The organism is Solwaraspora sp. WMMB762, from assembly GCF_049179115.1.
Classification (GTDB): Bacteria; Actinomycetota; Actinomycetes; order Mycobacteriales; family Micromonosporaceae; genus Micromonospora_E.
This window is the reverse complement of sequence record NZ_JBMHMD010000001.1, coordinates 6,203,078-6,259,448: the sequence shown is the minus strand read 5'-3', so window position 1 is coordinate 6,259,448 and position 56,371 is coordinate 6,203,078. Positions and strand designations below refer to the sequence as shown.

Annotated in this window: 57 protein-coding genes (1 of these 57 only partly in view); 26 read left to right on the top strand and 31 right to left on the bottom strand. The window is 70.8% G+C overall.

Annotated elements, in window-relative coordinates; genetic code table 11:
* Window positions 1–298, bottom strand: the 5' portion of a protein-coding gene (locus ACN27J_RS28110; protein ID WP_421370847.1) for a (deoxy)nucleoside triphosphate pyrophosphohydrolase. Its footprint begins 149 nt before the window's first position; 298 of the gene's 447 nt are visible here — the first part of the coding sequence; its start codon is at window positions 296–298; its stop codon lies off the left edge, out of view.
* 155 nt (window positions 299–453) lie between these two features.
* On the opposite strand from ACN27J_RS28110, the gene ACN27J_RS28105 reads away from it, so the two are divergent.
* Together ACN27J_RS28105 and ACN27J_RS28100 are read left to right on the top strand one after the other, a co-directional pair.
* Window positions 454–765 (top strand): 4a-hydroxytetrahydrobiopterin dehydratase, encoded by a 312-nt coding sequence (locus ACN27J_RS28105; RefSeq protein WP_416591032.1) that lies wholly within the window; start codon window positions 454–456, stop codon window positions 763–765.
* Window positions 766–852: 87 nt separating this feature from the next.
* Entirely contained in the window at window positions 853–1,215 is a 363-nt protein-coding gene (locus ACN27J_RS28100; RefSeq protein WP_123605368.1) for a PH domain-containing protein, read from the top strand.
* A gap of 332 nt (window positions 1,216–1,547) precedes the next feature.
* On the opposite strand, the gene ACN27J_RS28095 is transcribed toward ACN27J_RS28100, so the two are convergent.
* On the bottom strand, window positions 1,548–1,787 hold the full coding sequence (locus tag ACN27J_RS28095; protein WP_278174364.1) for a GntR family transcriptional regulator: 240 nt from the start codon (window positions 1,785–1,787) through the stop codon (window positions 1,548–1,550).
* Between the two features lie 163 nt (window positions 1,788–1,950).
* Between ACN27J_RS28095 and ACN27J_RS28090 the strand changes: the two genes are divergently transcribed.
* Window positions 1,951–2,247 carry a hypothetical protein gene (locus ACN27J_RS28090; RefSeq protein ID WP_421370845.1) on the top strand — a complete coding sequence of 99 codons (297 nt, stop codon included), beginning with the start codon at window positions 1,951–1,953 and terminating at the stop codon, window positions 2,245–2,247.
* Between the two features lie 139 nt (window positions 2,248–2,386).
* Window positions 2,387–2,968 carry a Uma2 family endonuclease gene (locus ACN27J_RS28085; RefSeq protein WP_421370843.1) on the top strand — a complete coding sequence of 194 codons (582 nt, stop codon included), beginning with the start codon at window positions 2,387–2,389 and terminating at the stop codon, window positions 2,966–2,968.
* Between the two features lie 191 nt (window positions 2,969–3,159).
* Here the strand turns inward: ACN27J_RS28085 and ACN27J_RS28080 are convergent, their stop codons facing one another.
* From ACN27J_RS28080 to ACN27J_RS28055, 6 genes are all read right to left on the bottom strand, one after another.
* A complete protein-coding gene (locus ACN27J_RS28080) occupies window positions 3,160–3,444 on the bottom strand; it encodes a hypothetical protein (protein ID WP_421370841.1) in 285 nt (94 codons plus the stop codon).
* 83 nt (window positions 3,445–3,527) lie between these two features.
* Entirely contained in the window at window positions 3,528–4,613 is a 1,086-nt protein-coding gene (ychF, locus tag ACN27J_RS28075) for a redox-regulated ATPase YchF (protein WP_421370839.1), read from the bottom strand.
* Window positions 4,614–4,646: 33 nt separating this feature from the next.
* Window positions 4,647–5,153, bottom strand: a complete 507-nt coding sequence (locus ACN27J_RS28070) for a hypothetical protein (protein ID WP_421370836.1) — start codon at window positions 5,151–5,153, stop codon at window positions 4,647–4,649.
* A gap of 83 nt (window positions 5,154–5,236) precedes the next feature.
* Window positions 5,237–5,707: a hypothetical protein gene (locus ACN27J_RS28065; RefSeq protein ID WP_421370834.1), complete on the bottom strand. Its 471-nt coding sequence runs from the start codon at window positions 5,705–5,707 to the stop codon at window positions 5,237–5,239.
* Window positions 5,708–5,813: 106 nt separating this feature from the next.
* Window positions 5,814–7,409: a hypothetical protein gene (locus ACN27J_RS28060; RefSeq protein ID WP_421370831.1), complete on the bottom strand. Its 1,596-nt coding sequence runs from the start codon at window positions 7,407–7,409 to the stop codon at window positions 5,814–5,816.
* A complete protein-coding gene (locus tag ACN27J_RS28055) occupies window positions 7,406–8,308 on the bottom strand; it encodes an ABC transporter ATP-binding protein (protein WP_421370829.1) in 903 nt (300 codons plus the stop codon). The genes ACN27J_RS28060 and ACN27J_RS28055 overlap by 4 nt, the downstream gene beginning before the upstream one ends.
* 211 nt (window positions 8,309–8,519) lie before the next feature.
* Between ACN27J_RS28055 and ACN27J_RS28050 the strand changes: the two genes are divergently transcribed.
* From ACN27J_RS28050 to ACN27J_RS28030, 5 genes are read left to right on the top strand one after another with little or no spacing between them, the layout of a single operon-like run.
* Window positions 8,520–9,767, top strand: coding sequence for an MFS transporter (locus ACN27J_RS28050; RefSeq protein WP_421370827.1), 1,248 nt, complete (start codon window positions 8,520–8,522; stop codon window positions 9,765–9,767).
* Window positions 9,768–9,822: 55 nt separating this feature from the next.
* Window positions 9,823–11,283: a DNA-3-methyladenine glycosylase 2 family protein gene (locus tag ACN27J_RS28045; RefSeq protein ID WP_421370824.1), complete on the top strand. Its 1,461-nt coding sequence runs from the start codon at window positions 9,823–9,825 to the stop codon at window positions 11,281–11,283.
* A gap of 4 nt (window positions 11,284–11,287) precedes the next feature.
* Window positions 11,288–11,812 carry a methylated-DNA--[protein]-cysteine S-methyltransferase gene (locus ACN27J_RS28040; protein ID WP_421370821.1) on the top strand — a complete coding sequence of 175 codons (525 nt, stop codon included), beginning with the start codon at window positions 11,288–11,290 and terminating at the stop codon, window positions 11,810–11,812.
* 30 nt (window positions 11,813–11,842) lie between these two features.
* Window positions 11,843–13,627, top strand: a complete 1,785-nt coding sequence (locus tag ACN27J_RS28035; RefSeq protein ID WP_421370819.1) for an ABC transporter ATP-binding protein — start codon at window positions 11,843–11,845, stop codon at window positions 13,625–13,627.
* Window positions 13,624–15,615 carry an ABC transporter ATP-binding protein gene (locus tag ACN27J_RS28030; protein WP_421370817.1) on the top strand — a complete coding sequence of 664 codons (1,992 nt, stop codon included), beginning with the start codon at window positions 13,624–13,626 and terminating at the stop codon, window positions 15,613–15,615. The genes ACN27J_RS28035 and ACN27J_RS28030 overlap by 4 nt, the downstream gene beginning before the upstream one ends.
* Here ACN27J_RS28030 and ACN27J_RS28025 read toward each other — a convergent pair.
* Together ACN27J_RS28025 and ACN27J_RS28020 are read right to left on the bottom strand one after the other, a co-directional pair.
* Window positions 15,608–16,435 carry a class I SAM-dependent methyltransferase gene (locus ACN27J_RS28025; protein ID WP_421370814.1) on the bottom strand — a complete coding sequence of 276 codons (828 nt, stop codon included), beginning with the start codon at window positions 16,433–16,435 and terminating at the stop codon, window positions 15,608–15,610. The two genes, ACN27J_RS28030 and ACN27J_RS28025, sit on opposite strands and share 8 nt — an antisense overlap.
* A gap of 126 nt (window positions 16,436–16,561) precedes the next feature.
* On the bottom strand, window positions 16,562–19,717 hold the full coding sequence (locus tag ACN27J_RS28020) for a beta strand repeat-containing protein (protein WP_421370811.1): 3,156 nt from the start codon (window positions 19,715–19,717) through the stop codon (window positions 16,562–16,564).
* A gap of 358 nt (window positions 19,718–20,075) precedes the next feature.
* Here ACN27J_RS28020 and ACN27J_RS28015 point away from each other — a divergent pair, with 358 nt between their 5' ends.
* Window positions 20,076–20,828 carry an SGNH/GDSL hydrolase family protein gene (locus tag ACN27J_RS28015; protein ID WP_421370809.1) on the top strand — a complete coding sequence of 251 codons (753 nt, stop codon included), beginning with the start codon at window positions 20,076–20,078 and terminating at the stop codon, window positions 20,826–20,828.
* Between the two features lie 45 nt (window positions 20,829–20,873).
* Here ACN27J_RS28015 and ACN27J_RS28010 read toward each other — a convergent pair whose 3' ends face one another.
* Window positions 20,874–21,782, bottom strand: coding sequence for an AraC family transcriptional regulator (locus ACN27J_RS28010; RefSeq protein WP_421370807.1), 909 nt, complete (start codon window positions 21,780–21,782; stop codon window positions 20,874–20,876).
* Between the two features lie 155 nt (window positions 21,783–21,937).
* Here ACN27J_RS28010 and ACN27J_RS28005 point away from each other — a divergent pair, with 155 nt between their 5' ends.
* From ACN27J_RS28005 to ACN27J_RS27995, 3 genes are read left to right on the top strand one after another with little or no spacing between them, the layout of a single operon-like run.
* A complete protein-coding gene (locus ACN27J_RS28005; RefSeq protein WP_421370806.1) occupies window positions 21,938–22,243 on the top strand; it encodes a putative quinol monooxygenase in 306 nt (101 codons plus the stop codon).
* A 32-nt stretch (window positions 22,244–22,275) separates the two neighbouring features.
* Entirely contained in the window at window positions 22,276–23,277 is a 1,002-nt protein-coding gene (locus ACN27J_RS28000; RefSeq protein WP_421370804.1) for an alpha/beta hydrolase, read from the top strand.
* A gap of 7 nt (window positions 23,278–23,284) precedes the next feature.
* On the top strand, window positions 23,285–24,043 hold the full coding sequence (locus ACN27J_RS27995; protein WP_421370802.1) for an SDR family NAD(P)-dependent oxidoreductase: 759 nt from the start codon (window positions 23,285–23,287) through the stop codon (window positions 24,041–24,043).
* 38 nt (window positions 24,044–24,081) lie between these two features.
* On the opposite strand, the gene ACN27J_RS27990 is transcribed toward ACN27J_RS27995, so the two are convergent.
* A complete protein-coding gene (locus tag ACN27J_RS27990; protein WP_421370800.1) occupies window positions 24,082–24,699 on the bottom strand; it encodes a hypothetical protein in 618 nt (205 codons plus the stop codon).
* 60 nt (window positions 24,700–24,759) lie between these two features.
* Window positions 24,760–25,530: a hypothetical protein gene (locus ACN27J_RS27985; RefSeq protein ID WP_278167130.1), complete on the bottom strand. Its 771-nt coding sequence runs from the start codon at window positions 25,528–25,530 to the stop codon at window positions 24,760–24,762.
* Between the two features lie 89 nt (window positions 25,531–25,619).
* Here ACN27J_RS27985 and ACN27J_RS27980 point away from each other — a divergent pair, with 89 nt between their 5' ends.
* Window positions 25,620–26,819 carry a DNA recombination protein RmuC gene (locus ACN27J_RS27980; protein WP_421372541.1) on the top strand — a complete coding sequence of 400 codons (1,200 nt, stop codon included), beginning with the start codon at window positions 25,620–25,622 and terminating at the stop codon, window positions 26,817–26,819.
* Between the two features lie 192 nt (window positions 26,820–27,011).
* A complete protein-coding gene (locus tag ACN27J_RS27975; RefSeq protein WP_421370798.1) occupies window positions 27,012–30,269 on the top strand; it encodes a S8 family serine peptidase in 3,258 nt (1,085 codons plus the stop codon).
* 138 nt (window positions 30,270–30,407) lie between these two features.
* On the opposite strand, the gene ACN27J_RS27970 is transcribed toward ACN27J_RS27975, so the two are convergent.
* Window positions 30,408–30,866 carry a hypothetical protein gene (locus tag ACN27J_RS27970; protein WP_421370796.1) on the bottom strand — a complete coding sequence of 153 codons (459 nt, stop codon included), beginning with the start codon at window positions 30,864–30,866 and terminating at the stop codon, window positions 30,408–30,410.
* Between the two features lie 5 nt (window positions 30,867–30,871).
* On the bottom strand, window positions 30,872–31,879 hold the full coding sequence (locus tag ACN27J_RS27965; protein ID WP_421370794.1) for a 4-hydroxy-3-methylbut-2-enyl diphosphate reductase: 1,008 nt from the start codon (window positions 31,877–31,879) through the stop codon (window positions 30,872–30,874).
* 133 nt (window positions 31,880–32,012) lie between these two features.
* Here ACN27J_RS27965 and xseA point away from each other — a divergent pair, with 133 nt between their 5' ends.
* The 3 genes from xseA (at window position 32,013) to ACN27J_RS27950 (ending at window position 35,583) form a co-directional block, all read left to right on the top strand.
* Window positions 32,013–33,242, top strand: coding sequence for an exodeoxyribonuclease VII large subunit (gene xseA, locus ACN27J_RS27960; protein ID WP_421370792.1), 1,230 nt, complete (start codon window positions 32,013–32,015; stop codon window positions 33,240–33,242).
* 132 nt (window positions 33,243–33,374) lie between these two features.
* Window positions 33,375–33,566, top strand: a complete 192-nt coding sequence (locus tag ACN27J_RS27955; RefSeq protein ID WP_123607175.1) for an exodeoxyribonuclease VII small subunit — start codon at window positions 33,375–33,377, stop codon at window positions 33,564–33,566.
* A 448-nt stretch (window positions 33,567–34,014) separates the two neighbouring features.
* Window positions 34,015–35,583 carry a pectate lyase family protein gene (locus tag ACN27J_RS27950; RefSeq protein WP_421370790.1) on the top strand — a complete coding sequence of 523 codons (1,569 nt, stop codon included), beginning with the start codon at window positions 34,015–34,017 and terminating at the stop codon, window positions 35,581–35,583.
* A gap of 71 nt (window positions 35,584–35,654) precedes the next feature.
* Here the strand turns inward: ACN27J_RS27950 and hpxZ are convergent, their stop codons facing one another.
* From hpxZ to ACN27J_RS27925, 5 genes are all read right to left on the bottom strand, one after another.
* Entirely contained in the window at window positions 35,655–36,059 is a 405-nt protein-coding gene (gene hpxZ / locus ACN27J_RS27945; protein WP_421370788.1) for an oxalurate catabolism protein HpxZ, read from the bottom strand.
* Entirely contained in the window at window positions 36,059–36,748 is a 690-nt protein-coding gene (locus tag ACN27J_RS27940; RefSeq protein WP_421370786.1) for a cysteine hydrolase family protein, read from the bottom strand. The genes hpxZ and ACN27J_RS27940 overlap by 1 nt, the downstream gene beginning before the upstream one ends.
* A gap of 8 nt (window positions 36,749–36,756) precedes the next feature.
* Window positions 36,757–37,446 carry a cysteine hydrolase family protein gene (locus tag ACN27J_RS27935; protein ID WP_421370785.1) on the bottom strand — a complete coding sequence of 230 codons (690 nt, stop codon included), beginning with the start codon at window positions 37,444–37,446 and terminating at the stop codon, window positions 36,757–36,759.
* 135 nt (window positions 37,447–37,581) lie between these two features.
* Window positions 37,582–38,247: a GntR family transcriptional regulator gene (locus ACN27J_RS27930; protein WP_421370783.1), complete on the bottom strand. Its 666-nt coding sequence runs from the start codon at window positions 38,245–38,247 to the stop codon at window positions 37,582–37,584.
* Between the two features lie 83 nt (window positions 38,248–38,330).
* Window positions 38,331–38,885, bottom strand: a complete 555-nt coding sequence (locus ACN27J_RS27925) for a DUF4245 domain-containing protein (protein WP_421370782.1) — start codon at window positions 38,883–38,885, stop codon at window positions 38,331–38,333.
* A 212-nt stretch (window positions 38,886–39,097) separates the two neighbouring features.
* On the opposite strand from ACN27J_RS27925, the gene glpX reads away from it, so the two are divergent.
* Window positions 39,098–40,132 carry a class II fructose-bisphosphatase gene (glpX, locus tag ACN27J_RS27920; protein WP_421370780.1) on the top strand — a complete coding sequence of 345 codons (1,035 nt, stop codon included), beginning with the start codon at window positions 39,098–39,100 and terminating at the stop codon, window positions 40,130–40,132.
* A 12-nt stretch (window positions 40,133–40,144) separates the two neighbouring features.
* Here glpX and ACN27J_RS27915 read toward each other — a convergent pair whose 3' ends face one another.
* The 5 genes from ACN27J_RS27915 to ACN27J_RS27895 form a co-directional block, all read right to left on the bottom strand.
* Window positions 40,145–40,783: a rhomboid family intramembrane serine protease gene (locus ACN27J_RS27915; protein ID WP_370461577.1), complete on the bottom strand. Its 639-nt coding sequence runs from the start codon at window positions 40,781–40,783 to the stop codon at window positions 40,145–40,147.
* A 155-nt stretch (window positions 40,784–40,938) separates the two neighbouring features.
* A complete protein-coding gene (locus tag ACN27J_RS27910; RefSeq protein WP_421370778.1) occupies window positions 40,939–41,619 on the bottom strand; it encodes a transglycosylase SLT domain-containing protein in 681 nt (226 codons plus the stop codon).
* Between the two features lie 380 nt (window positions 41,620–41,999).
* Window positions 42,000–43,442, bottom strand: coding sequence for a PhoH family protein (locus ACN27J_RS27905; protein ID WP_421370776.1), 1,443 nt, complete (start codon window positions 43,440–43,442; stop codon window positions 42,000–42,002).
* A 428-nt stretch (window positions 43,443–43,870) separates the two neighbouring features.
* Complete coding sequence (locus ACN27J_RS27900) at window positions 43,871–44,284, bottom strand: hypothetical protein (RefSeq protein WP_421370774.1); 414 nt, start codon at window positions 44,282–44,284, stop codon at window positions 43,871–43,873.
* A 22-nt stretch (window positions 44,285–44,306) separates the two neighbouring features.
* Complete coding sequence (locus ACN27J_RS27895; RefSeq protein WP_278167105.1) at window positions 44,307–44,651, bottom strand: hypothetical protein; 345 nt, start codon at window positions 44,649–44,651, stop codon at window positions 44,307–44,309.
* Window positions 44,652–44,915: 264 nt separating this feature from the next.
* Between ACN27J_RS27895 and ACN27J_RS27890 the strand changes: the two genes are divergently transcribed.
* From ACN27J_RS27890 to otsB, 3 genes are all read left to right on the top strand, one after another.
* Window positions 44,916–45,356: an XRE family transcriptional regulator gene (locus ACN27J_RS27890; protein ID WP_278167104.1), complete on the top strand. Its 441-nt coding sequence runs from the start codon at window positions 44,916–44,918 to the stop codon at window positions 45,354–45,356.
* A gap of 175 nt (window positions 45,357–45,531) precedes the next feature.
* Entirely contained in the window at window positions 45,532–45,906 is a 375-nt protein-coding gene (locus tag ACN27J_RS27885; protein ID WP_278167102.1) for a hypothetical protein, read from the top strand.
* Between the two features lie 104 nt (window positions 45,907–46,010).
* On the top strand, window positions 46,011–46,835 hold the full coding sequence (otsB, locus tag ACN27J_RS27880; protein ID WP_421370771.1) for a trehalose-phosphatase: 825 nt from the start codon (window positions 46,011–46,013) through the stop codon (window positions 46,833–46,835).
* Window positions 46,836–46,913: 78 nt separating this feature from the next.
* Here the strand turns inward: otsB and ACN27J_RS27875 are convergent, their stop codons facing one another.
* Genes ACN27J_RS27875 through ACN27J_RS27860 form a run of 4 tightly spaced genes read right to left on the bottom strand, consistent with a single transcriptional unit; the run spans window position 46,914 to window position 51,707 of the window.
* Window positions 46,914–47,684 (bottom strand): isoprenyl transferase, encoded by a 771-nt coding sequence (locus ACN27J_RS27875; protein WP_421370769.1) that lies wholly within the window; start codon window positions 47,682–47,684, stop codon window positions 46,914–46,916.
* A 10-nt stretch (window positions 47,685–47,694) separates the two neighbouring features.
* The gene (locus ACN27J_RS27870; protein WP_421370767.1) at window positions 47,695–48,867 is read right to left on the bottom strand and encodes a geranylgeranyl reductase family protein; all 1,173 of its coding nucleotides are present in this window, start codon (window positions 48,865–48,867) and stop codon (window positions 47,695–47,697) included.
* A gap of 12 nt (window positions 48,868–48,879) precedes the next feature.
* The gene (locus tag ACN27J_RS27865) at window positions 48,880–49,839 is read right to left on the bottom strand and encodes a hypothetical protein (protein ID WP_421370765.1); all 960 of its coding nucleotides are present in this window, start codon (window positions 49,837–49,839) and stop codon (window positions 48,880–48,882) included.
* A gap of 20 nt (window positions 49,840–49,859) precedes the next feature.
* Entirely contained in the window at window positions 49,860–51,707 is a 1,848-nt protein-coding gene (locus ACN27J_RS27860) for a phosphoenolpyruvate carboxykinase (GTP) (RefSeq protein ID WP_421370764.1), read from the bottom strand.
* 351 nt (window positions 51,708–52,058) lie between these two features.
* On the opposite strand from ACN27J_RS27860, the gene ACN27J_RS27855 reads away from it, so the two are divergent.
* From ACN27J_RS27855 to ACN27J_RS27845, 3 genes are all read left to right on the top strand, one after another.
* Window positions 52,059–52,595 (top strand): GtrA family protein, encoded by a 537-nt coding sequence (locus ACN27J_RS27855; protein WP_278167093.1) that lies wholly within the window; start codon window positions 52,059–52,061, stop codon window positions 52,593–52,595.
* Between the two features lie 68 nt (window positions 52,596–52,663).
* Window positions 52,664–53,377 carry a GtrA family protein gene (locus tag ACN27J_RS27850; RefSeq protein WP_421370762.1) on the top strand — a complete coding sequence of 238 codons (714 nt, stop codon included), beginning with the start codon at window positions 52,664–52,666 and terminating at the stop codon, window positions 53,375–53,377.
* A gap of 9 nt (window positions 53,378–53,386) precedes the next feature.
* Window positions 53,387–53,884, top strand: coding sequence for a MaoC/PaaZ C-terminal domain-containing protein (locus ACN27J_RS27845; protein ID WP_278167091.1), 498 nt, complete (start codon window positions 53,387–53,389; stop codon window positions 53,882–53,884).
* A gap of 55 nt (window positions 53,885–53,939) precedes the next feature.
* Here the strand turns inward: ACN27J_RS27845 and ACN27J_RS27840 are convergent, their stop codons facing one another.
* Window positions 53,940–54,536: a PH domain-containing protein gene (locus ACN27J_RS27840; protein ID WP_421370760.1), complete on the bottom strand. Its 597-nt coding sequence runs from the start codon at window positions 54,534–54,536 to the stop codon at window positions 53,940–53,942.
* Window positions 54,537–54,631: 95 nt separating this feature from the next.
* Complete coding sequence (locus tag ACN27J_RS27835; RefSeq protein ID WP_421370758.1) at window positions 54,632–55,534, bottom strand: biotin--[acetyl-CoA-carboxylase] ligase; 903 nt, start codon at window positions 55,532–55,534, stop codon at window positions 54,632–54,634.
* A gap of 305 nt (window positions 55,535–55,839) precedes the next feature.
* On the opposite strand from ACN27J_RS27835, the gene ACN27J_RS27830 reads away from it, so the two are divergent.
* Window positions 55,840–56,238, top strand: coding sequence for a hypothetical protein (locus tag ACN27J_RS27830; protein ID WP_421370757.1), 399 nt, complete (start codon window positions 55,840–55,842; stop codon window positions 56,236–56,238).
* The last annotated feature ends 133 nt before the right edge of the window (window positions 56,239–56,371 follow it).

Sequence of the window (56,371 nt, the reverse complement as noted above, 5' to 3'; positions counted from 1 at the left end):
CGAGGTAGACCCGCAACACCGAGCGGCCGTGGCCGAGCGGCTGATCGGGGCCGACCCGGTCACCCACCGTGATCGAGACCCCGAGTTCCTCGCGGCACTCCCGGATCAGGGCGTCGGTCTCGGTCTCGCCGCTCTCCACCTTGCCGCCGGGAAATTCCCACTTGCCGGCCGCCCCCGGTGGATGGGTCCGGGCACATGCCAGCACCCGACCGTCGAGGACGATCGCCGCCCCGACCACCACCTGACGCCTCACCTGCCCGCTCCGCACAGCAGATGAGCCTGCCAGATCAATCAGCATTTCGGGTAACCCTGCTGACTGCTAGGACAGCAGATGACGGAAGGGTGGACGTGGACACACCAACCAGTTAGCGGCCAGACTGGGAACCACCGACCAAGACACAGGATGGCGACGATTTGGCCACAAGCCGGCAACGACGCCTGGGAGGTGTGGCTTTGCGAGCACTCTGGTCCAGCCGGACCGGCCGCGACTACCTTAGCGATGCGCTCACGCAACTGGACGGGTGGACGCAGGACGGCCAGCAACTCCGGCGAACCCTGCTGCTCGACGACAGCCAGCACGCCGAGCTCACCGAGCGGATCAAGGTAGCGGCCGACGCCCTGCACCTGCGGCCCGACGTACGCCGAGCCGAGGGGCAGACCCAGATCCGGCTCGGCTCCCCCGACGGCGACAAGATCACTGAGGGTGACGTCGCACTCGCGGCCCGCATCGAGGATGCCTACCGTACGGTCGTCGACCTGCGCTGATCCCGCGTCCCGCGCCCGGATCACCGCTGACCGCAGCGACCTCTCGCTTCGCTGGCGTGGTTGTGCCCGCCGCCTACCCTCGGGCACATGGCGAACGTGGCGTACGACCGGCGGGAGCAACTTCGGCAGATCGAGAGCGGGCTGCTCGACGGGGAGCAGGTGATCGCGGTCTACGACGCGATCGGCACCGGCACCGGCTTCATCGGGCTGACCAACCGCCGCGTGATCATCCAGGACAAGTCGTTCGTCGGCAAGAAGGTCGCCATCACCAGCATCCCGTACTCGAAGATCACCAGCGTGAGCGTGGTGAGCAACAAGTCCTGGGGCGGCTCGTACTTCTCGTCCGGCGCCATCGCGATCAACGTCGGCACCCACACCTACGAGGTCGAGTTCCGTGGCGACCAGAAGTCCCACCACGTGCACAACGTGATCCTGCACTACATCTCGTGACCGACTGCGGGACCGACAGCCAGCAGGGCTGACCGCTCGATCCTGTCCATCCCGCGCTCAACCTAAGCGGTTTCCGGCTTCTCCGGCTCGACACCGCCGGCTCGCAGGATCCGCCGGACCTGTTCCCGGCCGTAGCCAGTCACCCGAGCGATCTCGCCCACGCGGGCTCCGCCTTGGTATGCAGTCACGATTGCGGCCGCAAGCCGCTTTCGTACCCGTGGCACCTCGGCACGCGCTGAAGCGACCTCCGCGAGCCCATCCTGCACGCGTTGGAACGCAGCCCGGTACGCCTCCGCTGCCGCCTCAAGGTCACCTGCCACGGCGGAAGTGCCTCAGGGCTTCGGGTCTGGCGTGACGAATGTGCCGCGACCGGCGAAGGTGACCACTCGGCCTTCCTCGCGCAGCACGTCGAGCGCGGCCCGCACGGTGCCGCGCGCCACGCCGTACGTCTGCGCCAACGTCACCTCACCAGGCAGCTTGCGCCCCGGCAGCCAATCGCCGCTATCGATCTTCGCCTTGAGCGCATCGGCCACCTGCTCGGCAAACGAACGCGGCGACCACGGGTCGACCATGCTCACAGGCTGCCACCTGTCCAGCCGACCGATGCTGTCCATTCAGTTCACTTGATGGACAGGATGAACCTGGTGGACTAGCGTTGGATCGGCAGACAAAGGCGGCCCTCGGCTCGCGTGGCAGCGCTCGCCGAGGGCCTTGACGCGAAGCGAGGTCGCGCCCGTGAGTATTTTGCCCGAGACACCGCCACCCGACGACCAGCCCAAAACCCACCCGCACCGCGAGTCCCCAGGCGAAGCGCTCGGCGGAGCGACGACTCCTCAGGAGCCGGGGTTCCTGGTGGTCGGCCCGAGAGTGCTGCCGGGGCACGGGACGGTCCAGATCTGGGCCGACGCCGGCTCAGGCGGAACCGGTCAGCGGGTGGATGTTGCCGTCGACCGCCTCCGGTTGGCGGAGATCGACTCCGGCGAAGGCGTCATGGCCCTGTACCGACTGGAGCCGTCCCACCACCAAGGCTGACCCCTCCGTTCAGCGTCGAGGTGAGGCTCACGCACCTTAAAACCGCCTCATAAGGTGTCTGAGCCTCACCTCGATGCGGCGCAGACATCGAGACTGAACGACGGTAGGTCAACAGAAGCCGGATGTTACGGTGAGGAACATGACCGCAGTGCCCGAGTGGATGCGGCCGCCACGCCCGGAAGGGTGGTACGCCGACGACCTCGACCAGCTCCCGCAGGCGCCCCGTCACACCGAGCTGATCGATGGAGCACTCGTCTTCATGATGTCTCCCCAGCGGGTCTGGCACGCACGCATGGTCACCGCGCTGGTGAACAGCCTGACTGACCAGGCACCGCCGGGCGTCGAGGTCGACCGGGAGATCACGATCCGACTCGACAGATGGAATCGTCCCGAGCCCGATCTCCTAGCCGCAACAGCACCCTACGATCCGTCCCGGACCTTCTACACGCCTGAGGAGACTCTCCTGGTCGTGGAGGTGGTGTCGCTGGAGTCGGCTCACCGCGACCGCACAGTCAAACTGCGTAAGTACGCGGAAGCCGGCATCCCGCACTACTGGCGCGTCGAAGACGAGGGTGGATCACCAGTGGTCCACGCCTACGAGCTCGACGGACCCACCCGGTCGTACGTCGCGACCGGGATCCATCGCCACGAGCTATGTACCAGGACGCCGTTCGAGCTCAAGCTGGATCTGGACGGGCTGGTCCCCGGTCACAGGAGCTGAGTCGGTCTCCTCCGTTCCGTACAAGAGCGCCAGAGCCTCGGCCATCTCCTGGTCAGTGAACGCCCCGAATCCAGCTTGATAGCGGTCCAACTCCTCGCGGAGGAGCCAGCGCCGTTCGGCCCGCTCGGTCTCGTCGTCGGTGAGCAACTTCGAGAGGCGTCCACCGTCGAGGACCAACGTCCCTTCGTGGCTCAGCTTACGACGGGCCACTCGCCCTCCTCGGCGAGTACCTCGTCGAAGACCTGCCGCGAAAGCTGACGAGCCTGCTCGGAGACCGGGCCCTTTCGGCTCTCGTAGTCCGCCAGGTACTCGTCAAGCACCTGCCCGCGCAACTCCCGCTCGACTGCCTCGGCAATGAATGCGGAGAATTGCTGCTTGCCTACCCGCGCCCGGATCGCCTCGGCGTTCCCCTCTGGCAGGGACAGGCTCACCCGCGTCGCCGGCCCTTCGCCGATGTTGAACGCCGTCTCGCCCATGGCCCCAGTGTGTCAAACAGGTACGAAACGAGCCAAGGTCTTCGCCGTGTGGCAAAGACCTTGGTGGCGGAGGTTAGACCGGATCAGACGTTGAAGCGGAACTCGACGACGTCGCCGTCCTGCATGACGTACTCCTTGCCTTCCATCCGGACCTTGCCGGCCGCCTTGGCCGCCGCCATCGTGCCGGCCGCGACCAGGTCGTCGTAGGAGACGATCTCGGCCTTGATGAAGCCGCGCTGGAAGTCGGAGTGGATCACCCCGGCGGCCTCCGGCGCGGTCGCCCCGACCGGGATGGTCCAGGCCCGCGCCTCCTTCGGCCCGGCGGTGAGGTACGTCTGCAGCCCGAGGGTGCGGAAGCCGACCCGGATCAGCTGGTTGAGCCCCGGCTCGCTCTGCCCGGTCGACTCCAGCAGCTCCATCGCCTCGTCGTCCGGCAGATCGATCAACTCAGACTCGATCTTGGCGTCCATGAAGACCGCCTCGGCCGGGGCGACCAGCGCGCGCAGCTCGGCGAGCAGCTCGGCGTTGCCCAGCTCGTCCTCGTCGACGTTGAACACGTACAGGAACGGCTTGGTGGTGAGCAGGTGCAGTTCACGCAGTTCGGCGACGTCGATGCCGGCGGCGGCCGCACCCGCGTACAGCGTGGTCCCGCCGTCGAGCAGCGTGGCGGCGGCCTTCGCGGCGGCGTGGATCGCCGCCCGGTCCTTGCGCAGCCGGGCTTCCTTCTCCAACCGGGGCAGCGCCTTCTCCAAGGTCTGCAGGTCGGCCAGGATCAGCTCGGTGTTGATCGTGGCGATGTCGTCGCCCGGCGAGACCTTGCCGTCGACGTGCACCACGTTCGGGTCGGAGAAGACCCGCACCACCTGGCAGATCGCGGCGGCGTCGCGGATGTTGGCCAGGAAGGCGTTGCCCCGACCCTGTCCCTTGGACGCGCCCCGCACCAGACCGGCGATGTCGACGAACGACACCGCCGCCGGGATGATCTTCTCCGAGCCGAAGATCTCCGCCAGCCCGCCCAGCCGCCCGTCCGGCAGCCCCACCACCCCGACGTTCGGTTCGATCGTGGCGAACGGGTAGTTCGCCGCGAGAACGTCGTTCTTGGTGAGCGCGTTGAACAGGGTGCTCTTGCCGACGTTGGGCAGGCCGACGATGCCGATGGTGAGACTCACGTCGGTCGAGTCTACGCAGCGTCCGGTGGCGGGTCAGGCGCAGGCGGTCTTGAGCTTGCCGGTCGCCTCGGCCAGCAGGTCGGCCACCTGACCCATCGGGGTGTTGTCGTCCGGGTCGTTGATCTGGGCGACGACGTCGGCGGCCTCGGTCAGCGCCTGCTGCACGTCGGGGTCCACCGGGTCGACGGCGAGCGACTGCAGCATCCCGGACCAGCCGGCGAGTTTGCTCCGGAACTCGGACTCGGCGGTCTCCGCCGCCGACCCGCCCTCGACCGCAGCGGCGATCAGCATGCCGAAGTCGTCCTCGATGTTCGCGGTGTTCTCCTCGCTGACCGGCACCGCCATGTCACACGCCTCCTTCGTGGCCGCAGCGGCCCCGTCGGCGGCGGAGCCGGCCGACTCCGCGTCGGCCGACGCGGTCGCCGCCGGCGGTGACGTCTGACCGGCGACGGTGTCGACACCGCTGTCGCCACCACCGCAGCCGGCCAGGGTGAACGCGAGCGCCGTCGCAGCGGCGGCGGTGATCAGGGTACGTCGCATTGAAAATCCGTCCATTGAGAGGCGAGCAAACCGGAGCAGGTTAACGGACGCCTGCTCCCAGCCCGCCCGGCCCTCCGTGGACGTCACTCGCAGACGGCGCGGAAGTTGTCCGGGATCGCCACCACGGCCGCGACCTGCTCGTCGCTGAGCGGAGTCTCGCCGATCTCGGTGGCGGCTTCGATCGCGGCCGTGCTCTCGGTCAGCACCGTCCGCAGCTCGTCCGTCACCGGGCCGGTCGCCAGTGAGGTGAGCGTCGCCGACCAGCCGCGCATCTGCGCCTCGAAGTTGTCCTCCGCGTCCGCCGGCGCCTCCGCGCTGGCCGTCGGGTCGGCGAACTGGTTGACGTCACGCTGGAAACCGGCGGCGAAGTCGCTGCTCATCGAGACCGCCTGATTGCAGGCGGCATTGGTGGCGGCGAGGATGTCGGCCTCGCTGGCGGTGGTGCTGCCGCTGGTCGGCGACGGCGTGCCCGTCGGCGGCGGCTCGGTGCCGCAGCCGGTGAATCCGAGGATCAGGGCCGAGCCGAGGACGGCGCTGGCCAGTAGGCGACGCATGATATCTACCGACTCCTTTATCGAGGTGCACCAAACTGTGCCACTCTATCGATGCGGGCGACCGGCCGCCGAGCGGAGTCCATCGACTGGCACAAATAATGAAGGCTCAGCCGGTCAGCCGGGCCAGCGCCCGGCGAGCCAGCAGCCCGGCGGCGACCGCCGCCACCACCGCGCCGACCGCCGCGAACCCGTAGGCCGGCCACGGGTCGCCGGCGGCGGCCGACCGCTGGGCCAGGCTCACCGCCGCCGGGGGGAGCGCCGCCACCAGCCACCGTACGGCCGGCGGGCCCTCAGCCAGGACCGGCAGGAAGGGCAGCGCGGCGAGTGCCATCAGGCCACCGCCCAGCAGCTTCAGCAGGGCGAGCCCGTGCACCTTGTTGGCCGCGTACCCGGCCACCACCAGCAGAATCAGCACCGCCAGACCGGCGGCGAGCAGCGCCGCCGGGACCAACCGGCCCGCCGCACCGCCGGCCAACCCGCTCAGCGGTACGGCGGCCAGCAGGCCGGCCCCGGTCAGCAGCCCGGTGGTACCGGCCCGGTACCCGAGATAGCGCTCCACAGTGACCGGGGTGACCCGCAACAGCAGCAGCCGCCGCTCGTCGAGGTCGTCGAGCAGCAGCAGCGACCCGATCATCCCGCCGATCACCGGCACGTGGGCCAGCACCAGCAGGGCGAGCAGCAGGTCGCCGTGGCCGGTCAGGTCGACGCCGTACCGCTGGTCGACGAACCGGGTGAGCGGCGGCAGACCGACCCGCAGCGCCACCGCGAGCAGCAGCGGCGCGCCGAGCAGCACCAGCAGCAGCCGGTCCGCGCCGAGCAGTCGCAGGTCCAACCGGATCAGCGCCGGTAACCAGCCCGGCGGCCACCCCGGTCCCGCCCCCGAGCGGCCGTCGGCGGCCGCCCCGCGACGCGTACCGGCCGCCGGGGTGGCGAAGGCCGACCTGAACCGTCGTGCGGCGAGCAGCGTCGACCCGCCGGCCCAGGCCACCGCGTACCCGACCAGCAGCGCACCGCGCCACCAGCCGCCGGGTGGCCATGGCTGGCCGGCGGCACCGGAGCGGATCAGCTCGGCGGTACCGGTGGTCGGCACCAGGTACGCGGCCGGATGGTCGAGCAGCCCGGCGAGACAGGCAAGCGGGACGACGAGACCGGGCAGCAGCACCAGCGGCATGGTGGTCAGGTAGCCGGTCACGGACCGTTGCGACAGCACCAGCAGCAGCGCCGCCGACAGGATCAGCAGCGCGGTGAGCGCGACGCCGAGCAGCATCACCGCGAGCTGGCCGGGGCGTCCGGCGGCGATCGCGATCGGCACCGCCGCGACGACCGACAACGCGGTCAGTACGCCGAGCTTCGCCGCCAGGTGTTCGCCGGTGCGTAGCGGGGTGACCCGCAGCGCGGCCAGCGCCCCCTCGGCACGCTCGTTGAGCAGCAGCAACGCGATGAACAGCGCCCCGAAGGCCGCGGTATCGACGAGCAGCAGGATCGGGCCGAGGACCCGGGCGGCCGGGGCCGGCACGACCAGCAGCAGCAGGGTCCACGCTGCGGCGAACGCCAGCGCCACCGGGACGATCCGGTAGCGCCACTCGATCCGCGTCTCCAGCGCCACCGCAGCCACCAGCCGGCACCACCGGGCCGGACCGGACTGCCCGTCCCCTAACGGCCGGCCCGGCTCCCGGCCCAGTTGCCGGCCCGGCCGGCTCACGCCGCCGGCCCGCCGCTGGTGACGGCGACGAACACCTGCTCGAAACTGGCTTCCCGGGTGTGCATCGTCTCGATCCGCCCGCCACGCAGCAGTTCACCGAAGTCGGGGTCGGTGCCGAGAGTGGACAGCTCGAACTCGCGCCGGGCGAGCCGGTCGCCGGCCCGGTACTCGACGACCACCGTCGGCCGGCCGTACCGCAGGCGATGGCCGCGCGGTGTGTCGACGGCGACCACCCGGCCGTCGACGATGAACGCGACCCGGTCGCAGACGCTCTCGGCGGTGGTCATGTCGTGCGTGGTGAGCAGCACGGTACGGCCCTGCTCGGCCTGCTCGCGGATCAGATCGCGGACCAGATGGGCGTGCACCGGGTCCAGCCCGGAGGTCGGCTCGTCGAGGAAGAGCACCTCGGGCCGGTGGATCAACGCGCGCGCCAGGTTGAGCCGCAGCTGCATGCCTTTGGAGAAGCCGGCCACCGGCTGGTCGGCGGCGACGCCGAGCCCGACCCGGTCGAGCAGCGGACCGGCCGGTTCGGTCGCGGTGCCGTAGAGGCCGGCGACGGCCTGCAGGTTCTCCCGGGCGGTCAGCCGGGCGAAGTGCGCCGGAAGCTCGAAGCTGACCCCGATCCGGCGGTACAGGTCGGCGTTCCAGTCACGCACCGGGCGGCCGAGGACGTCCGCCCGGCCCTCGTGCTCGCGCAGCTGCCGGGTGAGCACCCGGGCGGTGGTCGACTTGCCGGCGCCGTTCGGCCCGAGCAGGCCGAGGATCTCACCGGCGGCGGCGGTGAACGAAACCCCGTCGACGGCGTAGCGGGACGAACCCGGGTACCGCACCCGCAGGCCGTCCACGACGATCGGCGGAGGCCGCCCGGCAGCTGGTGGCGCGGGCACTGACGTGGGCACCTGCGCCTCCCGTCAGCGACCGATGGTGAGCATCGTCATGTTACCTACCGGTGTCGACTGCTCTACCGTCTGCGCAGGGCGCCGGCACCGTGTGGCGCAGCGGGGCCGGACCGTCTGCGCAGGGCGGCCACCGGTGCGGGCGGCGTACCGTTGCCGCCCTGACGGACGTCCGGGCGGACAGGAAGGTCCGGGCGAGCGGGGAGCGGGTGGCGTGGTGGCGAACGGGGCGGCGACGCTGGCGCGGCCGGTGGTGGAACGGGCGCGGATCGCGGTCGCGATCGCGTTCGGGGTCAGCGGTCTGGCGTTCGCCTCGTGGATCTCCCGTACCCCGGCGATCCGCGACGCCCTCGATCTGACCAACGCCCAGTTCGGGCTGCTGCTGCTGTGCACGTCGGTGGGCGCGGTCAGCGCGCTGCCGCTGTCCGGTCCGCTGGTACACGCGATCGGGCCCCACCGGACGGTGCTGCTGGGTGCCTCGGCCGTGACCGTCGGGATGCTCGCCGTCGCGGTCGGCGTGGCGGTCGTCTCACCGCCACTGGCCGGCGCCGGGCTGCTGCTGACCGGCACCGGGTTGAGCAGCTGGGACGTGGCGATGAACGTCGAGGGTGCCGACGTCGAGCGCCGGCTCGACCGCCCGCTGATGCCCCGTTTCCACGCCGGCTTCAGCCTGGGTACGGTGACCGGCGCGCTCCTCGGGGCCGGGTGTGCCTGGCTCGCGGTGCCGGTCGACTGGCAACTCGCCGTCACCGCGCTGCTGGTGATCGCCTCGATCGCCGCAGCCGTACGGATGTTCCTGCCGGTCCCGGCGCGGGTGCCCGGCGCGGCAGCACCCCGGTCCGGGGTGCTGCGTGCCTGGCGGGAGCCGCGCACCCTGCTGATCGGTCTGCTGGTGCTGGCCTTCGCGTTCGTCGAAGGGGTGGCGAACGACTGGCTCACCCTGGCCGTGGTCGACGGCTACCGGGTCGGTGACGCGGTCGGCGCGGTGGCGTTCGGGGTGTTCGTCGCGGCGATGACCGCCGCCCGGATGGTCGGCGGTACGGCGTTGCAACGCTGGGGCCGGGTGACGGTGCTGCGGGCGACGGCTGTGCTGGCCCTGGTTGGCCTGGCCCTGGTGGTGTTCGGGCCGACGCTGCCGCTGGCGCTGCTCGGGGCGCTGCTGTGGGGCGCGGGGGCGTCGCTCGGCTTCCCGGTCGGAATGAGCGCGGCCGCCGACGAGGCCGACCGGGCGGCGGTACGGGTGTCGGTGGTCAGTTCGATCGGCTACACCTCGTTCCTGGCTGGTCCGCCACTGATCGGTTTCCTGGCCGAGCAGGTAGGCATTCTGCGATCGCTGTTGGTGGTGCTCGGGGCGTTGGCGATCGGCCTGCTGGCCGCCGGCGCGACCCGGCCGGCCGGCACGGGCGGCACGGGCGGCACGGCCGGCGCGACCCGGCCGGGCGGCACGGGCCAGGGCTCGTGACTGCAGGTCCGATTCCCGCCAGCCGACCGGGCCCGGCAGCAGGCAGGATCGACCCATGGAGCTCGACTTCGAGCGGTGCTACCGGGTGGTGGACAGCCGCGACCAGCGCTTCGACGGCTGGTTCTACACCGGCGTGACGTCGACCGGCATCTACTGCCGGCCGTCCTGCCCGGCGGTCACCCCGAAGCGGCACAACGTCCGGTTCTTTGCGTCGGCGGCCGCCGCGCAACAGGCCGGGCTGCGCGCCTGCCGACGCTGCCACCCCGACGCCACCCCGGGCTCGCCCGACTGGGACCGCCGCGCCGACCTGGTCGGCCGGGCGATGCGGTTGATCGGCGACGGGGTGGTGGACCGCGACGGCGTGCCAGGGCTGGCCCGCCGGCTCGGCTACACCGAACGGCATCTCACCCGGGTGCTGACCGAGCAGGTGGGTGCCGGCCCGCTGGCGTTGGCCAGGGCGCAGCGTGCGCAGACGGCCCGGATCCTGGTGGAGCGGACCGCCCTGACCGTCGCCGAGATCGCGTTCGCGGCCGGGTTCGGCAGCGTCCGGCAGTTCAACGACACGTTCCGGACGGTGTACGGCGGCCCGCCGTCGACGCTGCGCGGCCGCGTACCGCCCGGTGCGCCCGACCGGGCCGGGGTGATCACCGTACGGCTGGCCTTCCGTCGGCCGATGGCGGTCGACGCCGTACTCGGATTCCTGGCCGACCGGGCGGTGCCCGGCGTGGAGTCCGCCGACGGCGGCGGATACCGGCGTGCGCTGCGGCTGCCGTACGGTGCCGGCACGATGGCGCTGACCCCGCACGACGGCTTCCTCGCCGCCGCGTTGCACCTCGCCGACCTGCGCGATCTGGCACCGGCGGTGTCCCGCTGCCGCCGGCTGTTCGACCTGGACGCCGATCCGGCGGCGGTGGACGCCGTGCTGGGCGCCGATCCGGCGTTGGCCGCTGCCGTCGCCGCCGAGCCCGGGGTCCGGGTGCCGGGCGCGGTGGACGGCTTCGAACTGGCGGTCCGGGCCGTGGTCGGGCAGCAGATCTCGGTGTCCGCCGCACGCCGGGTGCTGGCCCGCCTCTGCGCCGCGACCGCATCGCAAACAGCAGCGCCGACGGACGACCTGTCGCCGTTCCCGGGCCCGGCCGAACTACTCGCCCTGCCCGACGACGCCTTCGCGATGCCGGCCGCCCGGCGCGGCACGCTGCGCGCACTGGCCGCCGGCGTCGCCGACGGCGGCATCGGACTCGACCCGGGCAGCGACCGGGTCGAGTTGTCGCACCGGCTCACCGCACTGCCCGGCATCGGCCCGTGGACCGCCGGGTACGTGGCGATGCGGGCGCTCGGCGACCCCGACGTGCTGCTCGGCACCGACCTGGGAGTACGGCGCGGCGCGGCGGCGCTGGGCCTGCCCGCCGCCCCCGCCGACCTGACCGCCCACGCGGACCGCTGGCGGCCCTGGCGGTCGTACGCCAACCTGCGGCTGTGGCGGTCCGCCACGCCAATGAAATCTACATCGGAGTGAACCTGTGACAACGCCTTCGACACTGGACACGAGTACGGTCGCCACCGCGGTCGGGCCGCTGACGCTGATCGCCGACCCGGACGGGGCGCTACGGGCCGCCGGCTTCACCGCCGACCCGGACGACCTACTCGCCCTGGTCCACCCCGACCTGCGCGGGCCGGTCCGCCGCCGGGCCGACCTCGGCGACGTCACCCGCGCCGTACGGTCCTACCTGGCCGGTGAGCTGACCGCGATCGACCAGCTCCCGGTCTGCCAGCGCGGCGGCCCGTTCCAGCGCACCGCCTGGTCGGCGCTGCGTGAGGTGAAGCCCGGCGAGCCGGTCAGCTATACGGCGTTCGCCCTGCGCTCCGGCCGTCCAGCAGCGGTCCGGGCAGCGGCCGGCGCCTGCGCCCGCAACGCGGTCGCGCTGGTGGTCCCCTGTCACCGGGTGCTGCGCGGCGACGGCACGCTGGGCGGCTACCGATGGGGTCTGCCGATCAAGAAGTGGCTGCTCGACCATGAATCGCAGGTGACCTTCGCGGGGCAGTGAACCGGTGCCGGCACCGGCTACCGTCGTGGTGTGGACGCCGTACCCGACCGATCTCCGCCCCGGCGGCGCGCCGTCCACAATCTCTGGCGGCTGCGCCGCTACCTGCGCCCGTACCTCGGTCAACTCGGTTGGCTACTGGCGGCCGCCGCGGCCGCGACCGGAGCCGGCATCGCCATCCCGCTGGTCATCGCCGAGGTGGTGGACGGCCCGGTGGCCGCCGGTGATCCCACCGGTCTGCTGCTCCTCGGTGGACTCGCTTTGCTGCTCGGCGTCGTCGAGGCGGTGCTCATCTTCATCCGGCGGTGGACACAGAGTGCCTCGTCGATCGGGATGGAAGGCACCATCCGCGACGACATCTACACCCACCTGCAGCGGCTCCCGGTCACCTTCCACGACCAGTGGCAGTCCGGGCAGTTGTTGTCCCGGGCGATCAGCGATCTGTCGGTTATCCGACGCTTCCTCTCCTTCGGTCTGCTGTTCCTGATCCTCAACTCGGCGACCTACCTGACCGTGGTGGCGTTGCTGCTGCACCTGCACTGGCCGTTGGGGCTGGTGGTGGCGGCCAGCGCCATGCCGCTCTACCTGTTCAGCCGCCAGTTCACCCGCGCCTACCTGCGGGTGTCCCGACGAATGCAGGACCAGCAGGGCGACCTGGCCACCCTGGTCGAGGAGTCCGCGCAAGGGCTGCGGACCATCATCTCGTTCGGGCGCGGGCCGTACCTCACCGCGCGCTTCACCGACCTGGCCCGAGAGCTGCACGACACCGCGGTCGGCAAGGGCCGGCTACTCGCCCACGCGTCGGCCCGCTACGACCTGGTGCCGAACGCGAGCCTCGCGGTCGTGCTGGTCGCCGGGGCCGGCGCCGTCGCCGACCAGCAGCTCACCATCGGTCAGCTGGTCGCCTTCGTCACCCTGCAACTGATGCTGATCTGGCCGATCAAGTCGCTGGGCTGGATCATTTCGCACGCCCAGGAGGCGATGACCGCCGCCGACCGGATCCAGGAGGTGCTGGACACCCCGCCGTCGATCGTCGACCGGCCGGATGCCGTCCGGATCCGAGTCGGCGAGATCCGCGGCGAACTGCGCTTCGACAACGTCACCTTCGGCTACCCGGGTACGCCGGAGCCGGTGCTGCGCGGCGTCGACCTCACCGTACGGCCGGGTGAGACGCTGGCCATCGCCGGCCTGACCGGCAGCGGCAAGACCAGCCTGGTGTCGCTGGTGCCGCGACTGTACGACGTCACCGGCGGTCGGATCACCCTGGACGGTCACGACCTGCGCGACCTGCGCCTCGACGAGCTGCGCCGGTGCGTTGGCGTGGCATTCGAAGATCCCACCCTGTTCTCGATGTCGGTTCGGGAGAATCTGACCCTCGGCCGGCCGGACGCCACCGACGCGGAGGTGCACGCCGCCGTCCGGTTGGCACAGGCCGACTTCGTCCACGACCTGCCCTGGGGGTTGCGGACCCGGATCGGCGAGCAGGGGCTCTCGCTGTCCGGCGGACAGCGGCAACGACTCGCGCTGGCCCGGGCGATGCTGGGCCGACCCCGGGTGCTGGTGCTCGACGACCCGCTGTCCGCCCTGGACGTGCACACCGAGGCGCTGGTGGAGCAGGCGCTGCGCCGGGTGCTGGTCGGCACCACCGCGCTGCTGGTGGTGCACCGGCCGTCCACGGTCGCGCTGGCCGACCGGGTGGCACTGCTGGACGCGGGCCGGATCGCGGCCGTCGGCACCCACACCGAACTGCTCGCCACCGTGCCCGCCTACCGGGCCGTACTCTCCGCCGACGGACCCGGCCTGGTCAGGTCCCGGTGAGCCGGACCGACGATGCCGGCGGCACCGCGGACCGTGACGCGAGCAGGTCCGACGACGGTCAGCCGGACTGGCGCGGGGTCTCCGACCGGGCGGCGGACGAGGTCAGCGGCGCAGACGACGGCGGTCCGGTCGACAACGCCCGGGTCCGGGCCCGCAGCCGGGCGCTGCTCGGCTCGCTGACCCGGCCGCACCGGCGGATGATCGCGGTGGCGGTCGGCCTACTGCTGCTGCAGAACGCTGCCGCGATGGCCGGACCGTACCTCGTGATGCTGGGCATCGACCAGGCCATCCCGCCGCTGACCGACGACGGCGACGCGGGGCCGCTGATCGCGATCGCCGTCGCCTTCGCGGTCGCCACCGTCGCCGAGTACGTCGGCAAGCGCAGCTTCCTGATCCTGTCCGCTCGGATCGGTCAGGCGATCCTGCTCGACCTGCGTCAGCGGGTGTACCGGCACTTCCTCAACCTGTCGGTCAGCTTCCACGAGCGGTACACCTCCGGCCGGGTGGTGGCCCGGCTGACCAGTGACATGGACTCGATCTCCGAACTGGTCAACGGCGGCATCGACGATCTGGTGCTCGCCGGGCTGTCGGTGGTCTCGGTGGCGGCGATCCTGCTCTGGCTGGACCTGCCGCTGGCCCTGGTGACCCTGCTGGCGTTCCCGTTCCTGGTGTGGATGTCGATCTGGTTCGCCCGCGCCTCCACCGTCGCCTACCGGCGTACCCGGGAGACCGTGGCGCTGCTGATCGTCCACTTCGTGGAGTCGCTCGGCGGGGTCCGGGCCGTGCACGCGTTCCGGCGCGAGCCCCGCAACCAGGAGATCTTCTCCGAGGTCAACACCGGCTTCCAGCGGGCCAGCTTGCACGCGTTCCGGCTGATCGCGATCTACTCACCGAGCCTCAAAGGCATCGGCAACGTGGCTGTCGCGATGGTGCTCACCTTCGGCGGTTGGCAGGTGCTGCAGGGCCGCACCGAGATCGGCGTGCTCGCCGCGTTCCTGCTGTACCTGCGCCGGTTCTTCGAGCCGATGCAGGAGCTGAGCCAGTTCTACAACTCGCTGCAGTCGGCGACCGCGGCGCTGGAGAAGCTCTCCGGCGTACTCGACGAGCGGCCGGACGTCCCCGAGCCGGTACGGCCGCGGCCGCTGCCGCAGCCGGTACGCGGCGCGGTACGGCTGCATGCCGTCTCGTTCGGCTACCGTCCGGACCGTCTGGTGCTGCCCGAGCTGACCCTGCGGATCCCGGCCGGGCAGACGGTCGCGCTGGTCGGGGCCACCGGGGCCGGCAAGTCGACGATCGCCAAGCTGGTGGCCCGGCTCTACGACCCGGTCAGCGGGTCGGTCACCCTCGACGGTGTCGACCTGCGTGAGATCGCCGGCCGCGACCTGCGGCGGAACGTGATCATGGTGACGCAGGAGAACCACCTCTTCGCCGGCAGCGTCGCGGACAACATCCGGTTCGGCCGCCCGGACGCGACCGACGCCGAGGTCGAGGCCGCGGCGCGAGCGATCGGCGCACACGAGTTCATCTCCGGACTTCCCGATGGGTACGCCACCGACGTGCACCGACGCGGCGGGCGGCTGTCCGCCGGGCAGCGGCAGCTGGTCGCCTTCGCCCGGGCGGTGCTGGCCGATCCGGCGGTGCTGATCCTCGACGAGGCGACCTCGTCGCTGGACGTGCCGACCGAGCGCCTGGTGCAGCGGGCGTTGCAGACCATGCTCAACGGTGGCCAGAGCGACGGTGGCTGCAACGACGGCGGACAGGGCGACGGTGGCCGCAACGGGGACGGGTTGGGGGCCAACGGCCGGCCGACCGGCCACGGGCGTACCGCGCTGGTCATCGCGCATCGACTGTCGACGGTGCAGATCGCCGACCGGGTGCTCGTCCTCGACGACGGCCGGATCGTCGAGGACGGCCGGCCCGCCGACCTGATCGCCGACGGCGGCCGCTACGCGGTGCTGCACCACCAGTGGCGCGACAGTCTCAGCTGACCCGGACCGCCTGCAGGGTGTAGCTGAGCGGGAACCGCTCCGGTCGTTCGGTCAACCGCCACTCGCCGTCGTCGCCCTTGACCATCCGGCCGGGCAACGCGTTCCACGGCACGCTGTCGTGCTCGACCAGCATCGTCACCTGCATCCCGACGCCGGTGAGCGCGGTGAAGATCTCCCCGATGCCGTGGTTCCAGGAGTGGGTCAGGTTGTGGGTGAAGCTGACCGCCGTGTCGACGTAGGTGCCGTCCTCGTTCCATACCAGCGGTCGGTCCGTCTCGAAGTACGGCAGGTCGAGTACGAGCAGGCCGTCCGGGCGGGTCTCGTCGACCGCCCACAGCGCCGGGTGCCCTTCCCGCAGGAACAGTCGGCCGCCCGGCCGCAGCAGTGCGGCCACCGTCTCCGCCCATCGGGTCACGCTCGGCAGCCAGCAGAGCGCGCCGATCCCGGTGAAGACGAGGTCGAACCCGCCCGCGCCGAGCACCTCGACGGCGCGGTAGACATCGGCTTCGACGTACTCGATCGGGGTCTGCGCCGCGGCGGCGATCCGCCGGGCCTCGGCCAGGGACGCGCCGGAAAGGTCCAGCCCGGTCATGGTCGCGCCCAGCCGGGCCAGCGACAGCGTGTCGGTGCCGATGTGGCACTGCAGATGCACCCCGCGTACGCCGGTGAGGTCGCCGAGCCTCGGCAGGTCGAAGCGCACCACCTCGCTGAGCAGCTCCGGGTCGGCGATCAGCTGCGCCACCCGGTAGTCCGGTGAGGCGGCGTGCGCCGGCGCGCGCTCGTCCCAGCTGGCCCGGTTGAGCGCCAGATAGTCGGTCACGCCGCCGACGATCGCACGATCTGACGCCGCTGGCACCCCGTTATCGTCCGGTGGGCCCGGTGACAGCGGGGTGGCCCCGGTCGCTCATCCGCTCCCGGGGCCACCCGCGCTCTCAGTTGTTGCGTGTCACGCCCTGTTCGCCCGACGGCGGGTGAGCAGGAGCAACGAGATACCGAGCGCCACGAGCGCGCCACCGCTGGTGATCAGGTTCGTGGTCGCCGTACCGGTGACCGGCAGCCCCACGTACCGGAAAGCGATCTCGTTCGAGGCGCCGTTCGGCGTGGTCACCGTGATGGTCGTGTTCTTGACGTCGCACGGCGGAGTGACGAAGGTCAGCGAGGTCCCGGAACTGTTGACCGTGACATTGTTTGCTGGAATCGTCTTGCCGCAGATCGTCACGGTCGTCTGACCCGGGATGAACCCGCTGCCCCCGACGACCACTGTGGTCCCGCCGTTGGCCGGTCCCTGTCCAGGGTCGACCGAGTCGATCACCGGTGGCGGCCCACCCGAGTAGGTGAACCCGTCCGGAGCGACCGCGTCGTCACCCGGCAGCACCACCACCACATCAACCGGACCCACCGGCCCCGGCGGCGTCACCACCGTCAACGACGTACCCGACGGATCCACCACCAGATCGGTCCCCGGCACACCACCGAACGTCACATCAGTCGCCCCAGTGAACCCGGAACCCGTGACCGTCACCGTGGTACCACCCGTGTTCGGACCCGAATCCGGCACCACCGAATCGATCGTCGGCGGAATGTAGGTGAAGATTCCCGCACCCGCCGTACCAGCCGGGAACGTGATCACCACATCAGCCGGACCAGCAGCACCCGGCGGAGTCACCACCGTGATCTCCGTACCAGCCGGATTCACCACAAACCCCGAACCCGCCACGCCATCAAACGTGACCCCGGTCGCCCCAGTAAAACCAGAACCCGTGATCGTCACCGTCGTCCCACCAGACGTCGGCCCGAAATCAGGATCCAACCCGGTCACCACCGCACCCGAACCATCAGCCAGATACGTGTACGCCAACGGATCAGCCGAACCACCATCAGTGGTCACCACCACATCCGCCGGACCCACCGCACCCGGCGGCGTCACCGCCGTCAACGACGTACCCGACGGATCCACCACCACATCAGTAGCCGGCACCCCATCAAACGTCACCGACGTACCATTCGGCACAAACCCCGAACCCGTAATCGTCACCGTCTGACCACCAGACTGCGGACCAGAATCCGGATCAATCGACGACGCCGTCGGCGGCACCGGAATGTAGGTGAAGATTCCCGCACCCGCCGTACCAGCCGGGAACGTGATCACCACATCAGCCGGACCAGCAGCACCCGGCGGAGTCACCACCGTGATCTCCGTACCAGCCGGATTCACCACAAACCCCGAACCCGCCACGCCATCAAACGTGACCCCGGTCGCCCCAGTAAAACCAGAACCCGTGACCGTCACCGTCGTCCCACCAGACGTCGGCCCGAAATCAGGATCCAACCCGGTCACCACCGCACCCGACCCATCAGCCAGATACGTGTACACCAACGGATCAGCCGAACCACCATCAGTGGTAACCACCACATCAGCCGGACCCACCGCACCCGGCGGAGTCACCGCCGTCAACGACGTACCCGACGGATCCACCACCACATCAGTAGCCGGCACCCCATCAAACGTCACCGACGTACCATTCGGCACAAACCCCGAACCCGTAATCGTCACCGTCTGACCACCAGACTGCGGACCAGAATCCGGATCAATCGACGACGCCGTCGGCGGCGCGACAACGTAGGTGAAGCCGTCCGGAGCGACCGCATCGTCACCCGGCAACACCACCACCACATCAACCGGACCCACCGGCCCCGGCGGCGTCACCACCGTCAACGACGTACCCGACGGATCCACCACCAGATCGGTCCCCGGCACACCACCGAACGTCACATCAGTCGCCCCAGTGAACCCGGAACCCGTGATCGTCACCGTGGTACCACCCGTGTTCGGACCCGAATCCGGCACCACCGAATCGATCGTCGGCGGCACATAGGTGAAGATTCCCGCACCCGCCGTACCAGCCGGGAACGTGATCACCACATCAGCCGGACCAGCAGCACCCGGCGGAGTCACCACCGTGATCTCCGTACCAGCCGGATTCACCACAAACCCCGAACCCGCCACGCCATCAAACGTGACCCCGGTCGCCCCAGTAAAACCAGAACCCGTGACCGTCACCGTCGTCCCACCAGACGTCGGCCCGAAATCAGGATCCAACCCGGTCACCACCGCACCCGAACCATCAGCCAGATACGTGTACGCCAACGGATCAGCCGAACCACCATCAGTGGTCACCACCACATCCGCCGGACCCACCGCACCCGGCGGCGTCACCGCCGTCAACGACGTACCCGACGGATCCACCACCACATCAGTAGCCGGCATCCCATCAAACGTCACCGACGTACCATTCGGCACAAACCCCGAACCCGTAATCGTCACCGTCTGACCACCAGACTGCGGACCAGAATCCGGATCAATCGACGACGCTGTCGGCGGCGCCGGCGCGGCGGGACGTTCACAGGTCGCCTCCGCGATGATCACGGTTCCGACCGGAATGACCACCGGCACGCCGAGGATCTCACCCGAGAGTTCGGCGGTGAGCACGATGGTGGCCGCCGCCGCGCTGTCGGCGGCAACGGTCTCGATACGCGACAAGGAAACGTCGAGGCTCGCCCCGACCAGCCCGGGCACCGTCACGGCGGCGCTCGCGTCGAGACTCGGCCCGTTGGGGACCAGCACTTCCGCCGAGCCGAACACGGTCAGCCCGGTCAGCGTCGTGTCGGCCGTCTGTGGCCCGAGGTACGGACAGCTGACCGCAGCCTCGACCACCGAGGCGGTCAGCACGTTCAGACCCAGGATGTCCAACGACACGTCGGCGACCGACGACGAGGCGAACGACGAGATCGGGCCTCTGGTCGCGCTGACCTCGAGGACGGTTCCGTCGGCGGCGACGCCGATGGCCCCGGGCAGGGTGATGTCGATCAGGGTCTCGGTGTCGGTGCCACCAGCGGGTGGAGCGGTCGCCGAACCGATCACGGCGTCGGCCTCGATCACCGGAACCCCGAGGACCTCTGCGGACAGGTCGACGACGACCCCCCTCGCCTGTGCATCACCGGGAGCGGCGTGGGCTGGCGCGGCGGTCACCGCCAAGCCGCCAGCGGTGCCGAGTAGCGCGGCCAGGGAGAGGCCGGCAACTCGTTTGATCGTTGACTGCACGTTTTCCTCGTCTCGTCTTCGGCATGAACCCGGACGGGCCGGAATGCCCGTCCCCCTAAACCAGAACGATGACAAAACGGGCAAGTGGTGCAGATAACCAAAGGTCCGAATCAGTGGATGCGCTCGTCTGGCGCGCCGTACCCGGCCCGGCAGGTCGGCGTCCGCCGGCCGGTCCGACTTCCGCCGTTCATCGGACACCCGCGCGGCGAATCCCTAAGCTCGCCTGGACGACCTCCGTTGACCGTCCAGTCGGGAGTGCCGCCCCGCAGACCGTCGGATCGGGATCCGCGTCACAGCACCTGTCGGTACCGGGAGGTAACTTGGTGCCGCTGGTTTCGCGGGACGGGGAGGGTCGCGGGTGCGGTACGTGGCGATCGGGGACAGTTTCACCGAAGGGCTCGGCGACGAGTTGCCGGACGGCACCGTACGCGGCTGGGCCGATCTGGTCGCCGCCGGGCTCGCCGCCGCGAACGGCGGTAGCGTGCAGTACGCCAACCTGGCGATCCGGGGACGGCTGCTGGAGCCGATCGTCACCGAACAACTCGACCGGGCGCTGTCGCTGTCCCCACTCCCGACGATGATCACCCTCAACGGCGGCGGCAACGACATGATGCGCCCCGGCACGGACGTGAGCCGGCTGGTCGCGCTGACCGAGGGTGCGGTACGCCGCTGTGCCGACGCCGGGGTACGGCTGGTGCTGCTCAGCGGCGGCGACCCGAGTGCCCGGCTGCCGTTCGGCGCGACGATGCGTCGCCGCGGGTTGGCGCTGACCGCCGCCACCGCCGAGCTCGCCGCCCGGCACGGTCTCGACTTCGTCGACGTGTTCAGCGACGTGGAGATCCGCCGCGAACAGTACTGGTCGCCCGACCGCCTGCATCTCAACTCGGCCGGCCACCGCCGGGTCGCCAGCCTGGTGCTGGACGGGCTGGGTCACCCGACCGAGGCGCACGTGGTCGACCCGGCACCGGTCGGGCGGCGCAGCCTGCTCGCCGAGGCCCGCTACTACCGGGAGTTCGTGGTGCCCTGGGTACACCGCCGGCTGCGCGGCCGCTCGTCCGGTGACGGGCGGACCGCGAAGTACGCCGACTGGGTGCCGGTCCTGGCCGGCTGACCCGCCGCCGCGCCGCTCCGGCAACATCGTCAGGGCGATGGTGCGTCACACCAGGGCCGGGTCGACGGCACCGGAGGGCAGGCCGCGCAGCCGGGCGGCGTCCTGACTGGGCGGTACGCCGAACTGCCGGCGATACTCCCGGCTGAACTGTGATGGGCTGTCGTAGCCGACCCGGCCACCGACGCCGGTGACGTCGGTGGGGTGGGTGGCGAGCAACAGCCGAGCCTGCTGCAGCCGGATCTGCTTCTGAAACTGGATCGGGCTCATCGCGGTGACCGCCTGGAAGTTGCGGTAGAACGCGGAGACGCTCATCCCGGCCATCCGTGCCACGTCCTCGACCCGGAACGACCGGGTGTAGTGGTCACGGATCCACTGCACCGCCCGGGAGATGTGGTTCAGGCTGCTGTCGGCGAGGCCGAGTTGGCGGACGACGCCGCCCTGCTCACCGGTCATGACCCGCCACAGGATCTCCCGTTTGATCAGCGGTGCGAGCACGGCGCGGTTGCGCGGCTGGTCGAGCAGGCGCAGCAGTCGGATCGCCGCGTCGACGAGCTCGGCGGGCGCGTCACTGACGGCCAGGCCGGACGGGGTGCCGCCGGCCACGGGTGGCAGATCTCCGGGTGCGGCGTGCAGGAGCAGCTCGGCGATGGTCGTCGGGCGTAGGACGAGACCGAACCCCAGTGCCGGCCGCTGCGGGTCGGCCTCGGTGAAGTGCCCGGTGATCGGCAGGTCGACCGAGGCGATCAGGTACTGCCCGGCGTGGTACTCGTACACCCGATCGCCCAGCGCGAGCCGTTTCGCCCCCTGGGCGATGAGCGCCAGGACGGTGCCGGTCATCGACGGCGACGGCGGCGCCGTCCGGTCCACCTTGGAGATCAGTACGTCGTCGATCCCGGTCGTCGTGTCAGGGCGGGCGTGACGGGCGATCAGTCCGCGCAGCTCATCAAGGTCCACAGACCGATTGAAGCATCATTCGATCCTCGTGACAACGAGAGGATCAGGCAAGTACCCAAGAGGATGATTCTACCGTCACAGCAGCTGGCGATGCTTCGATAGGTGTGTCGATAAATCGAGGTTGCGGTAGCAACCGACAAGTGAGGAGACCCCCGATGATCGCCAACCACGGCTTTCACGCCACCATGACCGCCCAGCCGGGCAAGGGTGACGAGCTGGTCGAGTTGCTGCTCGACGCGCCGTCGCTGCCGCACGCCGACTGCGTCGTCTTCCTGGTCAGCCGCTCGGCCAGCGACCCGGACACCGTCACCGTCGCGGAGGGCTGGACCAGTCAGGAGGCGCACAGCGCCTTCTTCTCCGGCGGGCCGGCGCAGGCCCTGGTCGCGAAGCTGCAACCGCTGCTGGCCGGCGAGTCCCGGTACGCCGACACGGTGCCGGTCGGCGGCAAGGCCGCCTTCTGACCGCCTGCCCCCTCCCGCTGGAAGGAACCACCGTGGCACCCGTACGCCCCGACCTCGACCCCGAACTGCGTACCCTGCTCGCCGATCTGCCGCTGATGTCCGAGCTCAACGCCGAAATCCTCACCCAACTGCGGCAGCTTCCGTCGACGCCGGTCGACACCCTCCTGCACGGTCGCGCGGTCGACCACCGGGAGGTCATCATCGCCGCCTCGGACGGCTCGCCGATCCCGCTGTCGATCTTCGCCCCGGTCGGAGCCGATCGGGTCACGCCGGCACCGTGCGTCTACTGGATCCACGGCGGCGGCATGGTGATGGGCGACCGCTTCTCCCAACTCGACATCCCCTTCGACTGGCTTGACCGGTTCGGTGCCGTGGTCGTCTCGGTGGACTACCGGCTGGCGCCGGAGGTCACCGGGATGACACTGGTCGACGACTGCTACCGCGGGCTGCTCTGGACCGCCGAGCACGCCGACGAACTGGGCGTCGACCCCGCCCGCATCGTGGTCGCGGGAGCCAGCGCCGGCGGTGGCCTGGCGGCCGGCGTCACGCTGCTCGCCCGCGACCTCGCGGCCCCGCCGATCGCCGCTCAGGTGCTGATCTGCCCGATGCTCGACCACCGCTGCGACACCACGTCGAGCCGGCAGTTCTCCGGCGGCCCGGGGGTCTGGACCCGGGAGATGAACCAGTTCGGCTGGGCAGCGGTCCTCGGTGACCGCACCGACGGCGAGGTGCCCGGCTACGTCTCACCCGCCGTCGCCGACGACCTTTCCGGGCTGCCGACCACCTACGTCGACGCCGGCAGCGCCGAGGTGTTCCGCGACGAGGACGTCGCCTACGCGACCGGGATCTGGGCTGCCGGCGGCCAGGCGGAGCTGCACGTCTGGGCGGGCGGCTGTCACGGATTCGACGCGCTGTACCCGCAGGCGACCATCTCGGCCACGGCCCGCCGTACCCGCAGCGACTGGCTCGCCCGGGTCCTGTCGGCTTCGCCGACCGACACCCCTCGATCATCCACCCCTCGAACGGACAGGTAGGTCAGCCATGCAGGTCGCTATCGTCACTGGTGCCAGCTCCGGCATCGGACAGAGTGCCGCCATCCAGGTCGCCCGGCGGGGAGCCGGCGTCGTCTGTACCTACCAGGGCAACGAGTCCGGTGCGCTGGACACCGTGGCCAGGATCGAGAAGGACGGCGGTACGGCCGTCGCACTGCCGCTGGACGTCGGCCGCTCGGAGACGTTCCCGGCCTTCCGGGAGTCGGTCGTCGCGGCGCTGCGCGACACCTGGCAGCGGGACAGCTTCGACTTCCTGGTCAACAACGCCGGATTCGGTCACCTGGCGATGTTCGCCGACACCACCGAGGAGGCGTTCGACACCCTGATGCGGGCGCTGCTCAAGGGACCGTACTTCCTGACCCAGACCCTGCTGCCACTGCTGGCCGATGGGGGCGCGATCGTCAACACCACGAGCAACTCGGCAAGGTTCTCCGGCATGGAACCCGGCTACTCGGCGTACGGCACGATGAAGGGCGGCCTGGTCGTGCTGACCCGCTACCTGGCCAAGGAGTTCAGCCCACGGGGCATCCGGGTCAACTCCGTCTCGCCCGGCTCGACCCGTACCCGGATCGGCGACGATGCCTTCGAACGCCACCCCGAGGTGATCCCGGCGCTCGCCGCCCGGACCGCGCTCGGCCGGATCGGCGAGCCCGACGACATCGGCATGGTGATCGCGGCGCTGCTGTCCGAGGAGTGCCGCTGGATCACCGCACAGGACATCGAGGTGTCCGGCGGTTACAACCTCTAACCGGCGCTGCGCGGCTGGTGACCGGGCCGTCGGCCCGGTCACCAGCCGCGCAGGAAGCGCAGGCCGAGCAGGAAGGCCACCACCGACGGCCCGACGAGCAGCGTCACCGCCTGCAGCCGGTACGGCATCCGGTGCCGGCCGAGTTCAAGTGCGTTGGCGAACACCACGGCGGCGGCGAGCATCATGAAACCGCCCCACCAGCCGGTGACGCCGAAGTCGACCCGACCGGTCACGATCAGCCCGAGGGTGACGCCGACCCCGGCGCCGGTGACGGCCAGCAGGGCCACGGTGCGGTGCAGCCCTCGGGCGAGCGGATGATCCGGACGCCAGCGGTAGGTGCCGGCCACCGCCAGGCAGGACAGCACGACGAGCAACGGCCAGCCGTCACCCATCAGCCCCAGCATGAGCAGCGCACCCACGGTGAAGACGATCGCGCCGATGCCGGCGATGACGTAACCACCGAAGGCCCGGCCGCCACCGCGGGCCAGTAGCGGGCCACCGGCGGCGGCGATCAACGCACCGGGTACCAGGATGAACCCGGCCCACCAGTGGAACCGCCCGGACGACTGGGCGGCGGCGGTCGCCGCCCCGGTGGCCAGGGCCGCCGCGCCGAGACCGGCGAGCCAGCCGCGCTGAATCTGTCGCTTGGTGTCCACGACGACGAGCCTGCCCGGTCGCCGACCGGCGGACCATCCGGGTAGCCCTACTTCCGAAGGTCAGAAATCCCCGAACCCGCCGAAGTCGCCGCCACCGAAATCCCCACCGCCGAAGTCGCCGCCACCGAAATCCTCGCCACCGGAGAAGTCCTCCCCGCCGGAGAAGTCCTCGTCACCGGCGCCGCCGTCCTCCAGACCGGCGGCGTACCCGGCGTCGTAACCGGGGTCACCGAACGCCGGGGAGAACAACGCGCTGAAGACCAGCATGCCGCCGATCGCGCCGGCCGCCCCGGCCAACGCCGGCTTCCACAGCGGTTGCGAGTACCAGCCGGCGGGCACCGGCCGACCCTGGTGGTAGCCGCCCGGGTAGTAGTGCGGCGTCTGCGGGCCCGGGTTGGGCCCGGCCCGGAAGGTCTGCCCCTGGACGTCGACCTCCCGTTCCTTGGTCAGCTGCCCGGCGCCCCGGGCGGCGGCCAGCGGGGGCAGCTCGGGGCCGGGGTCGATGCCGAGCGCCACCCGGGCCGCCCGGACGTAGGCCAGGCCTTCCAGGGCGGTCTCCCGGGCCAGCTCGAACTGCTTGACGCTGCGGGCCTGCTCCAGCTGGGAGCCGGCCGCGGTGTAGCGCTCGCCGGCGTCGAGCAGCGACTGCCGGACCGCCGGCTGGTCGCCGTGCAGGTTCATCACCTGGCCGCCGAGGCGCTCGTACCAGCGCTGTGCCTCGGCCCGGGCGTCGGCCAGCGCCCGCTCCTTGCGGGCGGTGCTCTCCCCCCGCCACCACAGCAGGCCGCCGGCGAACAACGCCACCAAGACCAGGAGCAGAAGAAATTCCATGGCTACGACGGTAGCCGCACTGATCCACCACCAGCCACAACGACGGCCGGTGACCGGGCGTCGGCGGGCGGGTGGCGTACCTGTTTGACATGCTTTCCGGCGTGGATGTCGCGACGGTAGTGGTGGTGGTCGTCTGTCTCGGTTGCGGCGCGGCGCTCGGCTGGCTGGCCGCCCGGGCCCGGTCGGCGGCCGAGATCGCCCGACTGGACGCGACGCTGCGCGCCACCCGCGACGGCGAGGGTCGGTTGGAGCAGTCGATGCGGGCGCTGTCGTACGAGGCGACCGCCCAGTCGCAGGAGGCGGTGGCGCGGGCGGTGGCTCCGCTGCACGACGCGCTGCGCCGCTACGAGCAGCGGGTGGCCGAGCTGGAGCACGACCGGGTCGACGCGTACGCCGAGCTGCGTGAGCAGGTCCGGGCGATGGGCGGGGTCTCCGCTGAGCTGCGTACCGAGACCAAACAGCTGGTCGCGGCGCTGCGCGCGCCGCAGGTGCGGGGCCGGTGGGGGGAGCACCAGCTGCGGCGCATCGTCGAGGCGGCCGGGATGCTGGAGCACTGCGACTTCGCCGAGCAGGTGACCGCGCGGACCGAGCAGCAGACGGTCCGTCCGGACCTGGTGGTACGGCTGCACGGCGGGCGCAGCGTGGTGGTCGACGCCAAGGCACCGTTCGACGGTTATCTGTCCGCGATGGAGGCTCGCGAGGAGCGCAGCCGGGATCAGCACCTGGACAGCCACGCCCGGCAGCTGCGGACCCATGTGGACGCGCTCGCCGCGAAGCAGTACTGGTCCGCGTTCGATCAGACGCCGGAGTTCGTGGTGCTGTTCGTACCGGCCGATTCGTTCCTGGACGCCGCGTTGCAGCGCGATCCGACTCTGCTGGAACACGCGTTCAGCCGGGACATCGTGCTGGCCACTCCGGCGACGCTGGTGGCCCTGCTGCGCACGGTGGCGTACTCGTGGCGGCAGGAGGCGCTGGCCCGTAACGCGGTGGCGGTACACGGGCTGGCCCGTGAACTGTACGGGCGGCTGGCCACGCTGGGCGAGCATGTCACGAAACTGGGTAACGCGTTGGGGGGCGCGGTCACCGCGTACAACCGGGCGGTGGGATCGTTGGAAGGGCGGGTCCTGGTGAGTGCGCGCAAACTCGCCGATCTCGGGGTTTCCGGCACGGATCTGACGTCACCGCCACAGGTGGAAGTGGCACCGCGTCAGGTGCAGGCGCCGGAGTTGGAAACGCCGTCGACCGGCGACGACCGGGCGCATCGGACACGTCCCGAGTGGACCAGTTGAGCTGGGAAAACCCCGGATTGACATTACTCATTGCAGGCATTTCACTACGACCACGCCACCCATTCAGGGAAGTGCATGTCACGGGCTGGTCACAACGCTTGGCTAGGTAGTGACAGCGATCCACCGGAACACAAAGGATGCGGTCACACGTGCCCTGCACCACAGGGCCCAGTTCTTCCGGAGGAAGAGAACGTGAGTAAACCCCGCATCTGGAGACGGCGAACCTCTGCCGCGCTCCTGGCATCCGTCATGGTGGCCGGTGCCGTGACGCTGGCGGGTGGTGCGTCCACCGCGAGCGCCAACCCGTCGACCAAGGCCGACGTACTGAAGGACACCCCTACCGATACGTTGGGGTCGCACGATCTCGACCTGCTCGCCGAGGCGGAGGCGAAGAGCGAGCAGAGTGTCACCTTGCTGGTCGCCACCGAGCAGGGCGCGGCGCCGAAGGTCGCGGCCGAGCTGAAGAAGCTCGGCGGCGTGATCGGCAACCAGGTCGACGAGGTCGGCTACGTCCGGGCCCGCGTCCCGGTCAAGAACGTCGTCGCGGCGTCGAAGCTGCCCGGGGTCTCGGCGGTCGACCTCAACGAGACGATCCCGATGCCGGACCCGGCACCGGAGAGCATGGCGGCGGCTTCCTCCGTGGCGATCGCGGCGACCGGCCCGGGGCCGGACACCGGAGCGGTCAACCCCTACATGCCGACCAGCGAGACCGGCGCGGTCTCGTTCAAGAAGAGCCACCCGCGCTGGGACGGCCGCAACGTCGTCGTGGGCATCATGGACTCCGGGATCGACCTGGACCACCCGGCGCTGCAGACCACCACCACCGGGGAGCGGAAGGTCATCGACTGGGTCACCCCCATCGACCCGGTGTACGAGAACGACGGCAGCTGGCGCCCGATGCTCACCAGCGTGAGCGGCCCGAGCTTCAGCTACGCCGGGGTCAGCTGGTCCGCGCCGGCCGGCGACTACATGATCAACCTGTTCTCTGAGTCGATCACCGCTGGTGGGGCGGCCAACGGTGACGTCAACCGCGACGGCGACACCAGCGACCGGTTCGGCGTGCTGTACGACCCGGCCACCAACGACGTACGGGTCGACGTCGACCAGGACTTCGACTTCACCGACGAGCCGGTGATGCGCCCGTACCAGGAGAACTTCGACATCGGCCACTTCGGCACGGACGACCCGGCGACCCCGATCGCCGAGCAGGTGCCGTTCGTCGTCGAGTTCCGCACCGACGTCGACACCGCTCCGGTCGGCGGCCCCGGGCTGATCGACTACGTCAACATCGGCCTGATCTCGTCGTCGCACGGCACCCACGTGGCGGGCATCGTGGCCGCCAACGACATGCTGGGCAACGAGGACTTCGACGGCGCCGCGCCCGGCGCCAAGCTGGTCTCCTCGCGGGCCTGCACCTTCGCCGGCGGCTGCACCGCCGCCGCGTTGACCGACGGCATGATCGACCTGGTGATCAACCGGGGCGTCGACATCATTAACATGTCGATCGGTGGTCTGCCGGCGCTCAACGACGGCAACAACGCCCGCGCCGAGCTGTACAACATCCTGATCGACGTGTACGGCGTGCAGATGTTCATCTCCGCCGGCAACTCCGGGCCGGGCACCAACACCATCGGTGACCCGTCGGTGGCTTCCAGCGTGGTCAGCGTCGCCGCGAGCGTGAGCCGGGACACCTGGCTGGCCAACTACGGCTCCGAGGTGCGCACCCGCAACTCGCTGTTCCCGTTCTCGTCGCGCGGTCCGGCCGAGGACGGCGGGTTCAAGCCGAGCATCAGTGCCCCCGGCTCGGCCATCTCCACCGTCGCCGGCTGGGAGGAGGGCGACCCGGTCCCCGAGGCCGGCTACCCGCTGCCGCCCGGCTACGCCATGTACAACGGCACGTCGATGGCCGCCCCGCAGGCCACCGGCGCGGTCGCCCTGCTGATGTCGGGCGTCAAGGCCAAGGATCTCGACGTCACCCCGATGCAGCTGCGTCGGGCGCTGTACAGCGGTGCCCGCTGGATCAACGGTGCCTCCGCCCACGAGCAGGGCAACGGCATGCTGCACGTGGCCGACACCTGGAAGCTGCTGCGCGAGGGCATCGAGGTCAACGGCTACGACGTCACCGCTCCGGTCTGCACCCCGATCTCGGAGTACCTGGCCACCCCGAACGAGGGCACCGGCGTCTACAACCGGTGCGCCGCCGACGCCGGTGGTCACCGGCCGGGCCAGTTCAAGTCCTACCCGGTCACCATCACCCGGACCAGCGGCCCGGACGTCGACCTGCTGCACAAGCTCAAGTGGGTCGGCAACGACGGCACCTTCGCCGCCCCCGGCCAGGTGGTGCTGCCGCTGAACGAGGCCGTCACGTTCAACGTGCGGGCCACCCCGGACGCCGGCGTGCACAGCGCCATCCTCCGGGTGGACAACCCGTTCACCGCCACGGTCGACTTCGAGATCATGAACACCGTGGTGGCATCGACCGCGATGACCAGCCCGGAGTACGAGTTCAGCACCTCCGGCAAGGTGGCGCGTAACGCGTACACGTCGTACTTCGTGACCGTGCCGGAAGGCGCGACGGCGCTGCAGGTCAACCTGTCGGGGATCGCGGACGGTTCGCAGACCCGGTTCATCGCGATCGACCCGTACGGCGTACCGCTGGAGAGCTCCAGCAGTCTGCGCTGCTACACCAACTTCTCCGACCCGAGCGTCTGTAAGCCGGAGGAGCGGGACTACCAGAACCCGCTGCCGGGGGTCTGGGAGATCGAGGTGGAGTCGCGGCGGACCTCGCCGATGCTGCAGAACCCGTTCGAGTTGACCGCCCAGGTGCAGGGCGTCACCGTCGACCCGGCCACCACGGTGCTCGAAGACGTCACCCTCGGTGAGCCCACCCCGCTCAGCTGGACGGTGGAGAACACCTTCGGCCCGGTGATGGTCTCCGGGCAGGGCGGCTCGCTCGGCTCGGCGAACAGCGACCGGCCGACGATCGCCGACCTGGAGGTGCAGACCTTCCAGGTGACGGTCCCGGCCGGGGCGACCCAGCTGTTCGCGAAGATCGGCAACACCAGCGATCTCAGTGCCGACCTGGACCTGTTCGTCTACCAGGGCGGTTCGCTGATCGCGTACACCGCCGACGGCGACTCCGAGGAGGCTGTCACGATCAACAACCCGGCACCCGGTGTCTACGACATCGAGGTCGACGGGTACTCGGTGCCGGCCGGCACCACCGAGTACGACTACCTGGACGTGTTCTACTCGACCGGGTTGGGCACCATCTCGGTCGAGTCGGGCTCGACGGAGCTGGCCAACGGCGCCAGCGCCACGCTCAGCGGCAGCGTCACGGTGGACGCCACTCCGGAGGCGGGCCGGGAGCTGTTCGGTGAGATGCTCGTCGTCACCGACCAGGGTGCGGTCGTCGGCCGCGGCGGGGTCTCGGTCAGCTCGGTGAGCTGACCGTCGGCTAAGCCGTACGACGGTAGAAGGGCCCACCCCGACCCGGGGTGGGCCCTTCGCTGTGTCCTACGGGCACCGACGCCGGCACGGGGGTCGTCGCTCGGCGCGGGCGCCATGGGTCGGTGGTCGCGCCGCTGGTCAGGCGGGCTCGACCCGCTGCACCATGAACGGGGTGCCCTGCTGGCAGGTGGTCATCAGGTCGGCCTGGACGTGCCCGGTGACGCTCAGCCGGGCACCCGGACGGATCAGGTCACGCGAACCGCCGACCAGCAGATAGCCGTCGAGCAGGTAGCAGTCATGCTCCACCCCGGCCTCGACGGTGCCGGTCAGGGTCATCGGCCGCGACGACCCGGTCGACTTTCCCGGCCCCGGGGTGCCCCCCGGCACCGAGGTGGGCAGGTCTTCGGGCGGTCCAGGGGTCTGCGGTGCTGTGCTCACCGTGGCACCTCCGCTCGGTGATTCGGCTGCCGGCGGCGTGGACGGCGCGACCGTCACGGTCGGCACCGGGTCGGGCTCGGTGGTGGGTTCACCGGTGCCGCACGCCGGCAGCGCCAGGCAGGTCAGCAACAGGGGTACGCCGATCCGAGTGACTCTCATACCGGCTAGGACGCGGTGGCCGGGACGTCCGTTCCCGCCGCCGCTGCCTTCATGTCCCGACGCAGCTCCGACGGCAGCGAGAAGGTGATCGTCTCCTCGACCGTGGTGACCTGCTCGACGTCGGTGAAGCCCCGTTCGGCGAGGTGGTCGACCACCTGGTGCACCAGTTCGTCGGGAACGCTGGCACCGGAGGTCAGCCCGACGGTGGTCGCGTCGGACAGCCAGGCGTCGTCGATCTCGTGGGCGAAGTCGATCAGGTAGCCGGCGCGCGCCCCGGCGTCGATCGCCACCTCGACCAGCCGCACCGAGTTGGACGAGTTGCGGGAACCGACCACCAGCACCACGTCGCAGTCGGCCCCGATCTGCTTGATCACCTGCTGGCGGTTCTGGGTGGCGTAGCAGATGTCGTCGGTCGGCGGCGACTGCAGCATCGGCAGCCGTCGCTTGAGGCGGGCGACCGTCTCCATGGTCTCGTCGACCGACAGCGTGGTCTGCGACAACCAGACCACCTTCTCCGGGTCCCGTACGGTGATCTTGTCGGCGTCGTCCGGGCCGTCGACCAGCTGGATGTGCGCCGGGGCCTCGCCGGAGGTGCCGACCACCTCCTCGTGGCCCTCGTGGCCGATCAGCAGGATGTCGTAGTCCTGCGCGGCGTACCGGCGGGCCTCCTGGTGGACCTTGGTCACCAGCGGGCAGGTGGCGTCGATCGCCTTCAACGACCGGGCCTTGGCCTGCCGGTGCACCTCCGGGGCGACGCCGTGCGCGGAGAAGACCACGGTCGAGCCGTGCGGGACCTCCTCGTTCTCCTCGACGAAGATCGCGCCCTTGGCCTCCAGGGTCGAGACCACATGCTTGTTGTGCACGATCTGCTTGCGGACGTAGACCGGGGCACCGTACAGCTTCAGCGCCTCCTCCACGGTCTGCACCGCGCGGTCGACGCCGGCACAGTAGCCACGGGGGTTGGCCAGCAGCACCCGCTTGCGGTGGACCGGTTTCGCGTCAGGCTCGTTCACCCGGCCGAGTCTACGTGCCGTCGACCACGACGGCAGCGTGGCCGAGCGGCGGGACCGGACCGGGGCCGACCGGCTTTCGCCGAGCGGCGGGGCGAGCGGCGGCGGTGTCACCACCCGCCCGTACCCTTGCCGGGTGACCGACACCGACGCGACGCCGCGCAGCAGCGCGGACGAGCCGTGGCCGGTCCGGGTGGTCAGCCAGAAGATCAGCGCCTGGATCGGCCGGCTCGGCTGGGTGTGGGTCGACGGGCAGGTCGCGCAGATCAGCCGGCGGCCCGGCGCGACCACGGTGTTCCTGACCCTGCGTGACCCGTCGGCCGATCTCAGCCTGACCGTCACCACCAACCGCGACGTGCTCGACCTCGGCGCGCCGGAGCTGACCGACGGCGCCCGGGTGGTGCTGCGCGCCAAGCCGGAGTTCTACCCGGCCCGGGGCACGCTCAGCCTGCGCGCCGACGAGATCCGCCAGGTCGGCCTCGGTGAGCTGCTGGCCCGGCTGGAGAAGCTGAAGAAGCTGCTGGCCGCCGAGGGATTGTTCGACCGGGCCCGCAAGCGCCGCCCGCCGTTCCTGCCGCAGCGGATCGGGCTGATCACCGGCCGGGCGTCGGCCGCCGAACGGGACGTGCTGACCAACGCCCGCCGACGCTGGCCGGCGGTCGACTTCCGGGTGGTCAACGTCGCGGTGCAGGGCTCCGGCGCGGTGCCGCAGATGATCGACGCGCTGGCGGTACTCGACGCGGATCCGTCGATCGACGTGATCGTCATCGCCCGCGGCGGCGGGAGCGTCGAGGACCTGCTGCCGTTCTCCGACGAGGCGCTGTGCCGGGCGGTGTTCGGCTGCCGTACCCCGGTGGTCAGCGCCGTCGGTCACGAGACCGACGCACCGCTGCTCGACTACGTCGCCGACGTACGTGCGTCCACGCCGACCGACGCCGGCAAACGGCTGGTGCCGGACCTGGCCGAGGAGCTGCGGCTGATCGCCCTGGCCCGGCACCGGCTGGACCGGGCGGTGACCGGTCTGCTCGACCGGGAGACACACCGGCTGGAGATGGTCCGGTCCCGGCCGGTGCTCGCCCGGCCACAGGTGCTGCTGGACGGGCGGGCCGGCGAGGTCGACGCGCTGCGGGACCGGGCCACCCGGTGTCTGGCGCACCGGCTGTCCGCCGGCACCGCCGAGCTGGGGCACACCCTGGCCCGGCTGCGCGCGCTGTCGCCGGCCGCGACCCTCGACCGGGGGTACGCGATCGTGCAGGACGCCGTCGGCGCGGTGGTCCGCTCCCCCGACGACGTCGCAGCCGGCGACCCGCTCCGGCTGCGGCTGGCCGGCGGTGAGCTACCGGCCGTCGCCGCCCGACCCGAATGAGTGAGGCATCAGGTGACCACGAAGAAGGCAGCTGACCGCGGTACGGCAACCGGGCCGAGGAACGCCGGGGCGACCGGACCGACGGGCGCTGCGGCGGCTGGACCGGCGAGCGGACCACCGGCGGCGGATTCGCTGAGCTACGAGCAGGCCCGCGCCGAGCTGGCCTCGGTGGTGGAGCGGCTGGAGTCCGGCGGCACCACGTTGGAGGAGTCACTGGCGCTGTGGGAGCGCGGCGAACAGCTGGCCGCAGCCTGTCAGCGCTGGCTGGACGGGGCCCGCCAGCGACTCGACGCCGCCCGCAGTGCCCGCTCCACCGACGGCTGAGCCGTCCGGAACCCACCCCGTCCAACGGCATTTCACCGTAATCCGGTCACGATCTTGCAAATTGATAGACGTCACCCTATTCTCGCAGGGGAAAGCGCTTTCCGAAGCACCGGGCAACGGTGTGCTGCAGCACGCCGGCGGCGGGGACGTGAGGACGGTCCGGGTGACCTCGCGCCCTCAGCACTGACGACCCCGCGTCCACGGGGCCCGATGAGCCGCTGACTCGTCCACATCACCAAGAGCACCGCACCTGGGTCGAGGCGTCCCTGCCCCAGCCGCCGCCGTCGCGGGCCGATGGCCGTCCCTCGACGGCCGGGCAACGGCCACACCGGCGCTGCCGGCAGGTTGACCACGGGCTGCAACCGCGTGCCGCACCAGTTCACCGGGGCGGCACGACACCTCCAGCAGTCGAACCGATTCCAGCAGTCAAGACGAAGGCGAGACAACGATGAGACGACCAGTCGCACTGCGACTCCTCGCCGGGCTGGCCACTACGGCCGTGGCCGGCACGGTCGGCCTGGCACTGGCGATCCCGCAGGCCTCGGCGGCGACCGGCAGCGCCACCGGCTTCGCTACCCAGAACGGCGGCACCACCGGCGGCTCGGGCGGACAGACCGTACGGGTCAGCACCGGTACCGCCCTGCACGCGGCCCTGTGCAACCGGGCCAGCAGCAGCACCCCGATCGTCATCGAGGTCCAGGGGACGATCAACCACGGCAACACCAGCAAGGTCTCCGGCGACAGCTGCAACACCGCCGACGACGTGATCGAGCTCAAGCAGATCAGCAACGTGTCAATCATCGGCGTCGGCAGCGGAGCGGTCTTCGACCAGATCGGCATCCACATCCGCGAGGCCCGCAACATCATCATCCAGAACGTGACGGTCCGTAACGTCAAGAAGTCGGGCTCGCCGACCTCCAACGGCGGGGACGCCATCGGCATGGAGGCCGACGTCCGCAACATCTGGGTCGACCACGTCACGCTGGAGGCCTCCGGCGGCGAGTCGGAGGGCTTCGACGGCCTGTTCGACATGAAGAACAACACGCAGTACGTGACCCTGTCGTACAGCACTTTGCGCAACTCGGGCCGGGGCGGCCTGATCGGGTCCAGCGAGAGCGACCGGTCCAACGGCTACGTGACGTTCCACCACAACCTGTACGAGAACATCGACTCCCGTACCCCGCTGCTGCGCGGCGGCATCTCACACATCTACAACAACTACTACGTCGACCTGCACGAGTCCGGCATCAACTCGCGGGCCGGCGGCCGCGCCAAGGTGGACAACAACTACTTCCAGGACTCGAAGGACGTGCTGGGCACGTTCTACACCAGCGAGGCCGGCTACTGGCAGGTCAGCGGCAACATCTACGACAACGTGACCTGGTCGTCCCGCAGCGGCGACACCAACCCGGCCGGGCCGAACCCGCAGTCCAACACCAGCGTCAGCATCCCGTACCCGTACAGCCTGGACGGGGCGAGCTGCGTGCCGAACCTGGTCCGCCAATTGGCCGGCGCCAACAAGGGCAACCGGGTGTCCAACGGCAGCTGCAGCCCGCAGACGCCGGGTCCGGACCCGACCACCCCGGGCCCGAACCCGACCACCCCGCCGCCGAACCCGACCACTCCCCCGCCGAACCCGACCAACCCGCCGGGCGGAACGAACCTCAGCATCGGGGCCGGCTCGGACGGCTCGAGCAAGGCCAGCGGGACCAGCTACGGCGACGTCCGCGACGGCGACATGGGCAGCTACTGGTCGCCGAACGGCTCCACCGGACGCATCTCGATCAAGTGGGGTTCGGACACCACCGTCTCCGCGGTACACATCCGCGAGGCGTCGGGCGCGGTCGGCAACATCGGGTCGTGGCGGTTGTACGACCACGACAGCGGCGCGACCCTGGCGACCGGCAGCGGAGCCGGCGTGATCACCTTCGCGTCGACCTCACTCCGCAAGATCAGCTTTGAGATCACCGGATCGAGCGGCACGCCGAGGGTCGCCGAGTTCGAGACGTACGCCTGACGAGGCACGCCTGACGACGAGCCGAACACCAGATACCTTTCCGACCTCGGATCAGGTATCTGGTGTTCGGCTCACGCCGTCGGATCACCGGTCGTCGTGGTGGCCGGCTCGGAGACGTGGGCGCTGACGATGCGCCAGCCGGCCGCGCAGCGTACCCAGGTCTGCGACTGCCGGCCGGAGACGGTGCCGCCGGGATAGTCGAACCGGCAGGTCACCACCGCGAAGTCGGTGCCGAAGGTGGTGATCACCACGTCGTGCAGCCGCCGACCGGGCGGCAGCGGCGGCTGCGCCGCCCGCCACCGGCGCTGCTCCTCGATGCCGTACTGGTGGTCGGCGACGCCGAACCGCACGATGTGTTCGGACGGCCAGAAGTAGTCGACGATCGCCGCGACGTCGTTGTCGACCAACGCCTTTTCGTAGCTGTCGAAGGCCGCCCGGACCTCGGCGAGCACGTCCGGACGGTTCACTTCGCCCATCACGGCGTGACCGGGGTGAGGGCGGCGAGGAGGTCCGCCGAGTCGGCGACCCAACCGAAGATGCCGCCCTGCGCGGCGATCATCTCCAGGCCGACCGAGTGGAACCGGGGGAAGTACGACCCGACGCAGTCGGCCAACACCAGACACTCGTAGCCGCGGTCGTTGGCCTCCCGGACCGTGGTGTGCACGCAGACCTCGGTGGTCACCCCGGTGACCAGCAGGCTGGTGACCGACAGCTCGGCCAGCAGGCCGTCCAGCTCGGTGGCGTAGAAGGCGCCCTTGCCCGGTTTGTCGATCACCAGCTCGCCGCCGACCGGCGCGAGCTCGTCGATGATGTCGTGGCCGTACTCGCCACGGATCAGGATCCGACCGAACCGGCCGGGGTCGCCGATCCGCCGGCTCGGCGCGCCACGCCGCAGCTTCGCCGGTGGGCAGTCGGACAGGTCCGGCAGGTGCCCTTCCCGGGTGTGCACGACGGTCAGGCCGGTCGCGCGGGCGGCGGCGAGCAGCCGGCGCAGCGGAGCGATGGTACGGCGCAACTGTGTGACATCGTTGCCGAGGCTCTCGCCGAATCCGCCCGGCTCCAGGAAGTCGCGCTGCATGTCGATGACGAGCAACGCGGTGGTGGCCGGCTCGAAGGTGTACGTGGCCGGCCGGGCCGGCACCTGCACCGGCTGCTGCTCCGCCACCGGGCCGTTCACCGCCCGGTCGCCGCGATCACGTCGTCGGCGGTGGCCACCGCGCCGAAGACCCCGCCCTGCATGGTCACCATCTTCAGGGCGGCGGTGTGGTTGCCCGGGTCGGTGGCGCCGGTGCAGTCGGCGAGGATCAGGCACTCGTAGCCGCGGTCGTTGGCCTCCCGCATCGTCGTGTGCACGCAGACGTCGGTGGTGATCCCGGTAAGAAGCAGGTGGGTGATCCCGTGGGTACGCAGCACCAGGTCCAGGTTGGTGGCGTAGAAGGCACCCTTGCCCGGCTTGTCGACGATCACCTCTCCGTCGACCGGGGCGACCTCGGGCACGATCTCCCAGCCCGGCTCGCCCTTGATCAGGATGCGGCCGCACGGGCCGGGCCCGCCGATCTCGGCGCCGATCCGGGCCGACCGCCACTTCTTGTTGGCAGGCAGGTCGGACAGGTCGGGGGCGTGACCCTCGCGGGTGTGCACCACCAGCATGCCCAGAGAGCGGGCGTGCGCCAGCAGCCGGGCGGTGGCCGGCAGGCCGGCCCGGGTCAGGCCGATGTCGTAGCCCATGGCGTCGACGTACCCGCCGGGGCCGCAGAAGTCGGTCTGCCAGTCGATGCAGAGCAGTGCGGCCCGCTCGACCGGTACGGTTCCGTCGTACGGCCAGGCGTAGGGGTCCGCCTTGACCGGACCGATCAGGGCCATCGCGCCTCCTTCGTCGATACAGTCGATTGTCGACCGTACTGTTTCCGAAAGAGTCTTCCCTGGTAACGAACGTGTGACGTGATCACTGACCGGCCCGGCCCGAGGCGGTCACCGGCCCGCTCCGGTCAGATCTGCTCAGCTCAGATAGGTACGGGCACCGTGCTCGGCCAGCTCCCGGAGCACCTCGGTCGGATCCCCGGCTTCAATCGCGGCCAGCAGCCGCTCGTGCCGGTGCACCCCGTCGACCGGCTGCGCCACCTCCGCCTCCCGCCGCAGGTTGATCGCCATGTACAGCTGGAGCTTCAACAGCACCGACTCGTACACCCCGGTGAGCTGCCGGTTACCGGCCAGGCCGACCAGCTCGACGTGGAACCGCCGATGCGCCTCGGCGACCCGCAGCCGGTCACCGACCGTGGTGGCCAGCCGCATCTGGTCGACCGCGGCCCGCAGGCCGCCGAGGGCGGTGTCCCGGCGCACCGGCAGCGCCGACTCCACCGCGTGCCGCTCCAGGAGGTCGCGCACCGCGTACAGCTCCTGAACGTCGCGGTCGGACAAGGTCGCCACCCGCACGCCACGCCGGGGCACGTGCTCCACCAGGCCCTGCTCGGCGAGGAGCCGTAGCGCCTCGCGCAGCGGCGCCCGGCTGATGCCCAGCCGGCGGGTCAGATGCTCCTCGACGAGCCGTTCCCCCGGGTCGGTCTTGCCGCTGAGGATCTCGCGACGCAGCCGCCGCACCGCCAACTCCACCAGGCTCAGGCTCTCCAGCTCACCATCCACCGACGATGCGGCCACGTCGCTCACCCCGTCGAGTCTGCCATCCGCAGCCCGGAAACCGGATTCCCGGCCCAGGCAACCGCCCTGGACGGGCCGGACCCGCCGACGGATCAGCGGGGGGTGAGCGCCTCGGCCATCAGCCGCAACTCGTCGGAGTCGGCCGTGCCGACCACCAGCACACTGTGCTGCGGCGCCAGCCACACCAGTGCGCGTTCGCCGGGCCGGGCCGCGTACCGCTGCCAGGTTGTCGCCCCGATCGCCACATCGCCCTGCGGCTGCGCGGTCGCGGTCAGCTCCGCCACCAGCAGCTCGGGTGCCGGCCGTGAACTCTGCACCACCTGGACGGCGGCACCGGCCGGGGTGACGTAGCCCAGCCGCAGCGTCGGACCGTCCGCCGCCGACGCCGGCCGGAAGACCGCGCTCACCGCGACCCAGTCCGGTCCGAGACCGGCGGGCGCGCGCACCGGGAACTCGCCCGCCGCGCCGGCCTGCTCGTACGCCGGCCCGGGATCCACCGCCACCGGGTCGTCGGCACCGAGGAAGACCCGGTAGAACCCGAACACCAGCAGGATCGGTACCAGCAGGACGAGCAGCGACAGGGTGATGTCCTTCGGGGTGCGTTCGGCCCGGTCGCGCGCCGGCCTCGCCGGCCCGGTCGTCTCCATCCGCCCATCCTCCCAGCTCGCCGACGCGGACCGACGCACGGACTGGTGGACCCATACGCGGACCGATACGCGGACCGACCTGCGGCCGGGCCACTCCGCGACCACCCCGCGACCACCCGGCACCGTCGTGACGTGCCAGGATTCCCTCAGGACCGGAGCCGGCGACGCCGTGCTCCGGGATGCGCCCCGCACCGTCGCGAGGAGGAGCACCGATGACTGGAACCGGCACCCGCAACCCGCAGAATCTCGACCGTAACCTGGCCCTGGACCTGGTCCGGGTGACCGAAGCCGCAGCGATGGCCGCCGGCCGGTGGGTGGGTCGGGGAGACAAGGAAGGCGGTGACGGCGCCGCGGTCGACGCGATGCGCAAACTGATCAACTCGATCCAGATGCGTGGCGTCGTCGTGATCGGCGAGGGCGAGAAGGACAACGCCCCGATGCTGTTCAACGGAGAACGGGTCGGTGACGGCTCCGGGCCGGAGGTCGACGTCGCCGTCGACCCGATCGACGGCACCACCCTGATGAGCAAGGGCATGCCGAACGCCCTCGCGGTGCTGGCGGTGGCGGAACGGGGCGCCATGTTCGACCCCAGCGCGGTCTTCTACATGGAGAAGCTGGCGGTCGGCCCGGACTGCGCCGACGTCATCGACATCGAGGCCGGGGTGCGGGAGAACCTGCAGCGGATTGCCCGGGTCAAGAAGTCGAGCGTCTCCGACGTGACGGTGAGCATCCTCGACCGGCCCCGCCACACCGAGCTGGTGCAGGAGATCCGCGACGCCGGTGCCCGGATCCGGTTCCTGTCCGACGGTGACATCGCGAGCGCGATCTCGGCGGCCCGCGAGGAGTCCGACGTCGACGTGCTGATGGGCATCGGCGGCACCCCGGAGGGGATCATCGCCGCCTGCGCGCTGAAGTGCATGGGCGGCGCGATGCAGGCGAAACTCTGGCCACGCGACGACGCGGAGCGGGACAAGGCCGTCGCCGCCGGGCATGACCTGGGCCGGGTGCTGCGTACCGACGACCTGGTCACCGGCGACAACTGCTTCTTCGTCGCCACCGGGGTCACCTCGGGTGACCTGCTGCACGGGGTGCGGTACCGCTCGGGTGGGGCGTACACCCAGTCGATCGTGATGCGCTCCAAGAGCGGCACGATCCGGGTGATCGACTCGCATCACCGGTTGGAGAAGCTGGCGCTCTACTCGGCGGTCGACTTCGACGGCCGGCCGATCGCCGAGCTCGACCTCTGACCCGGGGCGCGGTCAGGGCATGGTGAGCGGATCCGGGTCGTACGGGTCGTAGTCGCGTCGGCGGCGGAACAGGATCGCGGCGAGCACCCCGCCGACGAACCCGAAGAGGTGGCCCTGCCAGGAGATCAACGCGTCGGTCGGCAGGATGCCGACCAGCTGCCAGCCGTAGAGCAGGCCGACCAGCAGGACGACGCCGAGGTTCCACCAGGTGCGCTCGACGATGCCGCGCATCAGCACCAGACCGAGGTAGCCGAAGACGACCCCGCTGGCGCCGACCACCACTGTGTTCGGGGCACCGGTGAACCACACGCCGAGCCCGCTGACCAGGATGATCACCAGGGTGGAGTAGAGGAACCGGCGGACCCCGGCGGCCAGGACGAAGGTGCCGAGCAGGATCAACGGGACGCTGTTGCTGTAGAGGTGGTCGAAGCCGTGGTGCAGGAACGGGGCGAAGAACACCCCGTCCAGCCCGTCGATGCGCCGGGGGATGATGCCGGCGGCCAGGTCGAAGCCGGCGCTCAGCCAGACGTCGAACGCCTCGATGACGAACAGCACGGGGACGACCGCGCACATCGCGACGAACGCCCGGCCCAGCGAGGCGTAGAAGGCCTCGGTGCCGAACCGGTTCGGGTCACCACCGGAGGTCCCCATGTACGCCATCTCCTAGTAGCTATCAGGTCCGCGCAACCGACGCCAGCCGACAGCTGGCGAAAACCATACAAAAACACCGGCGGCGGTACGGACGATCAGGTCCGTACCGCCGCCGGTGACGAGTGCGACAGGTGCTGCCGACAGTCCGAGCCGGATCAGTACCAGCCGGCGTTCTGTGACTGCTGCCACGCGCCACACGGGGTGCTGTAGCGATTTTTGATGTACCCGAGGCCCCACTTGATCTGGGTCGCCGGGTTCGTCTGCCAGTCAGCGCCGGCCGAGGACATCTTGTTGCCCGGCACCGCCTGGGGGATACCGGTGGCACCGGAGGCCGCGTTGTAGGCCTTGTGGTTCCAGCCGCTCTCCTTGTTCCACAGCTTGTTCAGGCAGGCGAACTGGTCGAGGCCCCACCCCCTTTCCAGGGTGAGGGCGCAGCCGATCGCCCGGTTGCCGCTGAACTCGTCGCAGGACTCCGGAATCTCGCCGGTGAAGGGCACCGTCGCCGCCGGCGGCCGGGCCGCCGCCTCCTGCTGCTTCTGCTGGGTCACCTGCTCCGCCCGCTTGGCCTTGGCCGCCTCGGCCTTGGCCGTGGCGAGGGCCTTCTCCGTGGCTTCCCGTTCGGCGGTACGGCGTTGCACCGTCATCCGCTGGTGTTCGGCCCGGCGCTGGCGCAGCAGTTCGAGCTCGACCTGCTCGGCCTCGGCGGCCAGGCGGGCGTCGCTGATGCGTTGCTGGGTCTCCCGGTCGCTCTCCAGGTAGAACCCGCCGGCGACGCCTGTCACGAGCAGGCCGACGGCGAGTGCCCGGACACCGAACCGGCTCCACAGCCGACTCACGAAGTGGTCCCTTCGTCGGGGGCAAGGGCACGGCGGGCCGGGCCGGTCGACACCGCTCGCGACCGCGTGGCCGGCCGGCTGAACGGCGGCTCGCTTCGGCCGCTGCCAGGTGCGGCGCGACCGTCACGTGCGGTGCGGCGGTGCGGCTGGTTCGGGCACGCCGTGAGCGCCCGACCGGGTGGGTCGCGCGTCGGCCGGCCGCGATGGTGGTCGGCTGACGCACCACCACCGACGACCCGGATATCGGTCGTCGCCGGTGCGCGCGCTCGTCGACCACCATCGCTCACGGTGAGGCCGTTGGGAAACGCGGGACTTTGAATGTGATACTGGTCACGCTAATTTTCACCCTAAAGTGGGGCATAGCCCCACACCGGGCGAGGTCAGCGCGGGATGTCCTCCAACAGATCAGTAACCATTTCGGCGATGGGAGAACGCTCCGAACGGGTCAGCGTGACATGGGCGAACAGCGGATGCCCCTTCAGCGCCTCGATCACCGCGGTCACCCCGTCGTGCCGGCCCACCCGCAGATTGTCCCGCTGCGCGACGTCGTGGGTGAGCACCACCCGGGAGCCCTGTCCGATCCGGGACAGCACGGTGAGCAGGACGTTGCGTTCCAACGACTGGGCCTCGTCCACGATCACGAAGGCGTCGTGCAGGCTGCGACCCCGGATGTGGGTCAGCGGCAGCACTTCCAGCATGCCGCGGGCGAGCACCTCCTCCATCACGTTCTCGTGCACCACCGCGCCGAGGGTGTCGAAGACCGCCTGGGCCCACGGCGACATCTTCTCCGACTCGGACCCGGGCAGGTAGCCGAGCTCCTGACCGCCGACGGCGTACAGCGGACGGAAGACGACGACCTTCTTGTGCCGGCGCCGTTCCATCACCGCTTCCAGCCCGGCGCACAGAGCCAGCGCCGACTTGCCGGTGCCGGCCCGACCGCCCAGCGAGACGATCCCGATCGACTCGTCGAGCAGCAGGTCCAACGCGATCCGCTGCTCGGCGGAGCGACCACGCAGCCCGAACGCCTCCCGGTCACCGCGTACCAGCCGTACCGTCTTGTCGGCCATCACCCGGCCGAGCGCGGCGCCGCCGGTGCCGTGCAGCACCAGGCCGGTGTGGCAGGGCAGCCCGGCGGCGCTGTCCAGGTCGACGGCCTCGCCCGCGTACAACTGCTTGACCTGCTCGTCGGTGGACTCCAGCTCGGCCATCCCGGTCCAGGTCGGGTCGCTGGCCTGGCCGTGCCGGTACTCGTCGGCGACCAGACCGACCGAGGCGGCCTTGACCCGCAGCGGCATGTCCTTGCTGACCAGCACCACGTCCCGGCCCTCCGCGCCCATGCTGAGCGCGACCGACAGGATCCGGGTGTCGTTGGACTCGTTGCGGAACCCCGGCGGCAGTACGTCGGTGTCGGCGTGGTTGAGCTCGACCCGCAACGTGCCGCCCGACTCGTTGGCCGGCACCGGCTGGTCCAACCGGCCGTGGCGGACCCGGAGTTCGTCCAGCATCCGCAGGGACTGCCTGGCGAACCAGCCGAGCTCCGGATGGTGCCGCTTGCCTTCCAGCTCGGAGATCACCACCAGCGGGATCACCACCTCGTGCTCGGCGAACCGGTGGAACGCCCCCGGGTCGGACAGCAGGACCGAGGTGTCCAGGACGTACGCGCGGGCGGCGATTGGCGGCTCCGGTTGGGCTGGGCCGGCGGACCGGTCGGCCGACTCGGACGCGGCGGCGTCCGGGGCTCGGCGGGTCCGGCTACGGCTGGACGGGACAGCGGCGGCGGTCGGGCTCTGATCGGCCCGGGGGGTGGTACGTCGACTCGTCACAGGCCTGCTCCGTCGGGCGTGCACCCGATCCGCCCGCGATCCGGCTCCACCGGGGCCCGAAGGCACGGGTCGGATGCGGAACCCATGCGACTGCAGGTCCGGACCGTCCGGCTGGCCCGGGACGACCCCGGACCATGACTAGACGCTAGCCGCCGGATCCCGACCTCGGCTAGGCGTCAGAGCCGATCTTCGGCCCACACACCGGAGGTGAGCGGGGCAAATGGCGATCCGTACCCAGGTCCGACACACACCGGTCACGCGACGGACACATCCGAGCCGCGCAGGCGGCCGGCCGGGATGCGCACCCCCTGCACGCATCCCGGCCGGGAGGAACTCCGGCGCGGTGACGCCGGGGTTCCCTGGCGGTGTCGCGTCCGCCTCAACACGACACCGCACTCGGAAAAGCTCATCGCTGCGGCCGCGACCGGTCAGGGATGTCGGCCGGCCAGCAGTTCCGTCGAGTGCCGGCCACCGGTCCCATCGAGGCCAGGCCCACCGAGGCCAGGCCCGCCGAGGCCAGGCCCGCCGAGGCCAGGCCCGCCGAGGCCAGGCCCACCGACGAAGGCCGCACCGGTGTAGGTGGTGCCCGGACGGACCGCCAGGTCGACTCCGGCAGCCACCGGACGGGCCACCGGACGGGCTGGTTCCGGCAGCACCGACGCGATCGCGGCCCGGGTCTCCCGGCGCCGCCGGGTCCACGCCCCGCGGTCACCGTCGAAGTACCCCTGCCGGTAGCCGAACCGGTAGCCGATCCGGTAGCTGAGCTGGCCGTGCAGCCGGCCGGCGGCGTAACTGGCCGAGGCCAGCAGCAACACCAGGAAGACCGCGAAGAACGAGCTCATCCGGTCGCCCCGATCTCTGGGATCATGTCTCCTCCGACTCGAACGACGTCGGGTCGTCGGTGAGCAGCCGATCGATGTCGTCGGTCCTCACCTCTTCGACCAGTTCGACGCTGATCCGGCAACCGCCCAGCACCACCTCGGCCACCGAGGCCCGCCGGATCTCCCCTCCGGCGTCGTAGACCCGCACACTCAACTCCGGACAGCCGAGGTGCGCCCGCCACGCGTTCCACTCGGACCGGTCCCCCACGTTGAGCGACAGGTGACGACACCCCCGTGCCAGGTACAGCCGCCACGGCGCGGTCAAGCCGCCGGCGACGGCGTCCGCGATCAGGCCGAAGGCCTGGGCCCGGGTCGCGAGTTCGGTCACCGCACCGTCTCCGTCACGTGTAAGCGACAACTCCACTCACTCAGCGTCTCAAGCACGTGACGTAGAGTAAAGCGTCACGCGCAAGTGACAGCATCGTCTTTTCGGGTGATTAGCGCCACCCCACTTCGTCCTTAAACTGCACCCGTGGCACCCCTCGTGACAAGGGAAGATTTCCCGACAGAGATTCACAAAGCTCTGTCACAAACACAGTACAGAAGGCTTCCTGCCCCCAGGAAAAGCGGTGATTCGCCGTACCGTCGGCCGGTGCCGGACAGCTCCGCCGCGCGGAAGATCGCCTTCGCCGCCTTCGTACGCAAGGCGCTCGCCGACGCGCGCGCGACCCGCGCCTGGACCGGCTCGGAGGTCTCCCGACGCACCGGCGTGTCCCGCCAGACCATCAACCGGTGGGTACGCGGCGAGTGGTCCAGTGATCCGGAGGCCGAGCGGGTGGTCTCGTTCTGCGAGGGACTGGGGATCAGCCCGACGATCGCGTTCGGCGTACTCGGCTGGGACCGCGCCACCAGCGCCCGGCCCGCACCCTCGGCACCGCCGATGGACCCGGACGTGGAGGCGCTGCTCCGCCGGCTGGTCGACCCAAACGTTTCAGATGCGGAGAAATTTCACATCAGGGAGACGATCCGCTATCTCGCCTACCGACCCCCACTGCCGGCCGAACCTCGCAAAGGACCCAAGCGGGCAGGGTAGTTCTCAGATGGCGAAAGAAAGCCGATCAAGCGGCCCGGTTCTGTCCCACTTGCACGCTGAGTCACGATAGCGTTCCTCTCCGTACTGCTTGGGCTCGTCATCCACGGGGGACGGGACAAGGCCGGACACAGCCCGGACACAGCCCTGCGGGACAGGAGGGAGGGTCGATAACCCGATGACCCTCAAATGGTCGGCAGTCGTGATCGCGGCCGTCGCGATCACGCTTTACGGCACCACGAATATCGTGGTCGCCGTCCTGAGTAGCGGCGAGGTGCCAGCGGTGGTGAACCTGTTCGTCATCGCCTGCGCGTCCGTCGCCACGCTGGTGGCGGTCATCGCGCACCTCAACGACCGACAGCAGGGACGGCTGACCGCGCTCACCGAATTTCTCGTCGCCCGGCTCAATGAAGTCGATTCACACGTCGCCGACCGCAACTCCGGCTTCGTCGAGGGCTATTTGCTCCGGCAGGGGCAGCAACACGACGCGGCAGTCGTGCAATTTCCACCGCGGATGCACGGTCGGCGGCTGATGAGCGGCGGTGACGACTGACCCGCCGGGTGGTTCGCGGACCGTAGTCACCAGGGCCGACGTCCCCGAACGTTCATCCGCCGAGAGGTCTGGCACCTGCGGCGGCAGCAGGTACGCTGACGCCCGTGCGGCCGTTCGAGGTAGGAAACCAGCGCTTGGCCCGTCCGCTGACCGCGGAGCAGGCATGGCGAGCCACCATCGATCGCGCCGACCGGTGCGTGCTGTTCTTCGACTTCGACGGCACCCTCGCCCCGGTCGGTGACGATCCCACGTCGGTGCAGCCCGCGCCCAAGGTGCTGGCGGCGATCGAGTCACTCGCCGGGGTGGTGCAGCGGATAGCGATCGTGTCGGCCCGACCGGTCGACTTCCTCCGAGCCCAGTTCGCCACGATCAGTGATGTCGACCTGTACGGACTGTACGGGCTGGAGCACAGTCACGGATCCGGACCGACGGTCACCGAGCCGGCCGCGCTGCCCTGGGTCCCGGCGATGCAGGAGCTGGCCGACCGGGCCCGCGCCGAGCTGCCTGCCGGCGCTCTGGTCGAGTACAAACGGCTGTCCGTCGCGCTGCACTACCGGACCGCGCCCGAGCTCGCCGAAACCGTCGAATCGTGGGGGCAGGCCCAGGCCGAACAGCTCGGCCTGCGGGTGCAGAGCGGGCGGATGGTCATCGAGATCAAGCCGCCGGTCGACCGGGACAAAGGCATGGTCATCGGCGACGCGGTCGGCACCGCCGGCTGCGCCTGGTACTTCGGTGACGACGTCTCCGACATCAAGGCGTTCGCCGCTCTCCGGGCACACGCCAGCGCCAACCCGGACTTCTTCGGCGTCTGCGTGGCGGTGGCCAACGCCGAGACCGGGCACGACGTGTCAGCGGCCGCCGACCTCACCATCGACTCGCCGGAAGCGCTCGGCGACTTCCTGACCTCCGCCGTGCACGCCCTGGACTGACGTCCCCGCAGGCAGCTGACCGTCGCTCGGTGGAGCGGGCGGCGGTCAGGCGCCGTACCGGTCAGGCACCGGACCTGGTCAGGCGCCGTACCGGCGTTGCCGGTTCGCGTACGACCGCAACGCCCGCAGGAAGTCCACCCGACGGAAGTCGGGCCAGTTCACATCGCAGAAGTAGAACTCCGAGTGCGCCGACTGCCACAGCAGGAAGCCGGAGAGCCGCTGCTCACCGCTGGTCCGGATGACCAGGTCCGGGTCCGGCTGACCGCGGGTGTAGAGATGCTCGGCGATGTGGTCGACGTCGAGCACCTCGGCCAGCTCCTCCAGGGTGCCGCCGGACTTGGCGTGCTCGTGCAGCAGCGAGCGGACCGCGTCGGCGATCTCCCGGCGGCCACCGTAGCCGACCGCGATGTTCACCTGCGCGCCCTCGGACCGGGTCTGGGTGCGCTCCTGCGCGGCCTTCAACGCCGTCGCGGTGGAATCCGGCAGCAGGTCCAGCGCACCGACGATACGCAGCCGCCAGGGGTTGCCCTCCTCGGCCAGCTCGGTGACCAGATCCTCGATGATGCTCAGCAGTGGATCCAGCTCGCGGGCCGGCCGACGCAGGTTGTCGGTGGCCAGCAGATACAGCGTGACGTGACCGATGCCGGCCTGGTCACACCAGTTCAACAGATGTTTGATCTTGGCTGCGCCGACCCGGTGCCCGTCGTTGGGATCCACGAACCCCATTTCCCGGGCCCACCGGCGGTTGCCGTCGCACATCACGCCCACGTGGCCGGGCACCGGCTTGCCCGCCAGCCTCGTCATGAGCCGTCGCTCATAGACCGAGTAGAGCAGCTCCCGCAGAGTCATCACAAGCAGACTAGCGACCGGAGCGCCGTCGCGCGGTATCGGCCGCTCGGCGAATCGTCAGTTGCACGGCGAGCCGGCGCACCGTGACCGCGTCCAGCTGGCCGTCGCCGAGACCGAGTTCGACGATGGTGTCGAAGACGCGCCGGTCCCGCGCCGCCGCCGCGACGGCGGCGTCCACCGTCGTCGGCCGCCGGGCCAGCCAGGCGCCGACGGCGCTGTGCCGCAGGTGCCCACCGAGGCGTCGGCGCAGCGCCTGCCGGTAGCGGCGGGCGGCGAGCGCCGGCGTACCGGCCGCCGCCGCACCGGCCAGCGCACCGGACAGCACCGCGTAGAAGATGCCCTCGCCGGTGAACGGGTTGATCAGCGACAGCGCGTCGCCAGCCAGCACCAGCCGACCCGCACCCACCGGCGGCCGCCGGGTGGACAGCGGTAGATGATGCGCCCGCAGATCGGTGACCTGCGCCAGGTCGGTGCCGGGCAGCAGCGCGCACAGCCGGTCCAGCAGCCGGGCCCGGGTCAACGGCCGGCCGCGCAGCACCTCCCCGTACCCGATGTTCGCCCGCCCGTCACCGATCGGAAAGGCCCAGGCGTACGCCGGCCAACCGGCCGCTGTGGTGACGATCCGCTGTTCGCCGGGTCTGGTGACGGCCCCGACCGGCGCGTAGCCGCGAATCGCCAGGGCCAGATGTCCGTCCGGGTTGGCGCCGTGGCCCAACGCCCGGCGTACCACCGATCCCGCGCCGTCCGCGCCGACCACCGCCCGCGCCGCGATCTCGCCGTCGAGCAGCACCAGGTCGTCGCGGACCGTGACCCGCCGTACGGTGTGCCGCCGCAGCCGCGCGCCGACGGCGACCGCGGCGGCGACCAGCCGGGCGTCGAAGACGGCCCGGGGCACCGTGTACGCCGGACGGACCAGCTCGGCGGCGACCTGCCCGCCGTGCGGGGCGACCAGCCGGAGCCGGCCGACCGGGGCGAACCCGTCGACCGGGTCGGGCACGTCCAGCCCGGCCAGCACGTCGAGGGCGTGCGGTGCGATGCCGTCGCCGCACGGCTTGTCGCGGGGAAAGTCGGCCCGGTCCAGCAGCAGCACCCGGGCACCGGCCCGGCGGGCGGCGATCGCGGCGGCGGCACCGGCCGGCCCGGCACCGACCACCGCGACGTCGACGACCGACGTACCGTCCACCTGGACCTCCCGTCAGGCCGGTTCGGTGCCGGCTGCCGTCCGGCCGGGCTCGGCACCGACGCTCCCCCGGCCGGGCTCGGCGCTGCCCGCCTCCCGACCACGCTCGACGCGACCGGCCCGCCACACACCGTAGAAGGCCAGCGCCACCGCCACCACCAGCGGCGCGCCGTCGCGGACCAGACCGTCCACGCCGAGCAGCCACCAGCACAGCGGCAGGTCGACGGCGAGCACCCCGAGGCTGACCAGGACCAGCAGCCAGCGTGCCCAGCGTCGGCCGCGCAGCATGAAGAACGACACCAGCAGCACCAGCCAGCTGGTGGCGGTGGCGACCGCGATCCAGGCCACCACCGCCGGGGTGGCGACCAGCCGGCCGTCGAGCAGCACCCCGATCGAGACCAGCGCCGGCACCAGCATCAACGGTGGGTAGGTGAAGGCCGAGACCCGGGCGACGAGCAGCCAGGCGGCGACCGGTGGCCGCCGGGGCGGGGCCTCGCGCCAGGTCAGCCGCCGGCCGTGGCGGACCAGCCGGGCCGGGTGTCGGGTCAGCTGCGCACCGACCGCCGGGGACCGGTACAGCAGCCACACCACGGCCAGGCAGAGCCCAGCGAGCAGGGCGAACCCGACCACCCCGGGCAGCGGCGGTACGCCGGAGCGCGGCACCACCAGCCGGCCGAGCGCGAAGACGGTGGTGACCGCCAGGATCAGCCCGAACGGTCGGGCCCCGGCCCGGCCCCGGCGTACCTGCCGGATCAGGACCAGGAACCCGAACGCCCGCAGCAGCGCCCAGCCGGAGCGGACCGCCACACCGACGTCCCGCTCCGGGGCGTACCACCAGTTGAGCAGGTCGACCACGACGGTGGCCGCGGCGGTGACGGCGAGCAAGCCGACCAGCTGGCGGACCGGCGGCGGCAGGCGGAGCGCTGCCGGGCGGACCGGTCCGGCGCGGCCCGCACCGGGATCGACTGCCGCCACCGGCGCAGGCTATCCAACGGTCAGTCGGCGGCGTCCAACCGGGCCCGCAGCGCGTCCAGCTCCGCCCAGAGCACCCCGGGCAGTTTGTCGCCGAACCGCTCGAACCATTCGGTGATCTGCGGCAGCTCCGCGCGCCACTGCGCCGGGTCGACGGCGAGCGCGGCGGCCACGTCGGCCGGGTCGGCGTCCAGGCCGGACAGGTCGAGCGCGTCGACGGTCGGCACGTTGCCGATCGGGGTCTCCACCGCCGCGCCGGTGCCGTCCAGCCGCTCGACGATCCATTTGAGCACCCGGGAGTTCTCCCCGAAGCCGGGCCAGAGGAACCGGCCGTCGTCGTCGCGGCGGAACCAGTTGACGTAGAAGATCCGGGGCAGCTTGGCGGCGTCGCCGTCGGTGCCCTTGCCCATCTCGATCCAGTGCCGGAAGTAGTCACCGGCGTGGTAGCCGATGAACGGCAGCATCGCCATCGGATCCCGCCGGACCACCCCGACCTTGCCGGCCGCCGCAGCGGTCGTCTCCGAGGAGAGGGTGGCGCCCAGGTAGACGCCGTGCACCCAGTCGCGTGCCTCGGTGACCAGCGGCACCGTGGTGCGTCGCCGGCCGCCGAACAGGATCGCGTCGATCGGTACGCCGCGCGGGTCGTGGTACTCGTCGGCCAGGATCGGGCACTGGGTGATCGGGGTGCAGAACCGGCTGTTCGGGTGGGCGGCGTCGGTGCCCCGGTCGGGGTTCCAGTCCTCGCCCCGCCAGTCGGTCAGGTGCGCCGGTGGCTCGCCCATCCCCTCCCACCACACGTCGCGGTCGTCGGTCAGCGCGACGTTGGTGAAGATGGAGTTGCCCCGGTCGAGGGTCCGCATCGCGTTGGCGTTGGTCCGCCAGTCGGTGCCGGGGGCGACGCCGAAGAGCCCGTACTCGGGGTTGACCGCGTACAGCCGGCCGTCGTCGCCGAACCGCATCCAGGCGATGTCGTCGCCGATGGTCTCGACCTTCCAACCGGGGATGGTCGGCTCCAGCATGGCCAGATTGGTCTTGCCGCAGGCGGACGGGAACGCGCCGGCGACGTAGCGGACCCGCCCGTCCGGCGCGGTGAGCTTGAGGATCAGCATGTGTTCGGCCAGCCAGCCCTCGTCGCGGGCCATCACGCTGGCGATCCGCAGCGCGTAGCACTTCTTGCCGAGCAGCGAGTTGCCGCCGTAGCCGGATCCGTACGACCAGATTTCCCGGGTCTGCGGGAAGTGCGAGATGTACTTGGTCTCGTTGGCCGGCCACGGCACGTCGGCCTGGCCCGGCGCGAGCGGGGCGCCGACCGAGTGCAGGGCCGGTACGAACGCGGCGTCGTCGCCCATCGCGGCGAGCACCTCGGCGCCCATCCGGGTCATGATCCGCATCGAGGCGACGACGTACGCGCTGTCGGTGATCTCCACCCCGAACATCGGCTCCGGGGCGTCCAACGGGCCCATGCAGAACGGGACCACGTACATGGTCCGGCCGCGCATGCACCCCCGGTACAGCTCGGTCATCACCCGCTTCATCTCGGCGGGGTCCACCCAGTTGTTGGTCGGGCCGGCGTCGGACTCGTCGGGTGAGCAGATGAAGGTACGTTCCTCGACCCGGGCCACGTCGGTCGGGTCGGTGCGGGCCCAGAACGAGTTGGGACGGCGTTCGCTGTCCAGCCGGACCAGGGTGCCGGAGTCGACGAGTTCGTCGGTGAGCCGGTGCCATTCGGCGAGCGAACCGTCGGCCCAGACGACCCGGTCCGGTGTGGTGAGGTTGGCGATCTGACGGACCCAGTCGAGCAGGCGGGCGTGGCTGGTCGGGGCGGGGCCGGGGACGTTCGACGGTACGGACGCGGTGGCCGTTGCAGTCATGGCGATCTCCTCGTGGTCGGCGCTGACCTCGTTCCTGGAGTGCACGGCACCGGCGGATGGTCGGGCCCACCCGCCGGGATACAAGTCCGGGAGTTGGACTCAGGGTAAACCGATTGATCGTTCAGGGCAGCCGAGGAGCTTGTGAAGAAGTGCACAAGTTGTCGACGCATGCAATCTGACGAGCTGTTTCTCGCTCTCACGCGCAGTTGTACGCAAGATCTTCCGGCGCTCGACCAACCCCAACCTCAGTCACTCTGCGTGTTCACGACTCGGGTGGCGAAAGCGTGGCGCGGCCGGAAACTCGGGCGGTGCCGACACATCGGCGGGCGGGAACCCGCTACGCTCGACCACGTGCCCGTCCACGCCGCCGGCGAGCCGTCCGCGCCCGCCTCCAGTCCGGGGTTGATCCGCCGGCTCCGGGACCGGTTCGGTCTGCTGGTCCGCGAGATCGGCAAGTTCGGAGTGGTTGGCGGGATCGCCTTCATCGTCGACATCACCCTGTTCAACATCGCTTCAGGCGTGCTCGGGATGGGCCCGCTCAGCGCGAAGACGCTGTCGACGGTGATCGCTGCCTCGGTGGCCTTCGTGGGCAACCGCTTCTGGACCTGGCGGCACTCGGTCAGGTCCGGGCTGGCCCGCGAGTACGGCCTCTATTTCTTCTTCAACGCGGTGGGCCTGGGCATCGGCCTGGCCTGCCTGGGGATCAGCCACTACGGGCTGGGCAGCATCTGGCCGGGGGTGTTCCAGACACTGCTCGCCGACAACATCGCGGCCAACATCGTCGGCGTGGCGGTCGGCACCCTGTTCCGGTTCTGGGCGTACCGCAGGTTCGTGTTCACCGTCGCGGCACCCGCCGTGGTGGCGGCCGCTGCCAGCGACCGTGACTAGCCCCACCCGGTGCCGCCCTACCCGCCAGTCAACCCGAACGGCCCGTCGACCTGCCGTATGGTGATCTGATGCGAATACTTCGCCTTCTGCCCGAGCGCTGGCAGAGGTTCATCCGCGAGGCGCTGAAGTTCGGCACCGTCGGTGGCATCAACACCGCGGTCAACTTCGCGGTGTTCAACGCTCTGGCACTGACCGTGCTCGCCGACGGTCAGCTGAAGGCGACTGTCGTCGCCGCGCTGGTGGCGACCACCAGCTCGTACTTCATGAACCGCCACTGGACCTACCGCGACCGGCCGAAGTCGGCCATCCGGCGGGAGTACGTACTGTTCTTCCTGTTCAACCTCACCGGCCTGGCGATCGAGGTCGGGGTGCTGGGGCTGGCCAAGTACGGCTTCGGCATCAGCGGGCTGCTGGCCCTGAACATCGTCAAGATCATCGGACTGGTGCTCGGCACCATCTTCCGCTTCTGGGCGTACCGCACGTTCGTCTTCCGCCCGGCACCCGCCGCCCACCCCACCACCGGGACCGGCCCGACCGCCGAGACCGGCCCGACCACCGGGGTCGAGCCCGGGGCCGGGACCGAACCGGCGGCGGGCGGCCCGGTCCCGCAGCAGATCCAGCGGGACGGGCAGCCACCGACCGGCCAGTCGACGCAGGCCCTCGACAGCACGGCACCTCTGGCCGACCAGCTCGACGCCGAACTCGCCGCCGAGATCGCCGCGAAGATCACCGCCGAACTGGACGCGGAGATCGCCGCGGCGACCCGCCCGGCCAGGCGCTGACCGACGACCGTGCGCTCCGGCACCGGTGCTGACGCCGACCTGTTCTTCGAGGATCTCGCCCCGGGCGGTTCCTTCGACCTCGGCATCACCACCGTGGACGGCGTCGAAATGGTCAGCTTCGCCGAACGCTTCGACCCGCAGTGGTACCACGTCGAGCCGGACCTCGCCCAGGCCAGCCCGTACGGCACCGTGATCGCCAGCGGATTCTTCACCGTCAGCCTGTTCATGCGGGCGTACGTGGACGCCGTGCTGTCCCGGGCCGCCGCCGACACCTCCCCCGGCCTGGAGGAGCTGCGCTGGCTGGCCCCGGTGTACGCCGGTGACCGGCTCGCCGGGCGGCTGGACGTGCTCACCAGGAAGCTGTCCGACGCCCGGCCCGGCCTGGGCACGGTCACCCTGCTGGGGTCGTTGACCCGGCTCGACACCTACGACCGGCCGGAGCGCGAGGTGCTGCGCACCCGGTTCCGTGGCTGGTTCGCGCTACGCGGCGCCGGGCCGACGACCTGACCCGGCTGGCCAGCGGGCCAGGCCCGCCTGGCGGTGCTGGCCAGCCGTCGCCCGGTCAGCGGCCGGGTGAGGCGTTGTCCGGTCGCGCCGGGGCCGGCTGGTCCGGCCCGGTGCGTGCTTCGTCAAGAATTTCCCGCAGCTCACCGTCGCCCAGGCTGTGCAGATCGTGGTGCGCCTCGACCAGCTCGTAGAGCTGCGTCTGCACCTGACTGACCCCCGGAAGGTCGGGCAGCACGGTCTGCCCGCGTTCACCGGCGGACTCGATGGTCAACGTTCCGCAGCCGAGCAGCCGCTCGCTGAACCGCTGCGTCATGGAGTGGTCGTTGACCCGGTTCAACGGGATGTCCCGGCGCTCCCGGGAGAACACCCCGTGCTGCAGCACCACCCGCTCGTTGGTGAACACGTAGTGCGTACTGCGCCAGACCGCGAACGGCCGGACGGCGAACCAGAGCACCGCGACCAGCGCAAGCGCGAGAATCACGTACCACACGACGGTGGCTGCGGTGCTCTCCGGCAGCAGCAGGAACCCGGCCACCACGGCGGCGACCGCCAGCACCGTCACCGCCACCGGCCGGACCAGCGCCTTCCAGTGCGGGTGCAGGTGCAACACGACATGCTCGTCCGCGGTGAGCATGTCTTCGGGAAATGCCACGGCAACCTCCTAGCCCGGGCCGGGCGGGGGACCCGGCCGGCGGTCCGTACACCGGCCGCCGGGGTGACCGTAGCGGTTGACCGCCACCCGGACAGTCAACCGGGCGTACCGTTTCCCGGCGCGTCGCCGGACCGCACGTGCGTCACGTCCCCGGCCGCGACCGCCAGTTCGCCGTCGGCCGTACGGACCACCAGGCGACCGTCCTCGTCAACCGTGCCGGCCAGCCCGGTGTGCGCCGCTCCGGACGGCAACGAGACCCGCACCTGCCGGCCCATCGTCACACAGTGCCGCAGGTACGCCGCCCGCAGACCGGACGCGACCGGGTCGCCGCCGGCGGCCCGCCACCGCCCGTACCAGTCGGCCACCCCGCGCAGCACCGCCCGCAGCAACGGGTCCCGGTCGGTCGCCGCCGCTCCGGCCAGCTGCAGCGAGGTGGCCCGCAGACCACTGCCGGGCGGCGGCAGCTCGTCGACGCGCAGCGTCACGTTGAGCCCGATGCCCAGCACCACGGCCGGGCCGGCCGCCCCGTCCGGGGCCGCCTCGGCGAGGATCCCGGCGCACTTCGCCTCGTCGATCAACAGATCGTTGGGCCATTTCAACCCGGCCGGCAACTCGGCCAGCCGGGCCACCGCCTCGGCCAGCGCGACGCCGGCCAGCAGCGGCAACCAGCCGTACCGGGACCCCGGCACCGCCGGCCACGACCGGGCGGGCCGAGCCGCCGCCGGCTGCAGCAGCACGCTGACGGCGAGGCCGGCCCGCGGCGGCGAGGTCCAGTCGCGGCCGAGCCGCCCGCGCCCGGCGTGCTGCTGCTCCGCCGCGATCACCAGCCCTTCGGCGGCACCGGCTCGCGCGGCGGCGAGCACGTCCGCGTTGGTGGAGCCGGTCTGCGCCCGGACCTGCACGTCGGTCCACAGGCCGTCGGTAACGATCAACGCGCGACGCAGCCCACGCTCGTCCAACGGCGGACGGTCCAGATCGGTGTACGGTGAGCCGGCCATCCGCCCACCCTACGGCGGCACCTGGCAGCGCACCGCGTCTGCCACAGAACCAGGCATGCTCCGGGAAGGAGCATCGCGCCGCTGATACAAGGAGTCCAGCCGCCGCCTGGGGTCGTGGCGGAGACCAACGGGATCTCCCTAATTTGTGACGGTCGATTCTTGCGTCACCGATCATTGATGGTTACCGTTTCAGCACGGGGCGTGACTCTAGAACGTTCTAGGTCTCGATGGTCACCAGAGTCACTTGGTACCTGCTCGGCTGTCATGCCCCTTCGTCGACCGGATGGATCGGATGGAGAGGCGCAATGAGGAAACTGCTCGCCATGCTGGCGGTCGCCGCCACAGCCGGGGCCGCTCTGCTGGTTCCGGCAACTGCGCAGGCCGATGCCGGATCGGCGCTGGCCCTGTGCACCTCTGGCCGGTTCTGCAACTGGACCGGCACAAACTTCTCCGGCACGCTGTTCCAGGGCATCCCGCTGCCGGGCACGTCCGTCTGGTGCATCAACATGCCGGTCGGAACGCGCTCGATGAGCAACGGCACCAGCCTGACCCTGAGCGCCAACCAGAACCGCTGCGAGAACTCCGGCGGGTCGGCATCGGTGGTCGGCCCGGGGCAGGACAGGGCATCCTTCTCCTTCGTGGTCAACTCGGTGTCGTACTGCAGCGTCTGCCGCCAGCCGCGGGGAAGCATGCCGGGCGAGTAGACCATCCAGACCGAAGACCATGGTCGCCTGCCGGCGTGGATCGCCGGCCGGCGATCCACAGCAGACAAGCGGCAGAAGATGGTCGTCCCGTGCTCGACAGGTCCCCGTCGCGGGTACGACAGCGGGCCACTGC

What these genes read in the sequence shown, in the direction of transcription:
- ACN27J_RS27830 (WP_421370757.1), top strand. Translation starts at nt 55,840, where the DNA reads ATGAGGAAACTGCTCGCCATGCTGGCGGTCGCCGCCACAGCCGGGGCC.
- glpX (WP_421370780.1), top strand. Translation starts at nt 39,098, where the DNA reads ATGACTGGAACCGGCACCCGCAACCCGCAGAATCTCGACCGTAACCTG.
- ACN27J_RS28045 (WP_421370824.1), top strand. Translation starts at nt 9,823, where the DNA reads ATGGAGCTCGACTTCGAGCGGTGCTACCGGGTGGTGGACAGCCGCGAC.
- ACN27J_RS27850 (WP_421370762.1), top strand. Translation starts at nt 52,664, where the DNA reads ATGCGAATACTTCGCCTTCTGCCCGAGCGCTGGCAGAGGTTCATCCGC.
- ACN27J_RS27900 (WP_421370774.1), bottom strand. Translation starts at nt 44,284, where the DNA reads ATGAGCTCGTTCTTCGCGGTCTTCCTGGTGTTGCTGCTGGCCTCGGCC.
- ACN27J_RS28100 (WP_123605368.1), top strand. Translation starts at nt 853, where the DNA reads ATGGCGAACGTGGCGTACGACCGGCGGGAGCAACTTCGGCAGATCGAG.
- ACN27J_RS28085 (WP_421370843.1), top strand. Translation starts at nt 2,387, where the DNA reads ATGACCGCAGTGCCCGAGTGGATGCGGCCGCCACGCCCGGAAGGGTGG.
- ACN27J_RS27835 (WP_421370758.1), bottom strand. Translation starts at nt 55,534, where the DNA reads ATGGCCGGCTCACCGTACACCGATCTGGACCGTCCGCCGTTGGACGAG.
- ACN27J_RS28070 (WP_421370836.1), bottom strand. Translation starts at nt 5,153, where the DNA reads ATGCGACGTACCCTGATCACCGCCGCCGCTGCGACGGCGCTCGCGTTC.
- ACN27J_RS27980 (WP_421372541.1), top strand. Translation starts at nt 25,620, where the DNA reads ATGCTTTCCGGCGTGGATGTCGCGACGGTAGTGGTGGTGGTCGTCTGT.
- ACN27J_RS27995 (WP_421370802.1), top strand. Translation starts at nt 23,285, where the DNA reads ATGCAGGTCGCTATCGTCACTGGTGCCAGCTCCGGCATCGGACAGAGT.
- hpxZ (WP_421370788.1), bottom strand. Translation starts at nt 36,059, where the DNA reads ATGGGCGAAGTGAACCGTCCGGACGTGCTCGCCGAGGTCCGGGCGGCC.
- ACN27J_RS27985 (WP_278167130.1), bottom strand. Translation starts at nt 25,530, where the DNA reads ATGGAATTTCTTCTGCTCCTGGTCTTGGTGGCGTTGTTCGCCGGCGGC.
- ACN27J_RS28080 (WP_421370841.1), bottom strand. Translation starts at nt 3,444, where the DNA reads ATGGGCGAGACGGCGTTCAACATCGGCGAAGGGCCGGCGACGCGGGTG.
- ACN27J_RS27875 (WP_421370769.1), bottom strand. Translation starts at nt 47,684, where the DNA reads ATGACTCTGCGGGAGCTGCTCTACTCGGTCTATGAGCGACGGCTCATG.
- ACN27J_RS27950 (WP_421370790.1), top strand. Translation starts at nt 34,015, where the DNA reads ATGAGACGACCAGTCGCACTGCGACTCCTCGCCGGGCTGGCCACTACG.
- ACN27J_RS28065 (WP_421370834.1), bottom strand. Translation starts at nt 5,707, where the DNA reads ATGCGTCGCCTACTGGCCAGCGCCGTCCTCGGCTCGGCCCTGATCCTC.
- ACN27J_RS27860 (WP_421370764.1), bottom strand. Translation starts at nt 51,707, where the DNA reads ATGACTGCAACGGCCACCGCGTCCGTACCGTCGAACGTCCCCGGCCCC.
- ACN27J_RS27885 (WP_278167102.1), top strand. Translation starts at nt 45,532, where the DNA reads ATGACCCTCAAATGGTCGGCAGTCGTGATCGCGGCCGTCGCGATCACG.
- ACN27J_RS27970 (WP_421370796.1), bottom strand. Translation starts at nt 30,866, where the DNA reads ATGAGAGTCACTCGGATCGGCGTACCCCTGTTGCTGACCTGCCTGGCG.
- ACN27J_RS27935 (WP_421370785.1), bottom strand. Translation starts at nt 37,446, where the DNA reads ATGGCCCTGATCGGTCCGGTCAAGGCGGACCCCTACGCCTGGCCGTAC.
- ACN27J_RS27925 (WP_421370782.1), bottom strand. Translation starts at nt 38,885, where the DNA reads ATGGAGACGACCGGGCCGGCGAGGCCGGCGCGCGACCGGGCCGAACGC.
- ACN27J_RS28095 (WP_278174364.1), bottom strand. Translation starts at nt 1,787, where the DNA reads ATGGTCGACCCGTGGTCGCCGCGTTCGTTTGCCGAGCAGGTGGCCGAT.
- ACN27J_RS28005 (WP_421370806.1), top strand. Translation starts at nt 21,938, where the DNA reads ATGATCGCCAACCACGGCTTTCACGCCACCATGACCGCCCAGCCGGGC.
- ACN27J_RS27915 (WP_370461577.1), bottom strand. Translation starts at nt 40,783, where the DNA reads ATGGGGACCTCCGGTGGTGACCCGAACCGGTTCGGCACCGAGGCCTTC.